This is a genomic window from Rhodocytophaga aerolata (assembly GCF_030503435.1).
Lineage (GTDB): Bacteria > Bacteroidota > Bacteroidia > Cytophagales > 172606-1 > Rhodocytophaga > Rhodocytophaga aerolata.
In genome coordinates, this window is record NZ_JAUKPO010000011.1 from 1 (window position 1) to 57,671 (window position 57,671).

A 57,671-nucleotide genomic window follows, 5' to 3' on the forward strand; every position below is an offset into this window, starting at 1 on the left:
CAAGTCCGGTTTTGGAGGACCAGCTCAAGAGGTGACTCTTGAGCTGAGTCTAACTATCCGCAGATTTAATATTATATAATGATTGAATCATCGGCTGTATCTTCTACCAGTTCGGCAATTACCGTAATTCCTCCTACCGTTTTATCACCGATGTTTACCCTTACTTTGGCTGTTAAGGGCAAAAACACATCTACCCGTGAACCAAATTTTATAAACCCGAACTCTTCCCCCTGACTTACCTCCTGCCCTTCTTTTACATACCACACAATCCGCTTGGCTAAGGCTCCGGCAATTTGCCGCATCAGAATTTCCACTTCATTCTTCGCTTTTACTACAATGGTTGTCCGTTCATTCTCCGTACTGGACTTGGGGTGCCAGGCTACCAGGTATTTTCCTGCATGGTATTTAAAGTATTTTACTACACCTTCTACCGGATTGCGGTTGATATGCACGTTTACCGGAGACATAAAAATAGAGATTTGCCGGCGTTTATCGTTAAAATATTCTGTTTCAACCACTTCTTCAATGACTACCACTTTGCCATCTGCCGGTGCAATTACCAGGCGTTCATCCAGGGTAACTTTTCTTCGGGGGCTTCTGAAAAACTGCAGAATCAGGAAATAAAAAAGCACACTAAAGGTGAGAAAGGCATACTGAAAGGTAATATTATTTGGGGCATAGTAATAGATAATTATATTAATGGCAGTTAATATAACCAGTAAAACCAATAATATCTTGTATCCTTCTTTATGAATGGTCATGAGTAATAATTACTTTGGGCTCTAAAGATAATGAGTTTATACATAAAACCGCAAATGGTTATCTGTATAAACTCATTATTGCATTGCCGGGTTACCAGAAGAATGCGTATTATCGAATGACGAATGAATAACAGCCTATAATTCATCACTATTCATTCGTCATTCTTAATAGCCTCCTCGGAACTTATATGTTTTGGATACTTTGTCGATAGCAACCAGATAGGCGGCAATCCGCATAGGAACTTTGTATTGGAGGGAAGCAGCATATACTTTATCAAACGCCTCTTTCATAATCCGGTCGCTTCGGCGGTTTACGCGCTCTAGTGTCCACTTGTAACCCAGGCGGTTTTGTACCCATTCAAAATACGAAACTGTAACACCACCAGCATTGGCCAGAATATCTGGCACAACCATAATGCCTTTTTCATTGATTACATGGTCGGCATTTGCAGACGTTGGTCCATTGGCTCCTTCTACAATCAAGCGGGCCTGTATATTGGCTACATTGGCCATAGTTATTACATCTTCTTTAGCGGCAGGAACCAGTACATCTACTTTGGCCCCTAATAAATCTTCATTGGAGCACTTCTCTGCATTTTTATAGCCTTCCAGCGTACCTTTATTTGTATCGCGGTACTGGATGGCTTCGGCAATATCAATTCCATTGCTATTGAAATAAGCTCCGGAAATATCACTGATAGCCAGTACTTTTACGCCTCTTTCATACAACAAAGAAGCTGCATGCGAACCTACATTCCCAAACCCCTGAACTGCACAGGTAGCCTTATAGGGGTTAATTTTCAGCTTTTCCATAGCTGCCAGGGCAGACACCATTACTCCACGGCCCGTTGCCTCGGTTCGCCCCAAAGAGCCGCCCAATACTAAAGGCTTACCTGTTACAACGGCATTTACGGTCATCCCTTTGGCTTTGGAATATTCGTCCATTAACCAGGCCATTTCACGAGGGCCGGTTCCCATATCTGGTGCCGGAATGTCTCTGTCCGGACCAAAAATATCCAGCATGGCAATAGTATACGTACGGATCAACCGTTCAATCTCCCCGGTAGACATCGCCCTGGGATTACAGGTGATTCCTCCTTTTGCTCCCCCATACGGAATATCTACTACAGCACATTTCCAGGTCATCCAGGCAGCCAGGGCACGTACCTCGTCCAGATTTACATCCATATCCAGGCGGATACCTCCTTTAGCTGGCCCCAGAATGTTCGAATGAATTACCCGGTAACCTTCAAAAACCCGGATAGTGCCATCATCCATGGTAATAGGCAGACCAACAATCACTTGCTTAGCCGGTACTTTTAATATATAATACATTTGTTCGTCTATACCCAAAAGCTGGGCTGCCAGGTCGAATCTTGACATCATAGACTCCAAAGGGTTTTCTTTATCCTTGATCGGAGCCGGTTCAATATATCCCATAATTTCGCGCTAAATAATTTTAATAGTTTGTTGAATTTGGTTGCGAATGTATACGTAAATGTAGAAGATTCCGGCATAATCGTATTACAAAACAAAGATTTTTCTTGACAAAAAATAGAAGCTGGTATACAATACCGAATGTTTGAATAGCTGAACTGTTAAAAGGTACAACTGCTCAAAAACAACCTAGTATACGCCATATTCTTTACGATATAAGGCGATGAATATCTGATAGACTTTACTTGTATTTTGATTCTGAAAGGGTTGTTTTTATGCTCATAAAGCAATCTGAAACAACGGAAGAGGAGATAAGTTTTCGTAGGCTGGCCGGATAGCTGCCAGATCGGTGCCGTGTTTCTTGATGAAGGCATTATAGGCTTGCGCCTGCTTATCGTAATTAATCCGGTTGAACAAGGTTTGATTGTCGGCTTTCTCTATGCTTTCTTTTAATTCTCCACATAAAGCACAGCTATCAAATCCTGGCGTACTGGCACCCAGGCTATAAACACCAGTTTTGAGGCTATCTGATTTTGCATCATAGGCATCAATAATGGCTGAACTGAGGGCAGCAGGCGTGGTATACCGCATCTGGCTAAGTGCTGCCTGCTCTTTTAGCAGGGAAGCGTGTAAGGGTTTGTTGTAATTTTTTAAAGTAGCTATCTGCTCTAACAAGTCTTTCAAGCTTTGCTCTTTCAGTTGGTCAGACTCAACTAATACTTGCCAGGCCTGGTTTACACTATCGTTTAAGACGATTAATTGTGTCTGTAGACTATCCGTATTTACCTCCGTATTTTGTGCTTTTTGACGGTTTTCGCAAGAGCAAATAAGCCCTACAAGCAGAAGCAATAAACCAACCGGAAAAACTCTTACCATAGCTTTTTTAATAAAATCAGAAATTTGCTTAGTCGACGTAAGAACTATAAAGTATAGATTCTATAGATAGTAGAACAATTTTACCAAAATATAGTATAGATACCTATGCTCTTACCAGAAAAATCAGCAGGAGCAACAGAGAATCATGGAACTAGAGGAAGTAGCAGTGGGAACTATATCTCCGGAAGCTTTTGCCAAGGAGACAGGCCTACGATACATTACAGATAATAAGCCAGGCTTTGGCCGCATCAAAAAGAAAGATACCTACATTTATATAGATACTGCCAATAAAGAGATTACTGATCCGAAAGTAATAGACCGCATTACTAAACTACGTATTCCGCATGTATGGGAAGGGGTGTGGATTTGCCCTACTGCCAACGGACATTTGCAAGCCACTGGTTTTGACAGTAAAAACCGGAAACAATACCGGTATCATGCAAAATGGCAGTCGGCTAGAAACCTGGATAAATTCAGCAAAATGCTGCCGTTTGGGAAAAAACTATCTCAATTACGTCAGCAGCTTGACCACGATCTGGCAGAAAAGCAATTTACCAGAAATAAAATATTAGCTGTGGTCGTAAGCCTGCTGGATAATACCTTGATCCGGATTGGGAATAAGTGTTACGAAAAGGCCAATAAATCGTATGGGTTAACTACCTTACGGGATAAGCATGTGAAAGTGCAAGGCAAAGATGTAAAGATTTCTTTCGTTGGAAAAAAAAGTGTATGCCAGGAAGTGATTCTTACCGACAGGCGTTTGGCTACACTTGTAAGAAAATGCAAAGAGATACCTGGCTACGAGCTTTTCCAATACTATGATGCCGAAGGTAACCGCCATCCGGTTAGTTCAGAAGATGTAAATGGCTATTTGCGGGAAAACACTGGCATAGATCTAACAGCCAAGGATTTCCGGACCTGGGGAGGTTCCATTACAGCCATACAACATTTGCTTGCCGAACCCCGGCCGGAAGCGGAGAAAGAGATCCAAAAGAAAATGACGGAAACAGTAAAATTAGTAGCTTCTAAGTTGGGTAATACAGCCGCCGTCTGCCGCAACTATTATATCCATCCACTAGTGCTGGAAAGCTATGCCTCCGGCGATTTAGAAAAAATAGCTAAAAGCAAAGGAAACACCCGAAACAAAGAGTTTCAGGAATTAGGGGATGAGGAGATTGTCTTTTTGAAACTATTGGAAGAAGTAGCAGGACAATGATTTGAATCAAAAGTTTATCCTAAGAAAAGAAGCAGAGATTCTATGTATCTCTGCTTCTTTTCTTAGGAAATGTTTATTCTATACTATAGATTTTACTACATTAAGGCAAGGCAAAAGCAACATAACTGTCTCCTTTTTTAGCACCTAGTTTTGTACCCCCGCAAGCGATTACTACATATTGCTTTCCATTTACTTCATAAGTACTAGGCGTAGCAAAGCCAGCTGCAGGAAGTTTTGTTTCCCACAAGAGTTTGCCGGTTTTCTTGTCGTACGCCCGGAATTTTTCATCTTTGGTGCCTGCAATAAACAACAAACCACTCGCCGTAATTACCGGGCCTCCATAACTTTCAGAACCAGTTTGCTCAATGCCTTTGGCTGTCAGTTCAGGATATTCACCGAAAACAGTTTTCCATACATACTCACCAGTATTCAGGTTAATAGCATTTAAAGTTCCCCAGGGCGGCGCAACAGCCGGATATCCTTTTTTATCCAGAAACTTCGTATAGCCTGAGATGCGGTAAGGTACTTTGGGCGTTTCCTTTTTATCTGCCACTAATCCTGGTTCCTTTACTTGCTTTAGTCCGGCTTCTTCCTGAGCTTCGCCGAATAAGAAAGCGACTAGTGCCTGCTTTTCATCAGCCGTTAACTGGGTAAAGGCTGGCATCATCCCTTTGCCACTCGTAATAACATTCATAACATGGTCTCGCTGCCGCTTGCTGCTAATATCAACCAGAGATGGAAATCCACTGGCGGCATTTCCCTGCCGTTCGGCACCATGGCAGGCAGAACAATTGGCGGCATATACTCTGGCTCCTACACTCACAAATTTTGTTTCATCCACTGGTTTGTTTTCATTTAAGGCAAGCAACCAGGCCATTTCACTGCTGTTCAAATACATAATTCCATCCGGGTCAACGGCTGCTCCTCCCCACTCTGCTCCCCCATCTAACCCTGGGAAAATAATAGTTCCTTGTCTACTTAATGGCGCAAAAGGCCCTTCTGAACGGCTTTCCCGGAACACAGCCAGCATAGAATCACGGTTTTCCAGATAAGGACTTAGCTCTTTTTCAGTTACCTGCTGACGGGCATAAGGGGCCGGTTTTGTAGGAATAGGTTGTGTAGGCCAGGCTTCTTCTCCCGGTATATCGGAAGCAGGCATCGGCTTTTCTTCAATAGGGAAAAGAGGCGTTCCATTCTCCCGGTCAAATACAAATACATATCCCTGCTTAGTTACCTGAGCTACGGCATCTATTTTTTTCCCATTCCGGGTAAGGGTAACTAAGTTAGGTGGGGCGGGCGGGTCACGGTCCAGTATATCGTGGTGAACAAACTGGTAATGCCACTTTCGTTGGCCAGTGCGGGCATCTAAGGCTAATAAACAATTGGCAAATAAGTTGCTGCCATTCCGGTTTCCTCCATAAAAATCGAAAGCCGCAGAGCCGGTCGGCACAAAAACAATACCCCGTTTCCGGTCAACAGCCATTCCTGCCCAGTTGTTGGCGGCACCTACTTCTGTATTTTTGTAGGTATCCTTGGGCCAGGTATCATAGCCATATTCGCCTGGCTGCGGAATGGTCCGGAATGCCCATGCTAGCTTACCAGTAACTATATTGAATGCCTGTACATTACCCAAGGCAGCATCCGAACCTTCCGACAGGCGCAAGGGCATAATAATTAGATCTTCGAAAACAGTACCCGGCGTATTGGAAATGACCATTTTTGTAGTAGCTGTTTCACCTAATCCGGCTTTCAGGCTGGTGCGGCCCTGGTCACCAAATGAGGCAATAGGTTTGCCGGTACGTGCATCCAGTGCATAAAGCCAGGGACCATTTGTAAATAAAATCCGTTTATCATTGCCTCTTTCCCAATAGGTAAGACCGCGGCTAGTGCTTAACCCGCTACCTTTAGCTGTATCTTGCCTGCGCCAGATTTCCTGACCGGTAGCTGCATGTATAGCAAAAGGCTGGGTCTTGGCAGTCATTCCATATAACACGCCATTTACTATAATAGGATTGCACTGGATCTGACCAGAATCCTGGGTATGATATTCCCATACTTTTGACAATTTGCTTACATTACTGGCATTGATCTGGGTAAGCGTGGAATAATGGTTGCGGTCCGGCCCGCCCAGGTACTCAGGCCATTCCCGGTTTGGAGCTACCGCTTTTTCTGGCCACATTAAGGCAGTAAGTACGCCACCAACACATAAGAAACTAATTATTAGAATAATCCGCTGCATAGAATATCTCCAAAAAATACTGCTGATAAGATGAGAGGTAAATTAAATAAAATTATACAATTCCTTTATTTTTTTATAGATGCTACCTCTTTTTTGTTTGAAACTGTTGATTGGGTTCTTTCCAGAAAGGCAAGCAAGTCGCGCATGTCGCTGACAGTAAGCTGTTTTTCCAGGCCATCGGGCATAAGCGATTTTTCACTCATTTTATAGTCTTCAACTTCTTCTTTACCAAATGAAACAAAGCCTCTGCTTTGGGTGTAGAGTTCAATGCTATTGTCACCCACATCAATCTGCCTCCCCTGGTATACTTCTCCGTTTTTCAGATGTACATACCACCCCTGGTATTCCGGACTGACTTCTCCGGAGGGCTGTAAAATAGATTGTATCAGTTGATTCCGTGATTTGGATTGCCCTGTATTTGTAAGATCTGGCCCCAGGTTACCTCCTCTGCCCTTGACAGCATGGCACACTGAACACATAGATTGTAAGGAATACATTACTCTATACCCTCGTGCAGGAACACCACCTGAACCAACCGCTTTTTGCCATTCTTCCGGAGAGACAGGCCGTTTTATAGCTATTTTTGTAGAATCTAGTGAAGCAAGTGCCAGACCAATTTGTTCCTGCAAAGCTTCTTCTCCTTTACCCAATGAATCGTTTATTTGCTCAAATGCTTGTTTAACTCCCTCACTAGCCAGCCTGGTGCGCAAGTACCTGGCTGCTTCTATCCGTATATCCATTTCCGGATTTTGGAGCAAAGTAATTACCTGGGTAGCCATATCCGGCGGCTGGCGGGCTAAGGCCAACAATGCCCATGCACGTATAATACTAGATTCTGTACTGGTGGTAGCTACTTTCAGCAGCTGCCGGGCAATGTCTTCTCCTGGGATAGCCGCCAGCGAACGCAATACCTCAAGCCGTAGCTGGCTGTTTTTTTCCGTATTCAGCAGAGCAACCAGAACTGATGCTTGTTCCCCAGGATTTTCCAGATGCTGTATGGCAAGTGCCCGCAAAGAAGCAGGCCTGGATTTGTCTTGTATAAAGGTCTCAATAAATTCAGGAGGCAACTCCCGTTTAATGGATTTTGCATAGGGCTCTGTACGCTGACTGTAGGCCTCTATATATTCTGTATTAAGATGGCGTATAGTTTCCAGGTACGTTTCAAACAAAACAGGAGTGGTTTCCCTGGCAGATATAGCTTTGTCAATCAAGGGTAGCATTTCTTTTAACCCAGCCTGCCCAGCCCAGATGAGGGCCCTCTGTCTGACTCTAGCATCAGCATCAGTAAGCAGGCGGCGCACTACAGGAACCGGCTTTGAGTAGCCAGATCTTTGTAAGGCAATAGCAGCGCCTAAACGCACATCTGCATCCGAATGCTGGGTAGCCTCTATAGCCTGTTGTCTGAATGCTGGGTTGGCAAGTTTGGTTACAGCTGCATGCTGAATAAAAGGGTCTTTTGAACGTAAAGCTTCTGTTAGTTCTGATATATCCTGGGCGGCATAGATGGCTTGTAAGGCTTTACTTTCTGGATCTGGTAGTGGCTGAGAGTATGGCAGGCGTGGCTTTAGTACTGATTCACTTTCCCGGGCAGATAATTTCCAGATACGGCCTTTTCCATGATTCGGATACTCACGTAATACCCAATCCGTAATATAAATATTTCCTTTTCTATCGGCGGCAAACGCTACTGGCCGGAACTGCTGATCTCCTTCTACGATTACCTCTGTCGTGCCTTTTACTGAAACACCCTCTGGTTCAAAACCAATCCGGACTATTCGGCTTTCTTCCCAGATGGTGCTTAACATCTGATTCTGATAATCAGTTGGTAAAGCTGTAAGGTTTGCATCTAATAAGCCGGAAGGTGCTTCGCCTAAACCCACCACATAAGGCAAAGTACCAGGCAATTCGCCATTCCAGGCCAGATACGGATGAATGCCACTGTTCCCATACCTGGATTGATACCCATAATCGCCTCCAGGAACGATATGCAACAGGCGGTTTGGCCCACGGCTATCCGGATCGTTATCGGCAGCTAGTAACCTACCCCGGCTATCGAATTTAAGATCCACCGGATTCCAGAAACCAGTGGCCACCTCTTCCAGTTTCGTGCCATCCGGGCGGGCACGTACAATGTTTCCACCATCTCCGTAGCCACTTACCGAGGAAAAATCTGTTCCTTGCATCTTCCAGGCGGCACTTCCCGTGTTTCCCCGGGATATATACATCCAGCCATCATGCGAGAAAGTAATGCCCAACAGTGCAGCATGTGCATACACTTTTTCGGGCTGGATAAGTTCTACTACTTTGGTCCGTCCTTCACTTACTCCATCTTTATTGTAGTCAAATAAAACCCATACAGCTTTGGAAGTAACTACAAATAAATTTCCGTCCGGAGCAAAAGCCATGTTCAGCCCTTCTTTTAACCCATCAGCAAAAACAGCTATTTTATCTGCTTGGCCATCATTATTGGTATCTTCAAAAAGTTTCACCCGGTCACTACCCGGACCGGCGTAGTTTTTTGGCCGTAAATGGGTATGCGATTCGAGAACAAATATCCGGTTGAGGCTGTCGATAGCAATTCCTATAGGAGTGACTATATCCGGATCGGCAGCATATAAACTCAACTCAAGCCGCTTGTCGAGAACATTGGGTACGGCAATTTCTGTTTTAGTTGAATTATTTTCAGAAGTATTCTCTCTGCCACAAGCAAACAGAACTATAGATAGTAACAACAGAGGCTTAGCTAGACGTAAAATAGGTTTTGGGGATATAAACATGGGATAGATTTTCAAGCATAAACACCTTTGCTGCCATTACCTATCTGGATTACTCCAGGCTAGTGCCGAACAAAGAGCTTCTAAAAGCTGCACTTGTGTGGTTTAGCGTTCGTATTTCTGGAAAAGCTGATAGGCTTTTTTTAATTCCTGTTGTTTTACTTCGTTGTTTTCATTAAGTACCATCTCGACAAGCAAATATCCTTTAAAGCCATAACTCAACATTTTCTCTACCACAGCCGCATTATTGGTAACTCCTTGGCCAAAAGGAACTACTTTGTGTATGCCTTTACGTTCAGTCTCCTTCAGATCTATATGCAAAATGCGGGAATGGAAACGGTTCACTACCTCCATCAGGTCTACATTGGCCCCATCGAAATGAGCATTATCCATACACATACCTACATTAGGAGATGCAATGGCACTAAATATTTTATCGTAGTCTTCGATGTTTTCGATATTGTTGCTGGCATGATTTTCTACGAGAATCAGCATATCCATTTCTTCGGCTGCGGGAGCAATTTCTTTGAGCACTTGTATCACTGCTTCCAGGCCACCTTCCGTACCCCTTCCGGCTCCGGTAAATTTTACCCGTTTACAGCCTAGTTGCCTGGCTGCTTCCATATTCCAAAGCTTATGGGCTACATCTTTTACAATATTTCCTGCAGCGCCAAACGAGCTTCCTTGCACACAAACAGGCTTTACTTTATGCTGCTGACACCGCTGCCGGATGCTGCGAATACCATCAGGTGTAAGATTGCGGCCGTACCAACAGTTAAATTCTATATTTTTGTAAGGAAGGTTGGGAATGATGTTGAAGGCATGTTCAAAATTCTCATCGCCAAAGCCATCGCAGGTAATCGTAGCAATTGCCAGTTCCACTTTTTTCTGTTTAGTTTCTTCTGCAAGCGTTCCTGATTTTACGACACTTGGGTTCACCATTGGTATACTGGCTAATCCCAAGCTGGCAGTCTTCAGAAAATCTCTCCGGGAGTTTTCATACGTCATAAGGTAACACAATAATAGCGGCTATGTGCTACAATTTACAAAAAAAATTATATTTCAGACATACTTCAATTACTCGTATTCTTTATAGAAGTATACCTGTTTAATTGTGCCCTCCTTAAAAATTGAAGGTTATATATCTATGACCTTTAACGGCTGGCAGAAAACATCTGCTGATAATGGGTAGAGGGTTCTAAAATACCTCCGCTGCGCTGATAATACTCTTGGTTGAGCTCGAATACACCATTCTTTGCCTGGGTCCAGGAGGCTCCGGCTGCCGGATGATAGGTCTGCATCTTTTTCCAGTTGAGGTAGTTCATATCACCGTTGGTTTCCATCATCCCCATATCCAGACCGGGAAAAGGGAGCAGGCGGGCAGCCAGGTTTTTGTTCCAGTCTATTAGAATAGGGTTTACGGTGAGGTCGGCACAGAAGCATGGCACCTGGCGCTGATGGGCAAGTCTGGCTATTTTCATAGAAAGACTTAATGTTTTGGCTATCCCTTTCAATACCATCCCTTTATAGCCTTGTTCCAGCCGCCGCAGCGCATCCTTTTCATCATGTATACTTTCGTCGGCTGTAATAATAACCCCTGTATCGGCTACCTCTTCTTCGTTGCTTTCCGCCAGTGGTTCTTCTATCAGCAAAATCTGATTGAATGCACCTATTTTTTTGGCATGGTCCAGAAACCGCATCAAGGTTTCTTTTTTCTCATAGCGGCCATTCGGGTCTATTGTGTAGATGAGTTTGCCGTTTTTGGTCTGGCTGGTAGGGCTATCTTTTAAGGCTGTATGGATCTGGGTTAGCCTATCCATATCTTTCTGCAACATTTCTGACTGGGTGCCTGGCTGGCCACTCTTAATTTTAATTACAAAATACCCTTGTTGCGCAGCCTTTTTAATTTCTTCTACCGGCATTCCATAGGGTACCTGATACATAATAGCAATTTTGTTGTTATGATATGCCAATGCCTGGCGGTAATCCTGTGGAATTAGATTGTCAAAATTTTTAACCTTATTTTCAGCAGCGTATAAGAGCCAGGCGGCATTATCTACACTTATTAAAGCATTGTATACAAAGTTAGGATTCAAATCTTTTTTCCCGGTTATCTTCTGCCCTTCTGCCATTACCTGTGGCAATAACTTATCAATTAAATCTATAGGTGTGGTAAAAGGTATTTCTTTGGATAACTGCAAGGCCTTTTCCGTTAAGGCATACATAAAGGCATTACCCCCGGCTTCAGAGTGGCGGGCGAACAAATCGGCATCTCCATATAGCACACTTTGGGTACCTAAGCCTATTCCCTGCTGCCCCAATTCTGACTCCAATAAGGCAACAGCTTGCCATAACTCAGTTAGAAAGCCGCCTTTAAACCCAAATGGACGAATCAGTTTTTCCCGTTCAAAATTTGAGGCTGTGCGGGTTATCCGGATGGTTTTGGGCGAATCTGTGGGAGTAGGCATAAATAGTTGTTGTGGTTGCAGATGTGTCATAGCTGCTATGGTTCCTATATTTTGTACAAAATTTCTTCTATTCATATATTAAAATACCTATATGTATGAGTTACCTATTCAAGTATGAGTTGAAAAGATAAAAAATAAAGCGTGGATTTTATCTATCCACGCTTCAAAAATACAAATGCTAGGAGCTTCTGTGTTATTTATACTTAGGGGTATGTTTATCTGAAAAGTTTGCGGAAACCTTATTCCAATTATCTATTAGTTGGCTTCTGCTTTTATTTAGTTGATTATTTGCTGTATTGAATGAATTTACTGAAGTATTTAACTCATTAATGGCCTGATTGTACTGATTTACATCAGCCTGGGTACGATCTTTTTCACGTTTCGCTTCAAAGGCTTTTTTTATTTTAGTAAAGTTTTCTTCTTTCAGGTAATACTCGGTAATGGGAGCAATCTTGCCGCATTCATCCCGGTAAAATTCCAACATCTGGCGGCAGGCTGTCAGCAAGGTTCTGTCTCCATTGAATGCAGCCATTGTATCTAGTTTGGCCAGGCCTTCCTGAGCATATTTATGTAAAGTGCTCTTGTTCTGCTCTATTCCATTGATATTCTTTTTTTGTATGGCATCCATCAGGTATAACTCTTGTTTATAGCTTTTGAAAAATACCAGGTAAACCATATTATTATAGGCAGTTACTTTCCCGGCTATTTTCACCTTCTCCGACAGTTCGTCTTTGGTTTCTACCAAGTTTACATGGTGCTTGCCCGCAAATTCTTTTTCCAGCGTTTTTAAACTATTGCTAGCTTCTTTTATTTTGTCTTCGGCAATTTTTTGTGCCAGTAAGTAAGCTTCCATGGCATCATACGACTGCTCAGCTACTTCTTCCAGATTCATAATCTTACCATAATCGTCGTTCAATACGTGATAGGATGTTAGTAGAAACTTAGCGGTGGAGTCCCGTAAACTTTTATCCCCTTCATAGGGAGCCATACTGGCAATTTTTCTCCTGGAATCTGTCATTGTTTTCATTAGCTCCTGACGGCGGCTTTCTACCTTCCGGGCACTTTTTCCATGCGCCACGGCACTCGTATAGCTCATGAAGTCTTTCATAATTTCGCGTTGCTGATCACCAATGTAGCTCATATAAGAGCCTGCATTAGCCATACCTTGGGCTTGTAAAGATGCATGAGCTGCAAAACACAACAGCAAAGAAATAGTAAACAGAAATTTTAAACAGTGTAAAGGGTTTTTCATAAAGGATAAGAAATAAATACTTGTTAAAGAGAATGAACTGCAGGTAAAACTTTTCGACTAGTAACTGATTTTTGTGAATAAGATTATTTAGTAGTACTCATGGAGATAAGGTCAGACACTATCCGGTATGTTTCTTCTATATAAATATCTTCCTGAATATTCTTCTGAGATAAGCTGTTTACTTCCTGGCTGTAAGCGTCTACGCTGAGCACCTGCTTGTCGTAATGCGTATTTTCTACGGAGAATAACGTAGTGCTTTGAATAAGCGCTTTTTCCAACGATTGCCACCAGTCATACTTTTCCTGCATAGTTTGTACAAATGCCTGTGGTTGCAGTGGAATTGTGCGGGAGATTTGCCTCGTTTTTAATTTTTCACGTTCTATAAACTTCTGAATATGGGTAAAAGAAGGATGAGTGCTGACTCTGGCTACACTTCTGCCAGCTAGTTCTTTTATAGGAAGCGGTTTTAGAGGAGTGTAATAGATCTTTTTTTGAATTGAGTCGCCAGATAGCACGAATGGAAGAGAAGATTCCCGGTAAGCTAACGCCTGGTACACATCAGGAATATGCACATCCGGGGTTACGCCTTTGATCTGGGCACTTTTGCCGGTTACCCGGTATATCTTTTCTATGGTTACTTTGGCAAAGCCATGTTCTTCTTTAACAGTTGATAGCCTGCCAGTCGAAGAATGCATAAGAGTATCGAGCGGCAGTATAATTTGGCCGGTAGATTTTCCAAAAGTAGGACTACCCACAATTAATGCCCGGTTATAGTCTTGTAGGGTTGAAGCCAGAATCTCAGAAGCAGAAGCACTTTGTCCATTGATCATAACCACCAGCGGCCCATCATATACGGTACCCCGGTTTATATCTTTCATTACTACAGGTTTCTGCCCCCTTTCCTGTAACACGCATAAAGGTCCTTCTTCTATAAAAATACCTGCCAGGTTTAAGCCTTCTGCTAAAGAGCCTCCTCCGTTGTAGCGGATATCTAAAATTAAGCCTTCTATATTGGCTGCTTTTAACTTCACAATTTCTTTTGCCACATCATTGGCACAGCCCTGGCCAGATCCATTTTCCCACTCTGTATAAAAGCCCGGTAACGTAATATACCCTATTTTACGGTCGCCTTTCAGAATGTAGCTTTTTACAATATTCTCCTCTTCCCGTATTTTTTCTTTTATCAGCCCGACAGTTTTGGTAAGGCCATTGGTCTTTTTCACCGTTATCTCCAGACGGCCACTGTTAGAGGATTGCAGAATGTCTTCTGCTTCGTCTATATCAGCTCCTGCCAGATCCACTTCGGGTTTGCCAGCCCACTTTACAGCCGTAACAATGTCATCTTTATGAAGCTCATTGGATTTCCAGGCGGGTCCGCCAGGCACTAGTCTGGAAATGACAATATCCCCCCCTTCACTTTCTTCCAGATCCAGTCCGAATGACAAGCTTTCAGTAGATAGTTGCGATTGAAAATTTTCCCATTCTGTTTTAGAAAAGAACGTAGTATGAGGATCATAACAGGCAGCAATGGCATCGCAGAAGAGCGAGGCCAGATAATTTTCATAACCCGCAGGATGTTCCAGTATTCGTTTGATCTTTCTTTTCTCTACAGCTAGCAGTTTCTGTCGAACTGCAGGTTCTTTTGCCTGGAAATATGTTTCTGTAAAATTTAAATAACTGTTATTTTTATCCTGCTCCAAGACCAATTGCCGCAAAATTTGGTATTTCAACCATTTATTCCATTTCTGACTTAATTCCTGATCGTTTGCAGCAAAGTGCAGACTATCTCCCTGGCTAAAGGTAATTGTTTGATTCGCTGAGAAACTCAGAGGTTTTTGTAGTTGGCCAGCAATTAACTTATCCACCTCCTGCAAACGCTGCTGGTATAATTGAATAACCTGAGGTAAAAATTTCCAGCTTTTGCCTTGTAATTCTTCGTCTATAGAAAATTTATGCACCGAAAGTGCTTTTATCTGGGGATCAGTAAAATAAAAGCCATCTTCATCTATCAGCTTAATAAATTGTGTAAAAATCTCACCGGATAGTTTATCATCCACTGTGCGAGGACTATAATGCTTCTTTTCGAGCATCCGGTGCAGTACAATAGCTTGTTGCTGATGGAGCTGTAGAGATTGGGAAAATGCCTGAGAAATTGAACACCATAGGATTAATAAAATGGCGGATGTAACTCGCTGTATAAATACTAAATTCATGTATGCGGATAAAATACTGCTCTTACATTATAATTTTTAGGCAGGTGCTTTGCAAAAATTGAACGTGTATATATACTTCAGGCAAGATTGGCGTAAGTAAGATTTCAGAGTTTTTTGAAAAAAACTTAGTTCCAGCGTAATAAAGCTATTGTATTCCTATCTTTTCTGTTGAAGTAACACAGGCAGGAGGAGTAGATTAAAAGTATTTGTACAATAAGCTCAGGTGTTGTACGCAGGATAAGGCTGTTATTCGCGTCGTATTGCCTCTACTGGATCTAACCGGGAGGCACGCATGGCAGGATAGGTCCCAAAAACAATTCCAATAAATAGGGCAATGACTGCTATAATAATTAATGTATTCCAGGTATAAGATGCTTCGAAGGGCACTGGTACAAAAGCTTTAATAATAGGTACAATGGCAAATGTGCTCAAAATACCTAGAACAAGCCCCAGGCTGCTTCCAAAAGCGGAGATAGTAACAGATTCTGATAAAAACTGGAGCAAAATGTCTCTACGTTTAGCTCCCATGGCTTTACGGATACCTATTTCTACCGTACGTTCTGTAACAGAAATTAGCAGCACATTCATTACACCCACTCCTCCCACCACAATAGAAATCCCTACGATCATGCTCATAATGACTTTAAACAGCAAAAAATCACGGGCAATCTGTTTTAAGCGGTTATCATCTGTACCTACTACGAACTCAGATGCATTTGCCTGAAAGGTTGCTTTCAGCCAGTTTTCTACCTGGCTGCGCAAGGCAAGCACATTTTCTACTTTTGCAGATTCTATGATGCATTGCGGTGGACTCTCCTCATAATCTTTTAAGGAAAACAAAGTAATAGGTATAATAATACGGGCAGCCTCTTCGGCTTCATCTTTTGCCATAACTCCGGCAATAGTAAGCTCTCTGTCCCGGTACAACATTTTTTTTCCAAGCAGTTGATCTATTGGCGTAGCATTGGCTAGTTTACTGGCTAAAAAATAATTGATCAGCACAACATCGGTGGCTTGGCGTACCTCTGCTTCGGTAAAAAGCCTGCCATGCGCCAGTTTTACATAGTCAGGAAAAGAAGCAGATGCGCCGGTAATGCCACTACCCATTTCCTGGTTTGTCTCTTTAAAAGTAATTTCTCCGGCATGTTGGGCATAAAAGTAACAAGTGGCAGGTAAGGTAAGCCTAGTTTTAAGGTTCAGAAAATCGGAATGGGTTAGATAAATAAGTGAATCTTTTTTTATCCGGATATTGTCTACCCATTTATACCTATCTGTACGGATAACGATAGACTTTACTGATTGCACTTTATTGATCTGCTCAAATGCATATTTCTGCATGCCGTCTATCAACGACAGAATAGCCACCAACGCTGTTACACCAATCACAATTCCTAATACAGAAAGCACTGTATGAAAAAAATGTGTCCGTATGTTTTCCAAAGCCAGGACAAAGGCAATAAAGATGTTTTTTAACATGGCAGGTAGTTAAAAGTTTATTGGTTACATAACGTTATAGCTATAGGTAATCAATTGATATACTTCATCTAAAAGCAGGAATAAACAGATATACGGCCCAAACATACCGCCAATGACTACTTGTCAAGAACCTGCTTTTTGCCACTAAGACTCTATGCAAATAGACTTATTGACTTTGCCTTCTGTATTAAAGTTTCTCTACTGAACCCTGTTTCGCCGCCCAGGCATCCATTTTCCGCTCCAGCACATCCAGGGGCATACCCCCATCTTTTAAAAACTCATCGTGAAAAGCACTTAGTTTAAATTTGTTACCCAGCTGCTTTTCGTATTTTTCACGAAGTTCCCGGATTTTTAGGGCACCTATTTTATAAGATAATGCCTGGCCAGGTATGGCCATATACCGCTCTATTTCTGCGGTGGCACCCTCTTCGGATATGGGCTCATTATCCATCATATACTTAATGGCTTCTTCTCTGGTCATTCCTTTAGTATGTAGCCCTACATCCACCACCAGACGAATAGCCCGGTGAATTTCATCCCCTAAGGCTCCCATGTATTGGTAAGGGTCCGTATAGAGTCCTAGTTCTTTCCCTAACGATTCGCAATACAGCGCCCACCCTTCTCCATAGGCTCCATACCAGCTAAAACGCTGAAACTTGTGCAGGTTTGTATTTTCCTGTTGTAAAGAAATTTGATAATGATGCCCAGGTATGGCTTCGTGCAAAAAGAGAGATTCCATTCCAGAGGTTTTGTTGAACGTAGCGGCATCCGGAATAGGAACATAAAAAATACCGGGGCGACTTCCATCGGCAGAGCCCTGGTTATATTCGGCACTGGCGGAGGCTTCGCGGAACTTCTCTGTCTGGCGTATTTCAAAGGGCGTTTTTGGCGTGTTGTTGAACATCTGCTTCAAGTTGGGCTCTATTTTCGCCAGAATCCCATTAAAGTCTTTAAGTACTTCTTCTGGTTTTGTATAAGGATAAAACTGCTTATCTGTTTTCAGATGAACAAAAAACTCGTCCAGGGTTCCGTTAAACCCTACTTGTTGTTTTACTTTTTCCATCTCTCCCCGGATGCGGGTTACTTCTTGTAAGCCAGTCTGGTAAATTTCCTCCGGTGTTTTGTCGGTAGTAGTCCAGTACTTTACCAGATAAGTATACAACTCTTTTCCCTGGGGCAGAACATCTATCCCAGATGTAGAACGGGTTTTGGGTACGTATTCGCTTTTAATAAAATCTCCCAGTTTTTTATACGTGGGCACGATATCTTCCATAATCATTTTCTTGTATGCCGCGGTAAGCCTGCTTTTATCTGCCTCACTAAAAGTGGATGGCATTTTAGTAACAGGCCCGTAGAAGAGACTTTTCGTAGGATCAGTCACTACCAGATCGTTCATCTGGGGAATCATTTTAATAGCCAGACTCTTAGGCAGAACAACATTGGCGGCCATTCCCTTCCTGAAATTAGCTATGGCTGTATCGCCCCACACGGTAAATGCTTTTACCCGTTTCAACCAGTCGTCATAATCTTTTACTGTTTTAAAAGGCTGGCTGCTCTCTCCGCTGCCAAGCTGCCCCATTGTTAGTGGCAAACCCCAGAATTGCTGAAAAGGAATCAGTTCCTGGTTAAATGCCATACCTTCCAGTTGTACTTCCAGTTCTCTTTTAAAGGTATCATAGGCTATCTTGTCTTCATCTGACAGCGTACTGCGTTCGAAGGTATTTATCTTTGCTAGATTATTTGTATAAAACTTTTTAAGCTCACTGATAAACTCCTGTGAGATATCATTCGGTAATAGGTCGTTGTAGCGGCTATCACCTTGTTGAGTGGCTTCCAGGGGAAATAATTTTAATCTTTCCTCATAGTATTGTTCGAAAAATGCGGCTAATTCTTTATTGGGCTGGGTGGAGGTAGTCATGGTTTGTTCGGTTTTGGTAGATTGGCATGCCATCAGGCAGAGGGCAAACAGGCCTAGCAATAATATATATTTCATGTGATAATGGTGGCTATTGGTTGTTGTCTTAGCTATATACTTATGTTAAAACTTTAGGTGTCTCTGAGCAATATCGATGATATTAGTGTTAAATAGTCAATTGAAGGGCTTTTTCCAGTACCTCATCCCTCCCTTCTCTAATCCCTTGAATGGTTGGAAGTACCTCCACATCCGGAACAATGCCAACACGCTGTGTTTCCCGGCCATCCGGATAATATACGCCCAGGCCACTGAATGCGGTGCGGTATCCGCCCGGAAGAGGCAACCAGCAGATATCTCCATCCGCTCCTGCTGTCTGGCTACCGACAACTATTGCTTTTGGGGCAGTTTGCAATATCATGGCAGTGAACTCAGCTTGGCTTTGGGTTTCTTCATTTACCAGAAGTAGGACTTTCCCCTTATAATACTCTTTATTTACCCTTCCTGTATACAGATGATATGTTGAATCCAATGTGCCAGGATAAGTAAAATCTGGCTTAGTAAGTTTTGAAAAAGTAGTTGCTTTCGGATTCAGAAACCTGGATACATGATACATGGTACTTTTCGGATAATTCCGCAAATCTATAATAATGGCTTTGCTTTTCTGTACAACATTCATTACACTATCTACCTGCTTTACTTCCAGCTTACCCATATTTATATATCCGATATCCTTTGTAAGCCACTCACAGACGTTGCGGGTTTGGGTGGTATATCGTTGCAACTGCGAAAAAGGGTATCTGTTAAATGCTTTTGTTACCTGTTTTCCATCAAATTCCATTGAAAGTGTAAGCTGCGCAGTTTTGCCAGGTAAGAGCACATACTTAAGATTCCTATAAAATACTGCTTCATTGGAAGCAGGCACATACTTCCGTTGCTCCTCTACCAGTTGCTCTACAGGCTTTCCATCTATTTGTGTGATCACACTGCCTACCTTAAGGTCATCAAGCTTTGCCAGCGTGTCATTCAGCATTCCGGTGATCACCATTTTTTTATCAATAAACTTTATATCAAAAGGAACATAATACCCTTGCATCTGCTGCTTATTATTGGTTATTTTATTTAGAAACCCATGACTGTCTTGAATTAAAGCCACCATATGCGATAAAGCTTTTGGATAAGTCAGGCTATCTGAAGCTTGCTGAAAAACCGGAATAAGCATACTCAATACCTGGTTCCAGTCCTGATCCATGGCATACTTATAAGGAAAAAAGTAGTGAATAGCATTCCAGTACCTGAACAAACTTAGCAGACGGTAAGATTCTTCCGGTGTTTTCATTTCCGGGTAAGCATTTTCATGGCTGAAATCTGCCTGCCCAGTACGCCTGGCTGGCGACACATAATGATTAGTACCCTGATAGCGGTTCTGCTTAATAAATAACAACTTTTGCCGGAGCTCCAAAGAGAGAGTAAACGAATCAGTCAAAAATGCCAGATCTAGGTTCCTGGTCAGCCATTGAGGTTTATTAGGTGTCTGGCGGCATTTAGAGCAAGCTTTTACAGGGCCTAACTCTTGCAATACTTGCAGATATATTGCAGATACCTGTTCTGCTGTAGTTGCCTGGCGCACCTTAGGTATGAGCGTAATCAGATGCGCATCCCAGTCTGATTTACCAGTAGCTACTTGTGGATGGTAGTATTTTAAAAATCCCCATATTTTGCATAACTGGGCTAGCCGCTGTGTCTCAGTAGTAGTCTGTTCCGGCAGGCAAACTCCCCGAAAGGGCATCAGAATCAGCAAAATAGAAATTATTTTCATAGTAAAGGTTGAACAGTTAACTACATAGTGATTGTGATATATGCTACAAAAAAATGGCTATTGCAGAGGCAGCCACTATTTTCCCTTATTGCCAATCCAGTTCTGTAAATGTATAGCTGCTTCGGCTGACCGGTTAGGATTGAGAACTACTTGCACAATGAGATTGCCGGGGTTTTGTTCATTAGGCTGAGTCTGTAGTACACACCCTACATAGCTTAAGGCTTGTTTGAGCCGGTTTTCCAGCGAACTTGTTCCTTCAATACACTCTTCAAAATACTGCGTATAGTCCTTTCCGGCAACGGTGGCTACGGCTTTCTTATAGTCTACGAGTGTGTACCCTTTTTCCATGGGACCAAAGTGTTGCCATAGGTAACGCATTACATCATCCAACGATCTGGCATCATTGGTTAACTGCCGGAGTTCTAAATCCAGAATCAGGGCGGTGAGTGCTCCTTTGTGATAAATAGAAACCTTTCTCCCAGGCGCACCTGCCGTATAGCCATCTAACCATAAATCGAAAGATGACTCTAGCAAGGACAAACTTGCCTGGTTGGCCACCATAAAATGCCTGTTCAGGGTTTGGGAAAGTTCAGCAAAATAGGCTTCTGTGCTAAATACACCAGCCCTTGCCAGAAATAAATCTCCATAATAGGTTGTAATCCCTTCGGCAACAAAACCAGTAGTAAAATAATTTTCCCTGGTGAAATCATACGGCAACAGTTCTGCCGGGCGTATCCGGATTACATTCCAGGTGTGAAATAACTCATGTGAACTGATGCCTAATAGTTCCGGGTATAAGGTATCAGCCTGGCTAGCTGGCCCTAGCGTAATGACTGTTGAATTCTGGTGTTCTACCCCGTGATAATGCTGAAAAGGTAGCCAATGCAACAGAAAATGATAGTCCGGGCAAGGAAACCCACCCATCATTTTCATTTGTACAGCAGAAAATTTCTTAAAATCTGTTAGTATCTGTGGCCAGTTTAAGGAATCTGCCTCGCCCTGTACCCAAATATGAAACGTAGTAGCAGCTAGCTGATAGGTTTTATGCACCAAGGCGTTACTGGCAATCATAGGGCTGTCTACTAGCTGGTAATAATCCTTGGCATATAACACATGTTTTTCTTTTTCTTCCAGGCCACAAGCTATCTGGTAGTCAGCAAGTAGTATCAGTTTTACATGGCATTCTTCAAATAATCTGCCTTCCACATATAGCATACAATTAATAAAATTGACATACAACTGTTTTTCATCCATCCACGAGCCGCCAGCGTCCATTTGCTGTGCATAGTACATGTACTTTACTACAATGGAAGCATTACCTGCTGTCTGGATTTGCCATCGGTCTTTTTTCAGCTTATTTACTTGTAACTGATTCCCTTGCCGATCGAAAGCAAACAGCCTTGTCATATTTTTGGCAAAGTTGGCTAGTTCGTACCGGCCAGGCCGCCAGGCGGGCAGTTGTAGATCAATTGCAGGGGCATCAATATTTTCTACGAGTATTTCTATAGCGATATAATGGTTTTCCGGCTGGATATACGAGAGGGTGTATTGCATACAATTTTAATACAGTGAATTGGCAAAATACACGAATATTCCTAAAAACGTATTAGTTGCCTGATAAAATACACAAAGTAAGCAAAGCTTGCATGGGAATATTTTCTTAACTGGTAAATTGGCTTTTCAAAAATATTATCTATCTTTGCAGGCTCTTAATAAGAGCCTTACCGTTACATCAATAGCAATTATTAAAAACAGAAACAGTTACTATCCTGCAGGATTAAATAAAGTATTATCATGAAAAGAACGTTCCAACCTTCACAGCGTAAAAGAAGAAATAAGCACGGTTTCAGAGAGAGAATGGCAACCGCTAATGGCAGAAGAGTACTTGCCAGCCGCAGAGCTAAAGGAAGAAGAAAATTGACTGTGTCTGACGAGAGAAGACATAAAGCATAATCTCATTTATAACTGTCAACGTATATAAAATATATTTGACAAGTTTATTAACTCCTGCCTTTAGTAAATACCTTATGGAAACCACCCAGGACTTTTCCAGTCAGAAGTTTCCAAAGCAGGAACGGTTAACAAGCAAAAAAACAATAGAGGAACTTTTTAGCAAAGGTTCCTCTGTTTTTGTTTATCCGTTCCGGTTATTATACCTGCCTAAACCATTTGGCAGTAGCCATCTTCCATCTCATCCGCAAGTACTCTTTTCTGTATCTAAAAAGCATTTTAAAAAAGCAGTAGACCGCAACCTGATTAAAAGGCGGATGCGGGAAGCGTATAGGTTGAACAAACGTGAACTTTTGCAAGCCATTCCCACTCATCAATTGCCTGCTTCGGTGGCCCTTATCTATATAGCCAAAGAAAAAATCGACTTTGCCACTTTGCAAAAAAAACTAAAAACTATATGGCTGCGTTTGGTAAATAACGCATAATACTATTGCCAATCCCATTCACTTTTGCTATTTTTATAGACAGTGTCTTTTACAATTTTTGATAATCAACTTTTCATTTCCTAATTATTCCTGCATATGACTACCAGGCGTGTACGAACATTAACTTTTGGCCTGCTTGGCGTAAGCCTAGTTGGTTTTGTAGCATTCAGTGATCCAGGCGAGCGTTACTTCGAAATTACCCGTAATTTGGACATTTTTGCTACTCTTTTTAAGGAAGTGAATATGTATTATGTGGACGAGGTGAACCCCAATAAAGTGATGAAAACCGGTATTGATGCCATGCTTAACTCACTGGACCCGTATACTGATTATATTCCGGAAGATGAAATAGAAGATTACCGCACCATGACTACCGGCCAGTATGGCGGAGTAGGTGCCCTGATTGGCAGCCGCGGTGGCCGCACCCTAGTGTTAATGCCTCACGAAAACTCTCCTGCTACCAAAGCAGGTTTACGCATCAGCGATGAAATTATTAAAGTAGATGGCATTGATATAAAAAACAAATCGTACTACGACGTAAATAAACTATTAAGAGGACAAGCAAATACGGTGGTAAAACTCACCATACTACGGTATGGCCAGAAAAGCCCGATAGAAGTGCCTATTACCCGCGAAAATATTAAAATAGACAATGTGCCTTTTTATGGAATGGTGAATGAGGAAGTAGGATACATCCACTTATCAGACTTTACTACTGGTGCTGCCCGGGAAGTAAAAAATGCGTTGGTTGAGTTGAAAAATAAAGGCGCTAAAAAGCTGATTCTTGATCTGCGCGACAATCCGGGAGGTTTATTGAACGAAGCAGTAAATATTTCTAACATCTTCGTGCCTAAAGATGCTGAAATTGTGAGCACCAAAGGTAAGGTAACCGATTGGAATAAAACCTATACAGCCCTAAACCCTCCCATAGATACGGACATGCCCATGGCTGTACTTACTAGTAGCCGTAGTGCTTCAGCTGCCGAAATTGTATCTGGAGTAATTCAAGACTACGACCGGGGTGTGCTCATTGGCCGCAAAACCTATGGTAAAGGCTTGGTACAAGCTACCCGTCCGCTTTCCTACAACTCCCAGTTAAAGGTTACTACCGCTAAATATTATATTCCTAGCGGCCGCTGCATACAGGCCATTGATTACAGCCATAGAAACGACGATGGCAGTGTAGGCAAAATTCCGGATTCCTTGCGTGTAGCCTTCAAGACTAAAAATGGCAGGGTGGTATACGATGGTGGAGGTATTACGCCTGATATTCCGGTAGAAAAACCCAATCTGGCTTCTATCACCACTAGTCTGGAGAATAAGAATCTGATTTTCGATTATGCTAATAAATACTTCGCTGAACATCCCAGCATAGCTCCTGCTACTTCATTCAAACTAACGGATGCCGAATACCAGGATTTTATAAAGTGGTTATCTGATAAAGAGTATGATTACACCACACAAGTTGAAAAATCGTTGCAGGAATTAATTGATCAGGCGAAGAAAGAAAAATATTACGAAGATATTCAGGATCAGATCAAATCCTTAAAAACCAAAGTTTATCACAACAAGGAGTCGGATCTGGAGAAATTTAAAACTGAAATCAAAGAAATAGTGGAACAGGAAATAGCTTCCCGGTATTATTTACAGCGGGGTATGGTAGAATCCTCCTTCGATGACGATGCCGATATAAAAGCAGCCCTGGACGTATTTAAAGATATGAGCCGGTATCAAAGCTTGCTAAAAGGCAAGTAATTAACAAAAAAGGACTGATATTTGCATCAGTCCTTTTTTGTTGCGAGTAGTGAACTCATGGAATACTTTGCTTTTTTGTTTGTTGCCGGTATCATCGGTGGATTTATAGGTGGATTGTTAGGGATAGGCGGTGGTATTATTTATATAGTGGTAATTCCGGTGGCATTAACCGGTATTGGCGTACCAAGAGAGGAAATAGTTCAGTATACCATTGCCAACTCAGTATTTGCCTCATTCTTTTCTTCCTTTTCTGCTAACTTCATTCTCATCAAAAACAAAAATTTTTACCTTAAAGAGGTCCTTCTGATGAGTTCAGTAGGCATTGTTACGTCGCTGCTGCTGCTACAATACGTAGTAAACACTACCTGGTATTCTAAGGAAACCTTTAATATGGTAATTGTAATTCTTCTGGTGTACATGTTATTGAAAATAATTGCCCAAACAACAGCAAATAAGAATGGCACCAACCAGGAATACACAAAGGTCAATATGAAACTAGGGCTTGCCGGGTTAGTGGGTGGCTCTGTTTCGGCTCTTTCCGGACTTGGAGGTGGTGTAGTGATTATTCCTATTCTGCATTCGCTTTTCCGTATGGAGTTAAAAAAAGCAAGTGCCATATCATTAGGTGTAATTGGGATTACCTCGTTTATTATGAGTATCTACAGTATGCTGGAAAATACGCACACTGATTTTCATTATTACAGTACAGGTTATATAATTTTTCCGATTGCTTTGTCGCTTACTGGCGGGGTGGTTATTGCTTCTCCATTGGGTGTAAAAGCTTCCCGAAATGTATCTCCCCAACTACTCAACTATTTATTCTCCTTGTTTCTGGCGCTGATTATTATCCGGAAAATTGTTGAGATTACGGCTTCTTGATAAAAATCTGTTTATTCAGTATCACTGGCCTCTTGCATGGGTTCAGCTAGTTCTACTTTTACTGTATCAATTCTAGCATCTTGCATGGCCATAACAGTAAAGGTAAATCTGGGGGTTACAATAATATCGCCCACACTTGGTATGTCGTTATTAACAGCTATGATAAGGCCCCCCAGGGTGTCATAGTCCCCCTCTGGCAAATCCCATGCGTATTTTTCGTTTAAATAATCTACTTCGTGACGGGCACTTAACAAATAAGTACGTTCATCTAATTGCTGCTCTACCCAATCTTCACTTTGATCATACTCATCTTGTATCTCCCCAAATATTTGCTCCATCACGTCCTCCAGACTGATTAACCCGGCTGTTCCGCCAAATTCGTCTACTACGAGCGCCAGACTTTTGCGTTCACTAATAAACCGTATGAGCAGTTCGTTTGCCAGGGTAGTTTCAGCAACGACAATAATAGGTGACACAATACTGGCTACATCTTTAGGTTTTTTGAAAAGAGCCAACGCATGACAATAGCCCACTATGTCATCAATAGTTTCCCGGTATACCAGTATTTTGGAATGCCCACTTTCTACAAATGTACGCCGCAATTTTTCAAGGCCATCTTCTACATTTACAGCTGTTATTTCAGTCCTTGGAATCATACAATCTCGTACTCTAATGGTGCGGAAAGTAATTGCATTGTTAAATATTTTTCTGTCTACCTCAGGCTCTTCTTCCTGATTGGTTTCCTGGGCTGTTACCGGGTTAAAATGAATATAGTCGTTAAGGTCAGAGAGTCCAAAAGTTGCTTTTACACGGGTGTAATCAAACCGCATTATCTTAGTAATAATAAATTTAGATATGTAAGTAAATACCCATACTATGGGATACATAATCCAGTACATAATACGGGTAGGCAACGCAAAGAAACGCACAAATCGATCCTGATCAAGCAGAAACAAGCTTTTAGGAATAATTTCGACGGCTGATATAACAATAACTACAGACAGGAATACTTGAATAACTATTTTTACAACGGCATTATTTATAAAGGCTGGCAGCTCATTTAATGCATTCGACAACCACATATCAAATACTCCGGTAATACTTACTCCATATACCACTAATGATAGCGTACTACCTATCAGAAATGTGCTGATAAATCCGGCAGGGTTTTTAATAAAGGCAGATACTATTTCATTAGAGTATACTCCTTCTTTCCGGAGTAATTCCAACTGAGGCCTGTTAGAAAAAGTAAAAGCCAGTTCCATTCCTGAAAACAGGATCAGTAATAATAAAGAGAGAAGTACGCCTGTTAAATAAAGAAAGATCATTTACGGGATTTTACTTTTGTGGTGGTTTTATGCTTATTGATTTTCTTCCCAACAGCCACTTGCTCCTGCTGAACTTCTTTTTCGTCCTGCTTCTTCTTTGCAAGCCTATTGAGCAATAGCATTGTAACAGATAACATAAATAACCAATAGCTTTGTGCAATTCCTAGTACAAAAGTTTGATGTACAGCGATAATAAAAAAAGCAACTGATAAGGATAATAAGATGGCTTCTGAAAATTTCATTGCTGATTAATAGGCAGTGTACCTTTAGGAGACAATATACGCCAGCTACTAAAATCCTCCTTTGCTTCTAAACCTTGCCCCTTTAATACTTCTTTTTTTGTTTGAATGGTAACAAATTTATCCGTATAAATAATTTGCTTACTCGGGTCCCAATGTAATTCTTCTGTATTCATTTTTTGGGATTTCACCGAATCGATAATCACTACGTTATCCGTAACAGTATATAAACGTTTGGTATTATCATATCTGGCTTTATTGGCGCTCAAAGTAGAGGTTTTTACCTGGTTTTCATCATAAAATTCTATAAATACACCTTTGGGATAAACTAAATCCTCATTTTGCATTTGCTCCTCTAAAGAGGCTGTTAACCGCCCTCTAATAATAGCTCTATCACTAATTAGTCGTTCTATATTTTCGGATACCATTTTAGGACCCGTATACTCAACTAATTTGCTTAAATCCTGCTCATTTTGCTTACAGCTCACACACAAGCACAATCCAATAAACAGACAAGCCTTAAATGGCAAAAAAGACAGGACATTGCGCCCTGTCTTTTTTGATAAAATAGAATAGAATAATTCTATGACATTTTTATGACTATGCATACATACTTATTTTTTCTGTAGCGTAACAGATTCATTTATCCAGCAACCAGTATTCATCTGTTTGCCAATCTGATCTGTCATACCCAAAGTAAAGATCTCCTCAGCGGACGGGAAGTATTGTTTAGCTTTAGCCATACCTGCTTTATCTCCACCTTTTTCATACATTTCGTAGGCAGCAATATAAACAAGTTTAGATTTTACTGCATCTCCACCACCACATTCTTTATAGCTTCCCAGATACAAGTCGCCGATAGAAGCATAGGCTGAAGTCAAGCCATTTTCGGCTGCTCTGCGGTAATAGGTACGTGCAGCTTCTTTAGCGCCTGCACGCTGCTTAATCTGGCCTATTTCTACGTATGCCTGCGCTTTATCAGATCCACTGGTAGCAAGTTTGGCAGCTTCTTCATAATAATCAGCGGCTTTGTCAAAATTATTATTTTGTTTCTGAATTGTTGCCAACACACGGTAAACACCATAGCTTGGCTCCTTTTTCACCATAATCTCACCAGCTTGTAAGAACAACGGATCAGTAGTACATTTACCGGTTGCCATCAGGCCAAATATTTTCTTGGCTAAGTCTACATCATCTGGTGATTGCTGAAGCTTAGGTCCTAGTTTAGTTTTAACAAAGTTACAATCGATGGTTACACAGCTTTGCAACAATTGATCTACATATTCTTTAGTAGCTGTCCAGCGTTGTACATTCGCTGCATCGTTGCTGGCTAGTTTGCGCTCAATAATAGGTGCAAATTTGTCATATTCTTCCAGAACCTGCTCGTCGGTTAATCCACCGGCTGCTTTCTTTTTGCACAACAGGTCCATGTAAAACATAATATTGGTATTGTATGTCTCATCTTTATTGAGCTCTACAATTTTTTGATAAAGTGGCAGCAGCTTATCAACTTGTGCGTTGGCATCGGCACGGCCCATCAGGTATGGATGCGCTTTTAAGCCTTTTCTGTTTAGTACATTTGCTTCATCTTTGAAATATTTCATCCTCAGATCGTACATAATTAACGCAGAATCCTGATAGGCAGCCAGCTGCTTAGGATCTTTCGTCTGATCTACCAGGCCTTCATACACTTTGGATGCATTTACATACAAACCTGAATTTAATTCAGGCGCATTTTTGAGCAGATAGGTCAATGGTCCTAAAGCTGTTTTCCAGTCGTTCATCTTTACAGCATCTGTAAATAGAGCATACTTCTCTTGAGCTTCAGATGCATTTGCTCCCCAGTTTGGAGCCTGTGCCATTGATAAATTTACAAGCCCTAGCAATAAAGCCAGGCACAACATCAGTTTTGATTTCATAATTTTCTCTCCTTAATCAATTTTGTTTTTTTGAAACCATCTGTCGTATAAGCCATTTAAAGTAAATCCGACAGCTACTCTAAAATATTGTTCTTTAATTAAATTGTTACTCAAAGTTCCCCGCTGACCTGCTGTTAGGGCAAGATTCAAATTGGAGAACCCCCGGCCTACAGGTACAGACATGCCAAAATTGATGCCAAGATCAGATATCTGTTCACTGTTTAACAAAATAGGTGTTTGTGCATAATGCAATCCAGTACGGTAAGTTATTCTTTTCAGATAGTTTGATACTGAATTAATATCAGGCGTCCACTCACCACCCAATGCCAACGTGTAACCGCTTCCTAAAGTTTCCTGTACGTTAAAATCTTTATAATCAGACCAGTTCTGATATGAAAAGTCAGCTAATATAGCCCAGTGGAAAGGAGCATCCAGACTTATACCTATTTTGTACTGAGCCGGTAAGGAAACTGATCCTTTAATGTCTTTGGCTAATGTATCATACCCATATGGAAGGGGATCGTCGTCGGATGCACTCCGCTGCTGGAAACCTGTAAATCGTGTACCACCTACATTGGTAGCAAAATCGTAAACTAATCCCCCATTAATAAATAATTTATCTCTCAACTTATGCCGGTAGACTAGTCCGGCATTGAAAATAAAATCCGAATAATTTGTTCTCCGGACATAGGCAAGCTTATTTGTACTTATGCTTGGACTTTGAACAGAAACAATAGATTCATTGGTAATGTTGCCAAAGATATAAGAAGCTCTTACACCTAAAGATAAGCCCCCTATAATATTTACTGCATTGGTTAGTTCTACAGAAGTTAATCCGCCTTCTCCTTTGTATATATAATTGGCCTGCGAAGCAGGGCTGCCAGCAACTGGGCCGGAAGCATTAATTTCGTAATTTACATTACTATATGGCCGAAGCGTAGCGCCTATAGTCCATTTTTTTGCAGCTGGAAAAGCATAGGCCAGATACCCTAGGTTTCCACCAAAATCCTGCTGCGAAGAAGTATTGGTTTGAAGTTTTTTCAACTGGCCATTTACTCCTACATCAAAAATAGTGATCCGGTTTCTGACAAGCAAGGCAGGATTGATATGATTTATATAGATGCCATTCGCATGGCTGGCCCCAGCGCCGCCCATAGCCTGGTTTGGTACAAAAGCGGAATTATTAATATCTCCGACTCCCAGTTGAGAATAGGGTGAGTTTCCTGTACTCTGAGAATATCCCCACGATGTAATGCAAATGAGTGAAAAAACTAAACCTACCCTAACTATAAGAGACATTATGTTCAAGAATTCTATTTAATCCGATTAGTACCAGTTCCGGAATTACAAATATGCGTTGTTTTATTTTACTTTCAAAGAAATTTGCATCTCCTCCACAAAATATTACATCAAGTTTAGGGAATATTGTTTGGTATTTGCTGATTATTCCTTCTATTTCTGCTGTCATTCCATAAATAACTCCACTTAATATTGCATCATATGTATTCTTTCCTGTCAGCCCAGCCTCCTGGACAGGTTCTATTAACGGAAGCCGGGCAGTAAAAGTATGTAGCGCCTTAAACCGCATACGCAAACCAGGTGAAATACTTCCACCCAGATAGTGTCCATCAGCCTTTATAATGTCATAGGTGATGCAAGTACCCATGTCTATTACCAGGCAATCTGTATTCGGATGCACAGCCGTAGCGCCGGCTACTGCAGCCAGACGGTCTTTGCCTAAGGTTTGTGGCGTTTCATATTCATTTATTAAAGGTAGGGGTAATTGATGGTCCAGGATAAGCACTTTTTGTGTATAAGGCTGCAGTTGCTGGTAAAGTGGTTGAGCATCCTGGCTTACAGAACTTATGATACAGTTAGCCACACCCAGTTTTTGTACAAACTCTGGAAGAGTATTTATTGATAAGCCTCGGTATACTTCTTTTAATGCCGATTTTTCGAACAACCCTGCTTTTAGAGAAGTGTTTCCAATATCAATTGCTATATTCATCTGGAAGAAATTTATTTACTTCTGCGGTACATCGTTGCTTTAAGTAATAGGCTTCTTTACACAGTCTATATTTAACGTAATAATGGTATGTATATTTTCACCAGCAACACGTAGTTAAGTGCCTTGAAAACTTACGTTAATCAAATGTAGTTAATGTCCAAAACCTTATTTTTTGAGTATAATCCGGTACTCGAAATAGTTGGCAAACTTACTATACTTACAGAAATTAGTGCTGATATTTTATGTATTCCCATGAAAGAATTATTGAAGAAATTTGAAGAAAAAAAACCTGAAATTGTATTTGAGTGGAAAGATCCTGAAACAGAAGCCGAAGGCTGGGCTGTGATTAATTCGTTACGTGGAGGGGCAGCAGGGGGTGGTACGCGTATGCGCAAAGGCCTCGACAAACGGGAAGTTGAATCGCTGGCAAAAACTATGGAAGTTAAATTTACTGTTTCTGGCCCGGCTATTGGCGGAGCTAAATCAGGTATTAACTTCGACCCTGCCGACCCTCGCAAAAATGGAGTATTGGAAAGATGGTACAAAGCGGTGTTTCCTCTGCTTAAAAACTACTATGGCACCGGAGGTGATTTAAATGTTGATGAGATTCATGAGGTAATTCCCATTACGGAAGAATATGGGCTGTGGCATCCACAGGAGGGAATTGTTAATGGGCATTTTCATGCATCGGAGGCACAAAAGATTAAAAAAATCGGGCAACTCCGGCAAGGGGTTTCCAAAGTGCTGGAAGATTACAACTATACCCCTACTTCCAGGTATAAGAAATACTCGGTTGCCGATATGATTACCGGTTTTGGAGTAGCTGAGTCTGTACGTCATTACTATGAGATCTGGGGTGGTAAGGTGTCTGAAAAAAGAGCCATTATCCAAGGGTGGGGAAATGTAGGGGCAGCAGCTACGTTGTATCTGGCAAAATACGGGGTAAAAATTGCAGGTATTATTGATAAACAGGGAGGAATTATCTCAGAAAAAGGGCTGGACTTACCGGCTATAAAAGAACTGTTTTTTAATAAAAAAGCTAATCAGCTGATAACACCAGAGCTGATTCCGTTTGAGGAAATAAACGAAAAACTATGGTCTTTGCCAGCTCACATCTTTATTCCGGCAGCAGCCTCCAGATTAGTTACTGCGGCACAAGTGCAGCAAATGGCCTCTAACGGGCTGGAAGTAATTTCCTGTGGGGCCAATGTGCCATTTAATGATCCGGAAATTTTCTTTGGTAATACTACCGCCTGGGCCGATCAGCACCTTTCCCTACTGCCAGATTTTGTGGCTAACTGCGGTATGGCCAGAGTATTTGCCTATCTAATGCAAAGCAATGCAACGATAACAGATGAGGCAATTTTTACCGATGTGTCGCAAACCATACATGCCGCTTTGCAAAAAGCCTTTGATCAGCACCCTCAAAAAACAGGAATAGCCGAAACTTTATTTAAAATTGCCTTAGAACAGCTTATTTGATCTTTCTGGGTTATGCTTAATAAGTAATAGCCATCTTGCAATTTTACCTAAGATAAGCTACCAGTAATATATTACGAAGCCGGTTACTTCTGATCTAAAGAGTTCAGCCGGCAGCTTACTACTATATACGCAGGTGTAACAGATGCACAGTAGTAAGGCAATTTTATAGTCAGCAACTTATTAATGAAATGGATATTTGGACACAAATTCATCAGTTTCTCAACCAACGCTTCTGGGACAACCGTCTGGAAAACATTTTATGGTGTATAGGTCTGCTAGTACTGGGTTTGCTGCTGCGGCGAATACTTTCTGTTTTTCTGGGAAATCTTCTTTTCAAACTAGTAAAAAAAGAGACGGAAAACTTACCACTTACGGATTTTTTGAAACTCGTCCGCAGGCCGGTACAAATGTTTGTTACCCTGGTGTTAGTTTATACTGCGTTTAGTTTCCTTAAATTTCCTGCCGAATGGCATCTGGCCCCTATCAAGCAATTTGGACTGCGGCGTTTTTTGCTAAAAAGTTATCAGTTGCTAATGATTATTGCCCTTACCTGGACAGTAATCAACTTTATTAATTTCTTTATGCTGGTATGGGCCAGAAGAGCCTCCAGAACCGGGTCTGGTATTAACGAGCAGCTAATTCCTTTTTTAAAAGAAGTAATGAAGGTCTTCCTGGTTATTTTTGGCTTCTTTTTGGCTTTAGGCGTTGTGTTCAATCTGGATATAGCTTCTATTATAGCCGGTTTGGGAATTGGAGGCTTAGCAGTAGCGTTGGCGGCTAAAGAAAGCCTGGAAAATTTGTTTGCCTCATTCACTATTTTCTTAGATAAACCTTTTGTTATCGGCGATACGGTTCATGTGGGTAATATTCAGGGTACAGTTGAAAAAGTAGGTTTCCGGAGTACCCGCATTCGTACCTTAGACAAAAGTTCGCTTACCTTGCCTAATAAAATGATGGTAGATCAAGCATTGGATAATCTAACTCAGCGGCGATTCAGGCGGGCAAAATTCACTATAAATTTGTCGTATAATACCCCAGCTAATACCATAAAAGCGATTTGTGAAGATATACGGCTCACTATTGCCTCCAACGATTGGACGAAAAGTGAACCTGCACAAGTGCGTTTTTCGGAATTTGGCGAAAGCTCATTAACCATTCTGATCGTATTTTTTGTGGAAGCGGTAGATTGGAGCGACTATAACCGGATTCGTGAAGAAATTAACTTCAGCATAATGCAGATTGTACCGGCGCATCGTGCTTCTTTTGCATTGCCTGCCCATACCTTGCATATTGCCAGAGAACCAGCAGGCAGTGTATTAAACTCAACGTATTAGCAGTAAAGCCTACGTCAATAAAAATAAGGTAATGAATAAACACTATCAGAATGGAATGTACAATTTTTCATTGCTTGTTCCTGCCACCTGATTAATTAGCTCCATGCTAGATAACATATAGATAATGGCTAAATTTAGTTTACACATTCATAAAAATAAGGTCAACAATTTTTTTATTCTACCGTATGAATAAAAAAAAGCATACAACTGGATTATTTTCAATAGAATTCCTATATTTGTGCCACTACAGCTAAGTATATCACATCTATTTTATTGAAATATATTTCTCCAGTTGTACTAATTCAGATTTGTTTCGGCAGTTAAATGGGTTATACTTGATAATTCCTCAGGTATATTCTATACTTGCAGTACCTAAAACAACACTTGAGCTTTTTGCAATCGCATAGTTCATCTCTTTTTAGATTGAATTCATATTCTTTACAAACACCATACAGTATATCCAACTTTTTTTTCGCTTGAAGCGAACAACATAACCTTTATATCATTATCATCACTACTGCCTACATATGTATAATATTGAAGACTTAAATCTTAGGCTCCTGTCTGAACTTAAAGAGATAGCGGAAAATCTGGGAGTAAAAAACTACAAAAAGTTAGCTAAGAAAGAACTGATCTACAAAATACTCGATCAACAAGCTATTCTCCCAGAGGTTGATCCCATTCCTGCCACACCCGAACCCGCCCCCCAATCAGTAATTGAACCTACTACTTTACCAACTCCCAAGAGAGAAGAAGGAGAAGAAAGAAGAAGACACCGAGTGAAGCGGGAAAATGTAAAAGAGGTTGAGCCTGTTCATCATTCCTCATCTAATGGTGTAAATGGCAAAGATTTTAAAGAAGGCCCATTATTTGCCCCCACCGTTAGTGTAGAAACGCCTGTCTCTTATGAAGTTCTGGATCGCCAGGTAGATAAACCGGAGAAAGTAGAGTTTAAAGAAAAGGAACGGGAGCCACGGGAACCGAAAGAAATCAAGGAGGTCCGGGAGAATGTGCCAGTTGTTAAAGAAAACAGAGAAAACCGCGTAGATAATCGTGAAAACGCAAACAACCGCAATAACCGCGATAGAGAAAACCGCGTAGATACCCGCGAGAATCAAAACCGGGATAACCAGAACCGCGATAACCAGAACCGGGGCGAAAACCGCGATAATACTCAGCGTAACAACAATCCGAACAAGCAAAACCAGAATACCTATACCATCCGCGAATTTGATGGCCTTATCGAAAATGAAGGTGTATTAGAAATTATGCAGGATGGCTATGGATTTTTGCGTTCGGCAGATTATAATTACCTGGCTAGCCCTGATGATATTTATGTGTCTCCTTCACAAATTAAGCTTTTTGGCTTAAAAACAGGCGATACGGTAAGAGGCCAGATCCGCCCGCCTAAAGAAGGAGAAAAATACTTTGCGTTGCTTCGGGTAGAAACCATTAATGGCAAAACTACGGAAGAAATACGCGACCGCATACCGTTTGAATACCTTACTCCTCTTTTCCCTGAAGAGCGGCTGAATTTAAGTAACCGTCCCGATGAGTTTTCAACCCGTATTCTGGATTTGTTTGCCCCTATTGGTAAAGGCCAACGGGGTATGATTGTGGCTCAACCCAAAACTGGTAAAACAGTATTATTAAAGCAAATAGCCAATGCCATTGCTCATAACCATCCGGAAGTATACCTGATTGTGTTGCTGATAGATGAACGTCCGGAAGAGGTTACAGATATGGCCCGCAGTGTAAAAGGAGAAGTAATTTCTTCTACCTTCGATGAGCAAGCAGAACGCCATGTAAAAGTAGCGAGCATTGTTCTGGAAAAAGCCAAGCGCATGGTGGAGTGCGGCCATGATGTAGTTATCCTGTTAGATTCTATCACCAGGTTAGCACGGGCCTATAATACTGTAGTACCATCCTCCGGGAAAATTCTTTCTGGTGGGGTGGATGCCAATGCCTTGCATAAACCTAAGCGTTTCTTTGGTGCTGCCCGTAATGTAGAGAATGGTGGCTCACTTACGATTATAGCTACAGCCCTAATTGAAACCGGCTCTAAAATGGATGAGGTAATTTTCGAAGAATTTAAAGGAACCGGTAACATGGAACTTCAGCTAGATAGAAAACTTTCCAACAAACGAGTATATCCTGCTATTGATGTGCCTGCCTCTGGAACCAGAAGAGAAGAATTGCTGATGAACGACGACGAACTATCCAGAGTCTGGATTCTGCGCAAACATATGGCTGATATGACCTCTATTGAAGCTATGGAATTCTTGCTTGATAAAATGAGAGGCACACGTAACAATGATGAATTCCTTATTTCAATGAACAGATAAGAATCAAAAACAGATAAAGAAGTAAACAAAAAAGCGATGTAATAACATCGCTTTTTTATTTAGAGAGCTAGGCGAAAGTGTATAAAAGCAGATAGTATTACTATAATTACTCATTTTCATCGCCTGTTATCTTGTACATTCTACGAAATCAGTCTATTTTACCAGTATGGCAAAAGGATTAAAAAACACGCTAAAAAGTGTAGGTAAAGCTCCCGGATCACTTATTTACATTGGCGAAATTACTACGCCGGTAACGGACGTTTCCATATCTATTACGGAATACGACCAGCACACCATTAAATCATATCAGGCAAAAACAGTAGAAGAATGTGTTACTTGCAAATTCTCGAATTTCAATAGCTGGATAAATGTAGATGGCGTACATAACGTGGAAATTATTAAAACGCTTGGTGAGCAATTCGGCCTGCATCAACTCACCTTGGAAGATATACTTAACACAGAGATCCGCCCAAAAATGGAAGTTTTTGAAAGTTATGTGCTCATTATTGTAAAGATGCTCCGGTACAATACAACCACTAAGGAAGTAGAAGCGGAACAGGTAAGTTTAGTGCTGGGCGACAATTATGTGCTTTCTTTTCAAGAAAACCGGGATGGTGATGTATTTGATGGTATCCGGCTGCGGATTGCCAATCCGCATGGGCGGCACCGGAAATCGGGCCCGGATTATTTATTGTATTCGCTACTGGACGCGGTTGTCGACCATTATTTTGTAGTATTGGAGCGTATTGGAGAAAAACTGGAAGACCTGGAAGAAGAAATTACCGGTTCACCTTCACAAGATGTATTAAAAAGTTTATATGCCTTAAAGCAAGAGTTGATTTTTATGCGCAGATCGGTATGGCCCTTACGGGAAATCATCAGCAGTTTGGATAGAGAAGAAAGCATACTCATCAAAAAAGAAATCCGTAAATACATCCGCGATATTTATGACCACACTATACAAGTAATAGATACCACAGAATCCTTCAGGGATTCCACAGGCAGTTTACTCGACCTGTATTTATCCAGTGTCAGTAACCGCACCAACGATGTAATGAAAGTACTGACGATGATTTCTACCATTTTTATGCCCCTAACCTTTATTGCCGGCGTCTATGGGATGAACTTTGACAATATGCCTGAACTAAAGTGGCGGTATGGGTATTTTATTATTCTAGGCTTAATGGCCATCAGTATTATTATTATGCTCCTCTGGTTCCGCCGGAAAAAATGGTTATAAGTGGCAGGAGAATATGTTAGAAATTTTAGCTATTTTTCTACAATAGCTTACTCTCCTCCACCCCTTACGTATGAAGTTTACGTTTACCAAACTCGGATTTATTAGCCTTTGCTGCATGGGCAGCTTTATTTTAGGAGCTTTCTTTACCAAGCATACAACTACTCTTCCGATCACAGCACCATCTGTAGAAAAAGCCTCAACCCTGCTAGGCCTGCAATTTACTGAAGCAGAAACAGATTCTATGTTAAGCGGCCTGGAGGAGTTACGCACCAGTTACGACACCCTGCGTAAAATAACGCTGAGCAACGACATTGCACCGGCTCTCTATTTCAATCCACTTCCAACTGGCTTTTCTATAGAAAAAACAAAAAAGCCCTTTCAGGTTGGTTCAACCGGCAAAGTAACCCGGCCAGTTACTACAGAAGATCTGGCTTTTTATACGGTGCATCAATTAGCCGAACTGCTGCGAACCCGGCAAATAACCTCCGTAGAATTAACACAATTTTTTCTGGAACGGCTGAAAACGTATGGTCCTCGCCTGGAATGTGTAATTACGCTTACGGAAGACTTAGCTATGAAGCAGGCTATCCAAGCCGATGCGGAAATTAAAGCAGGCAAATACAAAGGCTTCCTGCATGGAATACCCTACGGAGCAAAAGACCTGCTGGCTACCCGGAATTATAAAACCACCTGGGGTTCTGTGCCCTACAAAGACCAGGTGATCAATACAGACGCTACGGTTATAAAAAAACTTCAGGCTGCCGGTGCCGTGCTGGTAGCCAAACTCACCTTAGGCGAACTGGCCATGGGCGATGTGTGGTTTGGCGGCAAAACCCGTAATCCCTGGAACACCCAACTAGGTTCCAGTGGCTCATCTGCCGGTTCTGCAGCAGCCGTAGCCGCCGGACTGGTGCCTTTTGCAATTGGCACAGAAACATTGGGCTCTATTGTATCTCCCGCTACTGTTTGTGGAGTTACAGGCTTACGTCCTACGTATGGCCGGGTAAGCCGCACAGGTGCCATGGCTCTTAGCTGGTCTATGGATAAAATTGGCCCTATGTGCCGCACTGTAGAAGATTGTGCCATTGTTTTTAATGCCATTCATGGTCCGGATGGCCTGGATAAAACAGTGGTAGATGCTCCCTTCAATTATAATGGTAATAAACCCATAAAAGGATTGCGTATTGGCTATTTATCAAAAGAATTTGACCAGGTAAATGCACAGAATAAACCCTTTACGGATGCAGCCCTGCAAAAGATAAAAGAAATGGGCATCAATCTTATTCCGGTAGATTTACCTGACTTACCAGCCAATAATCTGTTATTCATTATCTCTGCAGAAGCGGCTGCCGCGTTTGATGAACTTACCCGCACGAATAAAGATGACCTGATGGTGAAGCAACTAAAGAACTCCTGGCCCAACGAATTCCGGACGGCTCGTTTTATTCCGGCGGTAGAATATATCCAGGCAAACCGCATACGCACCTTGCTGATTGAACAAATGGCCGCAAAAATGAAAGAAATAGATGTATTGGTGGCTCCAACCTATGGCGGCCTGCGGGTAACTAACCTTACCGGGCATCCATGTGTAGTTCTCCCCAACGGATTTACGCCTCAGCAAACTCCCACAAGCCTGGTGTTTATCGGAAATTTGTATGACGAAGCAACCTTGCTAACAGTAGCTAAAGCCTACCAGGATGCTACCGGCTTTCACAAAAAACACCCGGTACTGGCCCAATAGTTGTACTGGATTGCAGAAGTACATTTACTCTTTTGTACTATATAGCCACTTTATCTTCAAACTTTTATGACCAGAATCTACCATTTATCTAGATTACTTATCGGTATCTATGCCTTTCTGCTTACTTCTTGCATGGTGCCAATTCCGTATAATGTTAGCCCTCAGCTAATGGATATCCCTCTTATTCCACACACTCATGAGGTTGAATTGTATTTTGAAAATCAGCTGCCCAAAAACAAAGCGTACTATGAGGTATTAGGCCTGAGTGCCGAAGGAAATGATTATAACGCCATGCTGCTGCAAATAAAGAGTAAAGCCAGCCGGGCCGGAGCAGATGCCGTTATTTATGTACAGAATTCCCAGGCAAGTTATGCGTCTGCAGAAGGTGGGCCGTACACTATACCAATAGTAAAAGGAATAGGCATTAAATACCGCGATAGTTTAACCTATATAGATCAATATGTAAAAAACAAAAAGGTATACAATTTAACAGATTTACAAAATGACACTTCTGCGCCCTCTCTGCTTTACGAAGCCTCTTTTTCTATGCAGGGCATGGAACTGCCCAAGGGACAAAAACCGAATACCGTCTATAACCGGTTTGTGAGAGAATTATCTTTTGATTATTTGCTATATGAAACCTACAACTGGGCGTATAGAACCGATCCGCAAGGCCGGATAATTGAAAGAAAGTACTTTACAAATGCTGCCCTGCCACAAACCTATATGATATGCCTGTTCACCTACACCTTTACAGATGATGTAAAGAGTATAAAAATCAGCTATCCTTCTTATCCCATGCAGAACATATATATGGATTTAGTGTATACGACTGATAATAAAGTAAGTGAGAAACTGATTTATGATAATGCCAGCAAAAAGAAAAAATTGCTATATATAGAAAAACTGGCCTACGATCACCTAAACAGAATAGCCCAGACCACACTCTATAAAATTGAGCAGAATAAGCAGGTTCCTTTCCTGCAAACCATATATAGTTATTACACAATGGACGATCTGCCTGCACCTAAAGAGTTTAATTTATATAACTCCGCAAGACAAATAAAAGAAGATCCATCTACTGCTACTAATCACTTAACTTCAGGATCATCGGCTGAGCAAGCCAGCGAACCTCACCAAGCTTTGGAAAGCACCAAGAATACTCCGGAACCAGATACAGGTAGCCTGGATGCTAACCTGAGTATGGGTGCAGTACATTATAATAAAGGAGCCGATATCAGCAAGCAACTAAATGCAATGAATCTGAAACAGTATCAGATATATGGAAAAGAACTGGAGGCGCAACTGAAAGCTCATTTTCAGGATGCCTTGCCCTACTTTCAGAAAGCCTACTCTATTGATCAAACTAATTTAGCAGTACTGCAACCTTTATTGAGTATTTATAAAGTACTCGGAATGAAAGAAGCGGCGCAGAAAATTCTAAAACAGATTGAATCACTCAATTAATCAGCTTAGCTAACATTCAAGGAAATATCCTGGTATATTAGCTATAAAGCCTGTTGCTTAAAAATGGCAACAGGCTTTATTTTGAAAATGGTGTTAACAAACTACTTTTCGTACCTTTTTCCTATGCCAAAACTCAAACCTAGGGTTACCGTAATGGCATTATTTCCTACAGTAGGACTGGCTACTGTAAAACCGGTTAACTGTGAATCGGCAATATTGGAGATGCCATGTGTATAGCGGACATCCAGTAATGCCCGCATAGCGCCTTGCAAACGCATGTTCAACCCAATACCTCCAGTAATTCCTACATCTACGGGATTAATTGCATTGCTTCTATCTAATTTATCAGAAGTTGCCTGATCATTCACATCATTGGCATTTAACTTAAATCCAAAATTTGGTCCCAGGAAAACATTGGGTCGGAAATCTCCTTCTTTGTTCAGAAAATACCTGGCCAGCAAAGGGACTTCTATATAGTTAAGTCTGCGGTTAAAGGTTGTGAACTGGGGATTTAATCCGGATATGGGTGGAGCATTTTCAAACTTTGCCCCTTTTTGCGAATACAAGGCTTCCACAGAAATTCCAAAGGTATTCACTACACTATAGGTTAGAGTGGCTCCGGCAGATAAGCCAGGTTGCATGGTCTGGTTGCTAACATCGCCATGCAGATTAGATAAGTTTATTCCTATTTTAGGGCCAATGCTCAACACCTGCCGGTTTCTCCGCTGTGCATATACGTGGGAAGTAATACTAGTTGTAAATAAAAAAATAATGATTAAATAAGTGACTCTGGATACGGATTTATACATCATGATGGATCTTGTGGTTTTTGGGTGCAATATAAAACCTGTGCCTGCTACGGAAAACAAATACCCAATGTTTTTTACCCATGGCGTAAACTTTTGGCACGATAACCCTATTTTTGTACCTTCACCGGTTATTTTCTATGTCTATGTGGTCTATCGAAGAAAAGTTGGCACTCAGGTTACAGGAAAGAGTTTCGCAAAATAACCTGCGGGAATTACCCATAGTACAGAAAAAAATAGACTTTTGCTCCAATGATTATTTAGGTCTGGCCAGTAATGCTGCCCTTGCCCAACAGATTCAACAAACGTATGCACAGTTGCCTTTTCTACAGAATGGTTCTACTGGTTCCAGGCTCATCTCTGGCAATAGTCTGTATGCTATGGAATTAGAAGAAGCACTAGCCACTACATTCCAGGCAGAAAAAGCCCTACTCTTTAACTCCGGCTACAGTGCTAATACGGCTATTCTTTCGGCTATTCCCCAAAAAGGGGATACCATAGTTTATGATGAATATATCCATGCCAGCCTGAAAGAAGGTGCCAGGTTAAGTTTTGCCTCCAGGTACCCGTTCCGGCATAATGACCTGGAAGATCTGGAAAAGAAACTAGGCAAAGCCACCGGAGAAAAATTTGTGGTAGCCGAGTCTGTCTATTCGATGGATGGAGACGTTGCGCCACTGGAAGAAATCTTACGGATTTGCCGGAAATACAATGCCCATCTGATCTGGGATGAAGCCCATAGCACAGGTGTATGGGGAGAAAATGGCAATGGGATTGCCTGTACGCAACAGCTACAAAATCAGATTTTTGCCAGAATTTATACCTTTGGAAAAGCTATGGGGGTACATGGTGCTTGTATTGCCGGCTCTGCGGTACTGATAGATTACCTGGTAAATTTCGCCCGGCCTTTCATTTACACCACTGCCCTGCCACTTCACAGCCTGGTTTCTATTCGGGAAGCATTTAAGTTTTTACAGGCAAATACCTATTTGCAACATACCTTATATACCCGTATTGCTGCATTTGCAGCCGAGTTGATGAAGTATCCTAGTCTGCAAACACGTTGGATTAAAAGTGAAAGTGCCATACAGGCCATTAAGATCGGAGGAAATGCCTTGACTAAAACTATTGCCTCCCAGCTGCAAACCGCTGATTACGATGTGCGCGCAATTTTATCTCCTACGGTAAAAGAAGGAGAAGAACGTTTACGGATTTGCCTGCATGTGTATAACACGGAAGAAGAGATTAGAAATTTGGTAGAATACCTAACGCATGTATTCATGCAAACTACGGCCGGTTTTGCTGCATCAAGCGGATGAATGCTTTTGTAGACCTACAACACAACCAATCATTTTCATGGAAGCCGTTAAATCGTTTTGGTTTTGAGTATATTCCTACTATAATTTAAACCGCCACGCCCACGCCTAAATCACCTCTCCCATGCCTGAAAGATACTTTATTACAGCCATCCACACCGATAGTGGTAAAACACTGGTAAGCACCATATTTGCCCAGGCCCTGCATGCCGATTATTGGAAACCCATACAAGCCGGGTATCCCAGAGATACAGATACTGTTATGCCGTTTTTACAAAACAAAAAATCCCGGACACATAAAGAGGCTTATCTGTTGCAGGCTCCTATGTCGCCTCACGCCGCTGCCCGGCTGGAACACGTGGAAATACACCCTGCAACTATACTCATGCCTGAAACGGACAACACGCTAATTGTAGAAGGAGCCGGAGGCATACTGGCGCCTATCAGTGATGAATATTTTGTGATAGACATTGCTAAAAAGTTTGATCTGGAAGTAATTCTGGTCTGCAATATTTACCTGGGCAGTATCAATCATTCTATGCTCACCATTAATGAACTGAAACGCCGCAAACTAAAAGTGAAGGGTATTGTTTTTAATGGACCAGAAAACCTGGAAACGGAGCAATTTATTCTGAAACATTCTGGCTATCCCTGTTTGCTGCGAATTAAGCCCGAGAAAAAAATCACCCAGGAAATCATCAACCGTTATGCAATTGAACTACTGGCTAATCTGAATCTGCCATCAGAAAAGCAGGGATAAAACTTTAATTGAACTTATAAAAGTTGTTATATAAAATGCCTTTTAACGAAACTACTGCTGAAAATCTATCATCTTTACATACCAGAGACCTGCAATCTGTCTGGCATCCGTTTACTCCCCTGCACGATAATACCAAAGTACTTCCTTTGTCTGGAGCCAAAGGCGTGTATTTGCATACTACAGATGGCCGCAAAATTCTGGATGCTATTTCTTCGTGGTGGGTTAATTTGCATGGGCATAGCCATGAGTACATTGCCAAGGCCATATATAAGCAGGCATTCACTCTGGAACATGTGATATTTGCCGGCTTTACCCATGAGCCTGCTGTACGATTGGCAGAACGGCTGTTAGAGATACTTCCTGCTAACCAGGATAAAGTATTTTATTCCGATAATGGCAGCACGGCGGTAGAAGTAGCCCTGAAAATGGCTTTCCAATACTGGCACAACCAGGGCATTTCAAAAAAGAAAGTTATTGCCATGGACGGGTCTTACCATGGCGATACATTTGGAGCTATGTCAGTAGGCGACCGGAGTATGTTTATTACACCTTTTGTACCTTATTTATTTGATGTTGAGTTTATCCCTTTTCCTGGAAAGGAGACTAGTCATTCTGTTATTCACACATTCACTCAATTGGCAAGTTCAGGTGAAGTTGCGGCATTTATCTATGAACCCCTTATACAAGGTGCGGCCGGTATGCGAATGTATCCGCCGGAAGTCTTAAACCCATTACTGACTATTGCCAAAGAACATCAGATTATATGTATTGCCGATGAAGTAATGACCGGTTTTGGGCGCACAGGAAAATTATTTACTTCCCAATACTGTGCTGTTCAGCCAGATATTATGTGTTTATCGAAAGGCTTAACTGGCGGCACCATGGCTTTGGGCGTTACTACCTGTACAGCAGAAGTGATGCGGCCCTACCGCTCGGATGATTTAATGAAAACCTTCTTTCATGGCCATTCTTTTACAGCAAACCCCATTGCTTGTGCCGCTGCCAATGCCAGTCTGGATCTGCTCATGACTGAGGAATGCCAACAGAATATCAGGCGTATTACCGGAAAACACCTTGCCTTTTTGAATGAGATTGCCCAACATTCACAGGTATTGGATGCCAGAGCCATGGGTACGATACTGGCTATTGAAGTAAAAACATCAGCTGATACCTCGTATTTCAATGAAGTGCGCAACAGCCTGTATGACTTTTTTATGGCCAGAAACATCTTGCTCCGCCCGTTAGGAAATATAGTGTATGTACTCCCCCCCTATGTTATCACAAATGATGAACTGGATATAATTTACAAGGCCATTCTGGAGTTATTAAACAAATCATAAATAGCTTTACAACAGATAACCTTCCCTCTTACTGATAAACCTTTGCCTACGTGCTGATTAAATTTTCAATAAAATTTCTGCTACTAAATCTTCTTCTTCCAGGCTCTTATTGGGTAAGTGCTCAACAAAGCTCCTATCCTTTTCCAACGGCTACCAATGAACAGGTTATCTTTCTTAAAAAAGACAATGATACACATACCGCTTTTCTGGTACAGTATGATACCAAAGCGAAACTGGCAAAGTTGAAAGCTGTACAATATAATCAAGCTACCAAGAAGCAGACGGCTGCTGTTACTATTGATTCAGTGAAGATTGGTAATTGGCAAAATAACGCTGACAAGGGATTAGTCAGGCAAAGCTTTGCAAATGCGGTAATGTCCGGAAAACCACAGAACGAGCAAATTCCGCTGGAATACCAGTATCAGGTTTCTAGTTCGCCAGATAATAAAACGGTACTGGGCTACCGCTACGACTACAGTCAGCCTACTTTATATATTCAGACGATCTTACTCGACTCCAATTTGCAGAAACAAACCTCTGTACAATTACCAGTTGACGAAGGATTAATCAATCATCAGGTATTTATAAACAACCGCAAAGATATTTTTCTGCTTCATACAGATAATCAGGATGGAATATACCTGATCCGTTACGAGCCAGATACCGAAAATAGTACCTTGTTAGAAGTAGCTGCCAGCAGTAGCAACCGGCATTCGTTTTTGCCTTATGTTGTTAGTAATGATATCATATATATTGCCAATGTTACTGAGCAAAAGGATAACTTATCGGGGGTAATGTATACCAGATTCAATTTTGCCACTGGACGGGTGGAAGAAGTACAATATTATGCACTCTCCAAAGACATGCAAGATAAGCTCAATGCATCGTCCATTAAAGGCAGGTACCATTTAGTGAATTTCACGGTTACTCCCCAAAACCACTTTTTACTGGAGCTCCAAAAGAAGAACATCGAGGCTACCGGGTATGTGTACAATCCTTATGCGGTAAATGATCTTTTGCAATGGCGGCCCCGCAAATCGTTGGTTACGGAAGGTGAAAAATTCCTGTTTGAATTTGATTCCACCGGAAAACTGGTATCAGAAAAATTTAACCCATAACTTAGCAGGCGTTGAATGTATATGTGAAGGTAATATATAATTATTTTACAGGGATCTGAAGAGAAAAGCACCCTTCTTTCTCAAGCTCAACCTCTCACAATATGACAACAGCTTCTACAAAAGACGCCTTATACAATCTTTGGTATGAGGAGCTGGTTTGTGCGGATTGTATACAGCGGTGTTGTAGAAGCGGGGCCCGTCCGGCCCTGGAGGACAAAAGCTTTCGCTAAGGTCTATGGCTCATATGATAAGATACAGTCTTTCTACAATATAATGTTTGCGTTCCTGTTTTTTCTGGCTTTTATTTTAGGTTATGTGGTGTTTGCTGTGTATGCAGAACGCAAAGTATCGGCCTTTATCCAGGACCGCCTCGGCCCTATGGAAGTTGGCTATTATGGCCTTATCCAAACCATAGCTGATCTAATAAAACTCCTTCAGAAAGAAGATATTGTTCCAGAAAATGCCGATAAACGGCTGTTTATGGCAGCCCCTGTATTGATTTTTACCGCTGTTTTTGCAGGCTTTGCCGTATTGCCGCTTACTCCTGATGTAATTGGCTCAGGTGCCAATGTAGGTGTATTTTACCTGCTGACTATCATTACCCTAGATATTATCGGACTGCTGATTGCCGGCTGGAGCTCCAACAATAAATATTCATTACTGGGAGCTATGCGTTCAGTAGCCCAGATTATTTCCTATGAAGTACCTTTAGGATTGATAGTACTTTGTGTAGTGATGCTCTGCCAGACCCTGGATTTACAGGCCATCAGTTATCAGCAGGGAATCTGGATAAATCAATATGCTGGCAACGGCCTGAATTATGCACAGGAAGTAAATTATTTGTTTGGCATTTCCAATATTGACGTAACCCAGGTAGGCGGTTTTCTCACCTGGAATGTTTTTCGTATGCCGTTGTTTTTTATTGCTTATATTATCTTTTTCATTGCCACCTTAGCCGAAAGTAACCGGGCTCCTTTTGATATACCAGAAGCAGAATCGGAACTGATTGGCGGCTTTCATACAGAGTATTCCGGATTCCGCTTTGCCATTTTGTTTCTTGCTGAATATGCCATGATGCTGCTGGTAAGCTTGTTAGGCGTAGTTTTATTTCTGGGCAGCTGGAACACACCCTTGCCTAATGTTGGTTCTATAAAACTAGCCGAGTGGACAAGCGGTGTACCCGGAACGGTATATGGAAATCTCATGGGGGCTTTCTGGCTTTTGAGTAAAGCAATGGCTATCATTTTTGTGCAGATGTGGGTCCGGTGGACCTATCCACGCTTACGGGTAGATCAACTGATGTACCTCTGCTGGAAAGTACTAACGCCTGCTTCCTTAGTTTTGCTCGTATTAACAGGCATCTGGCGGTTGTGGATGTGAACTTCTTACACCATAGATTTGTAGCATAAAAATAGTTTGTAAAAAGCATAAATTGATTCAGTAGATGGATAAAGGGGCTAATAACTCATACTTTGGGAATTTGAAAGAAGGCGTAAAATCTTCCCTGCAAGGGTTGAAACTTTCGCTACAGCATATTTTTGAGGCCAGAGACAGCCGCACACCCATTGGCGTAGCGGACGAAAATTACTTTGAGCAGGAAACTGGTATTGTTACCTTACAATATCCCTATGAAGCCATTCCAGTGCCCGACAATGGCCGTTACCGGCTGCATAATGAGATGGAAGATTGTATTGTGTGTGACAAATGTGCGGAAGTTTGTCCGGTAAATTGTATCGAAATAGAGGCTGTAAAATCCACCGAAGAAATCCGTAAAACCTCTGATGGCCACTCGGTCCGGTTATATGCCGCCAAGTTCGACATTGACATGGCCAAATGCTGCTTTTGTGGCTTGTGCACCACCGTCTGCCCAACCGAATGCCTCACCATGACTAAAGCATACGACTTCAGTGAATTTGATGTAGACAACATGAACTACCATTTCTCTGACCTGTCGCCTGAACAAGCCAAGGAAAAGCAGCAATTGTATGAGGAACAACAGGCTGCCAAAATTGCCGCTAAACTAGCAGCCAAAGCAGAAGTAGTTCAAGAAACTCCTCCTGCCCCAATCAGTGAAACGCCTGCTGCTCCTGCGCCGGCAAAGCCTGTGGTAAAAAGACCAGTGATGCGGCCAGTAATCAAAAAACCTGATGCTTCCGCGGAATGAGTGTTACAGAAATTATTTTTTATGCGTTTGCTGCCTTAACCATAGCTGGTGCTTTAGGTATTGTATTGACGAAAAATATCCTGTATGCTGCTTTCTCCCTGCTGCTTACTTTCTTGGGAGTAGCCGCCTTGTACGTTGTGGCCGGTGCCGATTTACTGGCCGTGGTGCAAATTATGATCTATGTGGGCGGTGTGCTGGTGCTAATGATTTTTGGCGTAATGCTTACCAGTAAAACCACGGATAAATACCTGCCCTCTCCTAGCCACAACCGCATAGCCGGTGCATTAGCCGGTTTAGCCTTGTTTGGGTTATTTTTTACAGCAATTCTAAAAGCCAGTTTCTCTACCCTTCCCTGGATTACGCAAGCAGAACAACACTCCCGAACAGTAAGTGAATCTACTATAGCAGGCATAGGAATAAACTTGATGACCGATTTTGTACTTCCTTTTGAAATAGCCGGAATTCTGCTAATGGTAGCCTTGATAGGTGCAGCCTATATTGCGGGTAGGAAGTAGATGTGCAGGTTAGTAGATGTGCAAATGTGCTGATACAACAGTTAGCTTATTGTACATGTAGTCTCTATTTTTAAAGCTTGATTAAAAAAATTGAATCAAGGGCCATATCATACTTTGATACCATTACATTTGCACATTAGCATATTAATTTATTAGCATATTACCCCATGTTCTCTCTTGAACACTTTTTAGTTGTAGGCGCGGCACTGTTTTGTATAGGTGTGGTGATTATTATTACCAAGCGGAATGCCATTGTGGTGTTGATGGGTATAGAACTGATACTGAATGCCGCCAATATTAACTTGGTAGCCTTTAGCCGCTATGATGCTAATGTATTGCAAGGACAGATGTTTGCCTTGTTTGTTATCGTAGTGGCAGCCGCAGAGGCAGCCGTAGCCCTGGCGATTGTGCTGAGGGTATATCAATATTACCAAACCGTACATTTGGATAAACTCGATGAGTTAAAAGAAAAATAACTCATCCGTTATAAATATTCTTTCAGAATGTTAATCTTTGCAGCCTAATCAAAGAATTCTCATGCAAGAAGATTTTATTATTGAGTTTGTTACATGGTCTGCTACTCTTCTTGCTGCTATTCCTTTTTTCATATTTTGTATTCTGTTCTTTGTTGGTACTAAATTAAGTAAGACCAGTGGCTGGTTAGCGGTTATTGGAGCTAGTATCTCCTTCCTATTAGCTGTTATAGTATTCTTTTATACCTGGCCAGATAAAGTGTATACCCAATCTATCCACTGGTTTACCGTAGGTGAATATACCTTTACACTCAAACTGCTCCTAGATAAGTTATCGGCTGCCATGCTGGTACTGGTCAGTTTTATTTCGTTGCTGGTACAGATCTATTCTACCGAATACATGAAGGGAGATAAGCGGTACAGCCGGTATTTTGCTTATCTGGGATTATTTACCTTCTCCATGTTTTGCATCGTGCTGTCTGGCAATTTGCTCTTGCTATATATTGGATGGGAACTGGTAGGTCTTTCCTCCTATCTGCTGATTGGCTTCTGGCGGGAAAAAACAGAGGCGGCCCTGGCTTCCCGAAATGCTTTTATTATTAACCGAATCGGCGATACAGGTTTTTTATTGGGTATTATCCTAGTATTTGCCCAGTTCAACACACTGGATTTAGCTACCCTTACATCCGGCAATCTACCTGTAGACAACTCCTTCTGGCTGACAGTAGCCGGAATTGGCTTGTTTTGCGGTTGTATAGCTAAATCCGCTCAATTTCCTCTGCAAATATGGCTACCTGGGGCGATGGCCGGGCCTACACCGGTGTCGGCGCTTATCCATGCGGCCACGATGGTAGCTGCCGGTGTATTTTTACTAGCCCGTGTTTTTCCTTTACTAAATACGGATGTGTTAACAGTTATTGCTATCACAGGGGCTATTACTGCCTTTATGGGGGCTGTAGCTGCCCTATTTCAGACGGATATTAAGCGGCTGCTGGCATTTTCCACTATCTCACAACTGGGCTACATGGTGATGGGAATGGGTGTAGGAGCTTATGGATCGGCTTTGTTTCATTTGTTTACCCATGCTTTTTTTAAAGCTTGTTTATTTTTATCAGCCGGTGCCGTTATACATGCGTTGCACAAAGTAGAACATCAGTTGCACACACATTTTGATGCACAGGATATGCGGCTGATGGGAGGTTTACGGAAGACAATGCCTTTTACTTTTATCTGCTATCTGGTTTCAGGGTTATCTCTGGCTGGTTTACCGCTATTCTCTGGCTTTCTGTCAAAAGATGCCATTTTAACCGGAGCTCTTTCCTGGGCAGAAACGAAAGGAAACTTCTTATGGTACCTCATACCCGACCTCGGATTTATTTCTGCTCTGTTAACAGCTATCTATGTTGGCAGACAGTTGATTCTGGTTTTTGGTGGTGAATTTAGGTTGCCTCATCTACTACCTCAGCTGGCTACCTCACAAATAGCCGTGAAAGATGTACCTTTTGCTATGCAGCTACCCATAGGGATTCTGGCTATACTTTCTGTCTTTTTCTTCTTCTCCCTTAACCCGGTAGACGCTGCATATGGATGGTTCCTGACAACTATTTCTGTAAAAACTGCACAAGCAGCCGATCATTCCTGGCATACATTTACTGTCATTACCTCTGGCCTGTTAGCCATCACTGGTCTGGCACTGGCGTATGTTGTTACAGGCAATACACGTATTCCAAGACCGGCTTTTCTTAAAAATTTATCGCTGCACAACTGGTATCTGGAAGATATATACAGGATTTTGTTCGTCCGCACCGGGCAACTGTTTTCTAAAGTTACAAATGGGATAGATAAAAAATTACTGGATACGATCATTGATTATGCAAGTATAAGTATGGTTGTACTGGCGCATATATTTGCCTGGATTGACCGCAATCTGGTAGATGGCCTGGTAAACTTTGCAGCCTATCTAGCAGGCAGAATTGGTGCGCTTACCCGCTCTGTACAAGGTGGACGGGTGCAGTCCTATTTTTTATATACCTTGTTTGGCTTGCTTATCTTGGTAGTTTGGATAATTTTGTAACTCTATAAATATACTAGATAATTTCCTTCTTCACCCACTAATGACGCAATATCTGCTTTCCTTGCTCATTTTTATACCGCTTGCCGCATCAGTTTTCATTCTATTCATTCCAGAAGAAAAAACCACCTATTTTAAATTTATTACGCTTTCAGTAAATCTTATTCAGCTGCTGCTGGCAATGGTAGTGTATCTCCACTTCAATCCGGCCCTGACAGGCGTGAGCAATCCAGATAGTTTTCAGTTTGTTGAACGTACCGACTGGATTAGCCTGCAACTAGGCAGTCTCGGAAAACTTTCAATAGATTATTATGTAGGAGTAGATGGCTTAAGTATATTATTGGTATTGCTTTCTGCTATTGTATTGGTGATTGGGGCTATTTCCTCATGGAATATTCAAACAAAGCATAAAGGGTATTTTTCTCTATACTTATTGCTAAGCAGTACAATCATTGGTTGTTTTGTTGCCCTGGACTTTTTCCTTTTTTACCTGTTTTTTGAATTCATGCTCTTACCTATGTATTTCCTGATTGGTATATGGGGAGGCATTCGCCGGGAATATGCTGCTATCAAATTCTTCCTTTATACCTTGGTTGGTTCTATTTTTATTCTCATCGTCATGATCGGGCTATATATATCCGTAATTGACCCGGTAGAAACAGCCATAGAAATGGGATTAGCCAGTGAAAGAAGTCAGGTAACTTCAGTTCTGGTTAAACAAGTACAACAAGGGTTAGCTACAGGTGGCATATCAAGCACGAATGAACTTGTCCATACGTTTGATGTGGTGGCTATGATGGATGCAGCAAACTACATTCCTGGTTCCTTTCTACACAAAGCATCTGATGTATTACTGTTTGGCATATCGCCTTCATTAGTAGCATTTCTCTGCATTTTTATTGGTTTTGCGGTGAAACTTCCGGTAGTTCCCTTGCATACCTGGTTACCCGATGCACACGTAGAGGCTCCTACGCCTATTTCCGTGCTGCTGGCGGGGATTCTGCTAAAAATAGGGGGCTATGGATTTATCCGCATAGCTTACTCCATTTTTCCGGAAGGTGCCCTTCATTATGCCTGGCTGGTAGCTCTGCTTGGAGTAATTTCTATAGTCTATGGGGCTTGTAATGCCCTGGCTTCACACGATTTGAAACGGATGATTGCGTACTCTTCGGTTTCACATATGGGCTTTGTGTTGCTGGGTCTGGCCTCTCTTACAGCTGAAGGTATCAGTGGAGCTATTTTTCAGCTGTTCAGTCATGGAATTTTATCAGCCTTATTGTTCCTGATTGTGGGTGTGCTGTACGACCGCACGCATGATAAGCAAATTGAAAATTACCGGGGTCTGGCTTCCAAAATGCCGGTGTATACGTCTGTGGTCATTATTGCTTTTTTTGCCTCTTTGGGTTTGCCAGGCTTCTCCGGCTTTATTGGGGAGCTATTTACGCTAATTGGTGCTTTTAAATCCAATTATATAGCCAAGTGGATGGCCATAATAGGCATGTTGGGTTTAGTATTGGGGGCCGCCTATTTTCTATGGACACTACAACGCATGTTTTTCGGCAAATTCTGGACACAAGGAGGCGAAAGCTGGCAAGTTCAATTAACTGATCTGGATGGTAGGGAAAAACTGATGCTGGTATCTCTGGCCATATTAGGCGTAGTGTTTGGCATTTTTCCATTCCTGCTCTTTGAACCTATGGCTCAATCGGTGGGGTATTTTGTAGATTTCGTGCAGCAGGCAAAAGATATAAATTTTGATACCCAACTAGTAAAGTAATTTAAGAATCAACCCTATTTATAATTGTTATCCGACAAGTTAAATCAACTACTCCAAAGTCTATCTGGTTTTTTACCAGAAGTTAGCCTGGCTGCGCTGTTTGTAGTACTGATTATAGTTGACTTGATTTTCTATAATAAAGAGCAAAAGCCAACGGTATATATTGCCCTGGCAGGTTTAGTTTTCGTTGGTGTGCTTACTTACCAACAATGGAATCAACTTCCCTCTCCTATTTCGCTTTTTTTGGGAATGATTGTCGTAGATAAAACAGCTATTCTGTTTAAAGGTATTTTTCTTGTTGCCGCTGTACTTACCCTGCTACTCTCTTTACACAATCACAAAGAATCTGATGAACGTTCTTATCTGAAAAGCGGAGAGTATGTGTCCTTATTGGTAGCCATAACGCTGGGATTGCATCTGATGGCCATGGCGGCTAACCTGCTGATGATTTATTTATCCGTTGAACTGGTTTCCATTTCCTCCTACATTCTAGCTACTTTTAAACATAATAAAAAAGGATCTGAAGGTGGCCTGAAATATTTACTTTTTGGTGCCATGAGTTCTGGTATTATGCTCTATGGCATGTCGCTGCTGTATGGGTTTACCGGCACTCTTTCGTTGTCTTTACAAGAAGGAACTACTTTTATAACCGAATTACTGGCTGTTCACTCCCTGCCTGTTCTGCTGGCTGTGTTTCTTACTGTTGGAGGGCTACTTTTCAAAATTGCGGCTGCTCCTTTCCACATATGGGCTCCGGATGTATATGAATCAGCGCCTACGCCGGTTGTGGCTTTTTTTTCAGTAGCTCCTAAAGCAGCAGGCTTTGCTGTTTTGCTGCGCTTCTTACTCTCTACCTGGTTACTCTATCCGGACCAAATAGGTAGCGAACATTTTTCACCGATAAGAGCTATTTTAATAGCCATTGCCATTCTTACACTAATTGTTGGTAACTTCTCTGCCTTATGGCAAAAAAATGCCAAACGGATGCTAGCCTATTCCTCTATTGCTCATGCAGGATTTATGTTAGCCGGCTTACTGGCAGTAAATGAATTAGGCTGGCAAAGTGTGCTGTTCTATTTAGTTGTCTATCTGTTTATGAACTTTGCGGCGTTCTTATTAATAGATGCCATCTATCAGCAAAGGCAAACGGAGGAAATAGAAGATTACAAAGGATTGGGGATACAGAATCAATTCCTGGGAGTGGCTTTTCTGATAGTGATGATCGCACTTACCGGGTTACCGCCAACAGCTGGTTTTACTGCTAAACTTTTTATCTTTTCGGCTCTGTGGCAGGATTACCAGAGTACTGGAGATAATTTGGTACTTTTGCTTTTTGTCGTAGGTTTATTTAATGTAGTAGTGGCTTTGTTTTATTATTTGCGTATACCCTATTATATGTTTTTCCGGAGTGGAAAGGAACTGAATACAATAAATTTAGGTATGTATACTGTACTATTGCTTGTTTTTCTGATAGTCGCGGTTTTTCTGTTTTTCTTTAAAGCAGACTGGCTCATGAATATAATTACAGCGGCAAGTATTAATTAGCTTTTCCTGGTAAAATATATTTTGTAATTTGAACAACATCTTCTACACTATAAAATTCTAATCTACTATATATGAGTGATGCAATAAAGCACGAATGTGGAATCGCAATGATTCGTCTTCGTAAGCCATATAGTTATTATATTGAGAAATATGGTACGCCGCTGTATGGCGTTAAAAAACTATACCTGCTGATGGAGAAACAACACAATCGTGGACAAGATGGTGCTGGCGTAGCGGTAATTAAAATTGGTGCTAAACCGGGTACCAGGTATATCAGCCGCTACCGTTCCATAGATACACAGCCCATCACTGATATTTTCGATAAAATAAATAAGAAATACAAAAAAGCCGTAAAGCATCATAAACACAAAGTTACTGATGCTGACTGGCTGAAAGAGAATGTAGCTTTTACCGGGGAGGTATTACTGGGCCATCTGCGGTATGGTACGCATGGAATGAACAGTGTGGAAAATTGCCATCCGATGCTCAGGCAAAATAACTGGCGTAGCCGGAATCTGGTAGTCGCCGGCAATTTCAATATGACCAATGTAGACGAGTTATTTAATAAACTGATTTCGTTAGGCCAACATCCCAAAGAAAAAGTGGATACCGTTACCGTAATGGAGAAAATCGGCCACTTTCTGGATGAAGAGAATCAACGGCTGTTTGATTTATATAAAGATCAGTATACCAATGAGGAAATGTCGCATGTAATTGAGGACAAGATGGACATTCCTCGTGTTCTGCGCCGCTCATGTCGCGATTTTGATGGGGGTTATGCTATGGCAGGCATCATGGGTCATGGAGCCTCTTTTGTGGCCCGGGACCCTGCTGGTATCCGACCCGCTTATTATTATGCAGATGATGAAGTAGTAGTTATTGCCTCAGAAAAGCCAGCAATCAAAACTACTTTTAATGTAGATTACGATCAGATTAAGGAGATAACCCCCGGACATGCTTTAATTGTAGATAAGAATGGAAACTATGGAGAGCATAAGTTTATCGAACCAATCGAGAAACGCTCCTGCAGTTTTGAACGAATCTATTTCTCCCGCGGGTCTGACCCCAATATTTATAACGAACGTAAAGCCTTAGGTCGCTTATTAGTACCACAAGTATTGGAAGCTATTGAGTATGACCTGGAGAACACAGTGTTTTCCTATATTCCGAATACAGCCGAAACGGCATTCTTAGGAATGGTAGAGGGTTTACAGGATTTCCTGGTTCAGCAACGCAAACAAGCTATATTGGAAGGAACAGTTTCCAGCAGTGAGTTGGATAAAATTCTTTCTTTCCGCCCAAGAGTAGAGAAATTAGTTATTAAAGATGCCAAACTACGTACCTTCATCACAGACGATGCACACCGCGACGATTTAGTTGCTCATGTATACGATACTACGTATGAAGTAATCAAAAAAGGGGTAGACACCTTGGTGTTGATAGATGATTCTATTGTAAGAGGTACGACATTAGAGAAAAGCATTTTGCGGATGCTGGATCGTTTAGAACCCAAGAAAATTATCATTGTCTCCTCTGCCCCGCAAATTCGCTTCCCGGATTGTTATGGCATTGATATGTCCCGGATGAAAGAGTTCGTAGCTTTCCGGGCTATGCTGGCTTTATTAAAAGAACGGAAAACAGAAAACATTCTGGACGATGTGTTAACTAAAACTAAAAATGCAATTATATCAGGCCGGGAGAAAGAGGAAAATTTTGCTAAAGCTTTGTACACTCCATTTACGGATGAACAAATTTCAGACAAAATTGCGCAGATAGTCCGGCCAAAAGACTTAAAAGCAGAATTAGAAGTTATTTTCCAAACTGTGGATAACTTACATAAAGCTTGCCCCAATCATAGCGGAGACTGGTATTTTACAGGAGATTATCCAACACCAGGGGGTAATGGTGTGGTAAACAAAGCATTTCTAAACTTTATGGAGGGTAAAGTAGGCAGGGCTTACGAGATCTTTTAATTATCTAGTATAATTCATAGAGTAAAAAGCCTGCTATCATTTAGTAGGCTTTTTACGTTTGCTGTTCATGGTTCTTTTTGTGGTTTTCCATCAATTCCTGATAGTAACTATTTTCTTTAGCTGATTTCCATTTTTGCTTAAATATGGCAGCTGCAGCTGCTTTTACAGGATCTTCTTCATTAGGTAATAAGTACTTGGTTCTGGCTTCTTTTTCTCCCTGTGAGGTCTCCTCTTTCTGTGGATTTTTTGCATATTTTCTGCCAGATTTGTGATTGGCATAGCGGCGGGCACGGGTATATCCCATCTGCAGAAACTTACGGGCAATATCAGCCCCTACAAAATCATTCTGAGTAAGGTATTCAATAAATAGATCATATATTTTTTCAGAGGAAGTCATGGCCGCCTCCGGATCTTTAAATTTCCAGTAAGGCAGTATTTCTGACTTATAGGGTTCAACCATTAATACGCCTTGTTCACCTTTGCCAACACGGTATAATTCAGGGTGCTTTCTGAAATCGATTTCTGTTAACTCTTTTGAGTAATAGGAAGGCAATCGCTTCTCTTTTTTTGTGTTTCTGATAGCCATAGTGCCCTATACGGACGAATATACTTGCATGATGCATCACTTAATTCAATTTGTTGCTTTGCTCTATCAAGTGTAATACTGGTTCTGTGAACGAATGAATTTGATACTAAAAGCTCGTTTGACCAAAATATACATCAAGCAGCTATCTAATACATTCTTTTATTCCCCTTTTTATTCTAAATTTGCATATTTATTTATGCATCCAATTTGTCATAACTTGCACTGTTTAGCGTTTACCTATTGACTCAAAAGGATTGTTTACTATCTGCTAACATTTAAAACTTAACGCTACTTCATGTATTACCAGAAGTTATTTGGTAGACTATGCTATTCCTGCTCTTATATGAGACTAAAAATCAATACCTTACATATATTATTCATCTTTTTTTCTTTTACCAGTATTAGTTGTATCCCTCAAAAGAATATAGTTTATTTTCAAGGAGCAAGAAACCAGGGCACGTTAGATTCTGTGCCTATCTATGGTAGTCAGGATTATGAATACATTATTGGCCCCACTGATATATTAGGTGTACAAATTGATGGAGTAGATGACGCAATATTTGCTGCCTTTAAGCCTTCAACCTTAGCTGCAGGAGGAGGTAGGCCGATTGA

The 57,671-nt window shown here is 41.5% G+C and carries 45 protein-coding genes (1 of these 45 running past the window's edge); 24 read left to right on the plus strand and 21 right to left on the minus strand.

The genetic code is table 11. The features are described from left to right. Positions 1-71: 71 nt before the first annotated feature. The 3 genes from Q0590_RS18455 to Q0590_RS18465 form a co-directional block, all read right to left on the minus strand. Complete coding sequence (locus Q0590_RS18455) at positions 72-761, minus strand: phosphatidylserine decarboxylase family protein (RefSeq protein ID WP_302039067.1); 690 nt, start codon at positions 759-761, stop codon at positions 72-74. 165 nt (positions 762-926) lie between these two features. Next, on the minus strand, positions 927-2,201 hold the full coding sequence (locus tag Q0590_RS18460) for a Glu/Leu/Phe/Val family dehydrogenase (RefSeq protein WP_302039068.1): 1,275 nt from the start codon (positions 2,199-2,201) through the stop codon (positions 927-929). A gap of 276 nt (positions 2,202-2,477) precedes the next feature. Next, complete coding sequence (locus tag Q0590_RS18465) at positions 2,478-3,074, minus strand: hypothetical protein (RefSeq protein ID WP_302039069.1); 597 nt, start codon at positions 3,072-3,074, stop codon at positions 2,478-2,480. A 145-nt stretch (positions 3,075-3,219) separates the two neighbouring features. On the opposite strand from Q0590_RS18465, the gene Q0590_RS18470 reads away from it, so the two are divergent. After that, positions 3,220-4,290 (plus strand): DNA topoisomerase IB, encoded by a 1,071-nt coding sequence (locus Q0590_RS18470; protein WP_302039070.1) that lies wholly within the window; start codon positions 3,220-3,222, stop codon positions 4,288-4,290. 100 nt (positions 4,291-4,390) lie between these two features. On the opposite strand, the gene Q0590_RS18475 is transcribed toward Q0590_RS18470, so the two are convergent. The 10 genes from Q0590_RS18475 to Q0590_RS18520 form a co-directional block, all read right to left on the minus strand. Next, a complete protein-coding gene (locus Q0590_RS18475; RefSeq protein WP_302039071.1) occupies positions 4,391-6,529 on the minus strand; it encodes an outer membrane protein assembly factor BamB family protein in 2,139 nt (712 codons plus the stop codon). A 65-nt stretch (positions 6,530-6,594) separates the two neighbouring features. Further along, positions 6,595-9,306, minus strand: coding sequence for a PVC-type heme-binding CxxCH protein (locus tag Q0590_RS18480; protein WP_302039072.1), 2,712 nt, complete (start codon positions 9,304-9,306; stop codon positions 6,595-6,597). Between the two features lie 102 nt (positions 9,307-9,408). Beyond that, a complete protein-coding gene (locus Q0590_RS18485) occupies positions 9,409-10,311 on the minus strand; it encodes a sugar phosphate isomerase/epimerase family protein (protein WP_302039073.1) in 903 nt (300 codons plus the stop codon). 146 nt (positions 10,312-10,457) lie between these two features. Then, complete coding sequence (locus tag Q0590_RS18490) at positions 10,458-11,801, minus strand: enolase C-terminal domain-like protein (RefSeq protein ID WP_302039074.1); 1,344 nt, start codon at positions 11,799-11,801, stop codon at positions 10,458-10,460. A gap of 163 nt (positions 11,802-11,964) precedes the next feature. After that, the gene (locus tag Q0590_RS18495) at positions 11,965-13,023 is read right to left on the minus strand and encodes an LIC11966 family surface protein (protein WP_302039075.1); all 1,059 of its coding nucleotides are present in this window, start codon (positions 13,021-13,023) and stop codon (positions 11,965-11,967) included. An 83-nt stretch (positions 13,024-13,106) separates the two neighbouring features. Next, positions 13,107-15,236: a carboxy terminal-processing peptidase gene (locus Q0590_RS18500; protein ID WP_302039076.1), complete on the minus strand. Its 2,130-nt coding sequence runs from the start codon at positions 15,234-15,236 to the stop codon at positions 13,107-13,109. Between the two features lie 246 nt (positions 15,237-15,482). Beyond that, a complete protein-coding gene (locus Q0590_RS18505) occupies positions 15,483-16,712 on the minus strand; it encodes an ABC transporter permease (RefSeq protein ID WP_302039077.1) in 1,230 nt (409 codons plus the stop codon). Between the two features lie 187 nt (positions 16,713-16,899). Further along, on the minus strand, positions 16,900-18,705 hold the full coding sequence (locus tag Q0590_RS18510) for a DUF885 domain-containing protein (protein ID WP_302039078.1): 1,806 nt from the start codon (positions 18,703-18,705) through the stop codon (positions 16,900-16,902). Between the two features lie 88 nt (positions 18,706-18,793). Next, complete coding sequence (locus tag Q0590_RS18515) at positions 18,794-20,443, minus strand: S41 family peptidase (protein WP_302039079.1); 1,650 nt, start codon at positions 20,441-20,443, stop codon at positions 18,794-18,796. 75 nt (positions 20,444-20,518) lie between these two features. Continuing rightward, on the minus strand, positions 20,519-21,997 hold the full coding sequence (locus Q0590_RS18520; RefSeq protein ID WP_302039080.1) for a M61 family metallopeptidase: 1,479 nt from the start codon (positions 21,995-21,997) through the stop codon (positions 20,519-20,521). A gap of 240 nt (positions 21,998-22,237) precedes the next feature. Here Q0590_RS18520 and rpmH point away from each other — a divergent pair, with 240 nt between their 5' ends. From rpmH to Q0590_RS18540, 4 genes are all read left to right on the plus strand, one after another. After that, positions 22,238-22,396, plus strand: a complete 159-nt coding sequence (gene rpmH, locus Q0590_RS18525) for a 50S ribosomal protein L34 (RefSeq protein WP_302039081.1) — start codon at positions 22,238-22,240, stop codon at positions 22,394-22,396. A 74-nt stretch (positions 22,397-22,470) separates the two neighbouring features. Beyond that, positions 22,471-22,878 carry a ribonuclease P protein component gene (gene rnpA / locus Q0590_RS18530; RefSeq protein ID WP_302039082.1) on the plus strand — a complete coding sequence of 136 codons (408 nt, stop codon included), beginning with the start codon at positions 22,471-22,473 and terminating at the stop codon, positions 22,876-22,878. 96 nt (positions 22,879-22,974) lie between these two features. Then, positions 22,975-24,633, plus strand: coding sequence for a S41 family peptidase (locus tag Q0590_RS18535; protein ID WP_302039083.1), 1,659 nt, complete (start codon positions 22,975-22,977; stop codon positions 24,631-24,633). A 57-nt stretch (positions 24,634-24,690) separates the two neighbouring features. After that, positions 24,691-25,512: a sulfite exporter TauE/SafE family protein gene (locus tag Q0590_RS18540; protein ID WP_302039084.1), complete on the plus strand. Its 822-nt coding sequence runs from the start codon at positions 24,691-24,693 to the stop codon at positions 25,510-25,512. 11 nt (positions 25,513-25,523) lie between these two features. Here Q0590_RS18540 and Q0590_RS18545 read toward each other — a convergent pair whose 3' ends face one another. Genes Q0590_RS18545 through Q0590_RS18570 form a run of 6 tightly spaced genes read right to left on the minus strand, consistent with a single transcriptional unit; the run spans position 25,524 to position 31,006 of the window. After that, on the minus strand, positions 25,524-26,840 hold the full coding sequence (locus Q0590_RS18545; protein WP_302039085.1) for a hemolysin family protein: 1,317 nt from the start codon (positions 26,838-26,840) through the stop codon (positions 25,524-25,526). Continuing rightward, entirely contained in the window at positions 26,837-27,082 is a 246-nt protein-coding gene (locus Q0590_RS18550; protein ID WP_302039086.1) for a hypothetical protein, read from the minus strand. The genes Q0590_RS18545 and Q0590_RS18550 overlap by 4 nt, the downstream gene beginning before the upstream one ends. Next, positions 27,079-27,687: an LPS export ABC transporter periplasmic protein LptC gene (gene lptC / locus Q0590_RS18555; RefSeq protein WP_302039087.1), complete on the minus strand. Its 609-nt coding sequence runs from the start codon at positions 27,685-27,687 to the stop codon at positions 27,079-27,081. Before lptC ends, Q0590_RS18550 begins: the two co-directional genes overlap by 4 nt. Positions 27,688-27,693: 6 nt before the next feature. Beyond that, on the minus strand, positions 27,694-28,998 hold the full coding sequence (locus Q0590_RS18560) for a tetratricopeptide repeat protein (RefSeq protein WP_302039088.1): 1,305 nt from the start codon (positions 28,996-28,998) through the stop codon (positions 27,694-27,696). A gap of 12 nt (positions 28,999-29,010) precedes the next feature. Then, positions 29,011-30,297, minus strand: a complete 1,287-nt coding sequence (gene bamG / locus Q0590_RS18565) for a BamG family beta-barrel-assembly machinery protein (protein ID WP_302039089.1) — start codon at positions 30,295-30,297, stop codon at positions 29,011-29,013. Further along, on the minus strand, positions 30,281-31,006 hold the full coding sequence (locus Q0590_RS18570) for a type III pantothenate kinase (protein WP_302039090.1): 726 nt from the start codon (positions 31,004-31,006) through the stop codon (positions 30,281-30,283). Before Q0590_RS18570 ends, bamG begins: the two co-directional genes overlap by 17 nt. Before the next feature lie 252 nt (positions 31,007-31,258). On the opposite strand from Q0590_RS18570, the gene Q0590_RS18575 reads away from it, so the two are divergent. From Q0590_RS18575 to Q0590_RS18600, 6 genes are all read left to right on the plus strand, one after another. After that, a complete protein-coding gene (locus Q0590_RS18575; protein ID WP_302039227.1) occupies positions 31,259-32,488 on the plus strand; it encodes a Glu/Leu/Phe/Val dehydrogenase dimerization domain-containing protein in 1,230 nt (409 codons plus the stop codon). A 188-nt stretch (positions 32,489-32,676) separates the two neighbouring features. Beyond that, positions 32,677-33,822 carry a mechanosensitive ion channel family protein gene (locus Q0590_RS18580; RefSeq protein WP_302039091.1) on the plus strand — a complete coding sequence of 382 codons (1,146 nt, stop codon included), beginning with the start codon at positions 32,677-32,679 and terminating at the stop codon, positions 33,820-33,822. 527 nt (positions 33,823-34,349) lie between these two features. Next, complete coding sequence (gene rho / locus Q0590_RS18585) at positions 34,350-36,167, plus strand: transcription termination factor Rho (protein ID WP_302039092.1); 1,818 nt, start codon at positions 34,350-34,352, stop codon at positions 36,165-36,167. 166 nt (positions 36,168-36,333) lie between these two features. After that, a complete protein-coding gene (gene corA / locus Q0590_RS18590) occupies positions 36,334-37,407 on the plus strand; it encodes a magnesium/cobalt transporter CorA (RefSeq protein WP_302039093.1) in 1,074 nt (357 codons plus the stop codon). 70 nt (positions 37,408-37,477) lie between these two features. Further along, positions 37,478-39,148, plus strand: a complete 1,671-nt coding sequence (locus Q0590_RS18595) for an amidase (protein ID WP_302039094.1) — start codon at positions 37,478-37,480, stop codon at positions 39,146-39,148. A gap of 66 nt (positions 39,149-39,214) precedes the next feature. Then, complete coding sequence (locus Q0590_RS18600; RefSeq protein WP_302039095.1) at positions 39,215-40,615, plus strand: hypothetical protein; 1,401 nt, start codon at positions 39,215-39,217, stop codon at positions 40,613-40,615. 101 nt (positions 40,616-40,716) lie between these two features. Here the strand turns inward: Q0590_RS18600 and Q0590_RS18605 are convergent, their stop codons facing one another. Then, positions 40,717-41,427, minus strand: a complete 711-nt coding sequence (locus Q0590_RS18605) for a porin family protein (RefSeq protein ID WP_302039096.1) — start codon at positions 41,425-41,427, stop codon at positions 40,717-40,719. A 140-nt stretch (positions 41,428-41,567) separates the two neighbouring features. On the opposite strand from Q0590_RS18605, the gene Q0590_RS18610 reads away from it, so the two are divergent. From Q0590_RS18610 to Q0590_RS18665, 12 genes are all read left to right on the plus strand, one after another. After that, the gene (locus Q0590_RS18610) at positions 41,568-42,740 is read left to right on the plus strand and encodes an aminotransferase class I/II-fold pyridoxal phosphate-dependent enzyme (RefSeq protein WP_302039097.1); all 1,173 of its coding nucleotides are present in this window, start codon (positions 41,568-41,570) and stop codon (positions 42,738-42,740) included. A gap of 121 nt (positions 42,741-42,861) precedes the next feature. Further along, positions 42,862-43,497, plus strand: a complete 636-nt coding sequence (gene bioD, locus Q0590_RS18615; RefSeq protein ID WP_302039098.1) for a dethiobiotin synthase — start codon at positions 42,862-42,864, stop codon at positions 43,495-43,497. A 35-nt stretch (positions 43,498-43,532) separates the two neighbouring features. Continuing rightward, positions 43,533-44,837 carry an adenosylmethionine--8-amino-7-oxononanoate transaminase gene (gene bioA / locus Q0590_RS18620; protein ID WP_302039099.1) on the plus strand — a complete coding sequence of 435 codons (1,305 nt, stop codon included), beginning with the start codon at positions 43,533-43,535 and terminating at the stop codon, positions 44,835-44,837. A 50-nt stretch (positions 44,838-44,887) separates the two neighbouring features. Next, entirely contained in the window at positions 44,888-45,955 is a 1,068-nt protein-coding gene (locus tag Q0590_RS18625; protein ID WP_302039100.1) for a hypothetical protein, read from the plus strand. Between the two features lie 273 nt (positions 45,956-46,228). Beyond that, complete coding sequence (locus tag Q0590_RS18630; protein WP_302039228.1) at positions 46,229-47,335, plus strand: complex I subunit 1/NuoH family protein; 1,107 nt, start codon at positions 46,229-46,231, stop codon at positions 47,333-47,335. A gap of 64 nt (positions 47,336-47,399) precedes the next feature. Further along, positions 47,400-48,119, plus strand: a complete 720-nt coding sequence (locus Q0590_RS18635; protein ID WP_302039101.1) for a 4Fe-4S binding protein — start codon at positions 47,400-47,402, stop codon at positions 48,117-48,119. After that, entirely contained in the window at positions 48,116-48,634 is a 519-nt protein-coding gene (locus Q0590_RS18640; protein WP_302039102.1) for an NADH-quinone oxidoreductase subunit J family protein, read from the plus strand. The genes Q0590_RS18635 and Q0590_RS18640 overlap by 4 nt, the downstream gene beginning before the upstream one ends. A 167-nt stretch (positions 48,635-48,801) precedes the next feature. Continuing rightward, the gene (gene nuoK, locus Q0590_RS18645; RefSeq protein WP_302039103.1) at positions 48,802-49,110 is read left to right on the plus strand and encodes an NADH-quinone oxidoreductase subunit NuoK; all 309 of its coding nucleotides are present in this window, start codon (positions 48,802-48,804) and stop codon (positions 49,108-49,110) included. A gap of 61 nt (positions 49,111-49,171) precedes the next feature. Continuing rightward, positions 49,172-51,181, plus strand: a complete 2,010-nt coding sequence (gene nuoL, locus Q0590_RS18650; RefSeq protein WP_302039104.1) for an NADH-quinone oxidoreductase subunit L — start codon at positions 49,172-49,174, stop codon at positions 51,179-51,181. Positions 51,182-51,221: 40 nt separating this feature from the next. Further along, the gene (locus tag Q0590_RS18655; protein WP_302039105.1) at positions 51,222-52,955 is read left to right on the plus strand and encodes a complex I subunit 4 family protein; all 1,734 of its coding nucleotides are present in this window, start codon (positions 51,222-51,224) and stop codon (positions 52,953-52,955) included. Positions 52,956-52,979: 24 nt separating this feature from the next. Further along, positions 52,980-54,500, plus strand: coding sequence for an NADH-quinone oxidoreductase subunit N (locus tag Q0590_RS18660; protein WP_302039106.1), 1,521 nt, complete (start codon positions 52,980-52,982; stop codon positions 54,498-54,500). A gap of 71 nt (positions 54,501-54,571) precedes the next feature. Further along, a complete protein-coding gene (locus Q0590_RS18665) occupies positions 54,572-56,473 on the plus strand; it encodes an amidophosphoribosyltransferase (protein WP_302039107.1) in 1,902 nt (633 codons plus the stop codon). A gap of 52 nt (positions 56,474-56,525) precedes the next feature. Here Q0590_RS18665 and Q0590_RS18670 read toward each other — a convergent pair whose 3' ends face one another. Then, entirely contained in the window at positions 56,526-57,059 is a 534-nt protein-coding gene (locus tag Q0590_RS18670) for a DUF4385 domain-containing protein (RefSeq protein ID WP_302039108.1), read from the minus strand. Positions 57,060-57,402: 343 nt separating this feature from the next. On the opposite strand from Q0590_RS18670, the gene Q0590_RS18675 reads away from it, so the two are divergent. Further along, positions 57,403-57,671: the start of a polysaccharide biosynthesis/export family protein gene (locus Q0590_RS18675; RefSeq protein ID WP_302039109.1), read on the plus strand. The gene runs 523 nt beyond the window's last position; 269 of the gene's 792 nt are visible here — the first part of the coding sequence; the start codon lies at positions 57,403-57,405; its stop codon lies beyond the right edge, outside the window.

Coding starts and splice junctions, on each gene's coding strand:
- Q0590_RS18515 (WP_302039079.1), bottom strand. CDS start 20,443: ATGAAAATAATTTCTATTTTGCTGATTCTGATGCCCTTTCGGGGAGTT.
- Q0590_RS18630 (WP_302039228.1), top strand. CDS start 46,229: ATGTTTGCGTTCCTGTTTTTTCTGGCTTTTATTTTAGGTTATGTGGTG.
- Q0590_RS18610 (WP_302039097.1), top strand. CDS start 41,568: ATGTGGTCTATCGAAGAAAAGTTGGCACTCAGGTTACAGGAAAGAGTT.
- Q0590_RS18480 (WP_302039072.1), bottom strand. CDS start 9,306: ATGTTTATATCCCCAAAACCTATTTTACGTCTAGCTAAGCCTCTGTTG.
- Q0590_RS18485 (WP_302039073.1), bottom strand. CDS start 10,311: ATGACGTATGAAAACTCCCGGAGAGATTTTCTGAAGACTGCCAGCTTG.
- Q0590_RS18575 (WP_302039227.1), top strand. CDS start 31,259: ATGAAAGAATTATTGAAGAAATTTGAAGAAAAAAAACCTGAAATTGTA.
- Q0590_RS18455 (WP_302039067.1), bottom strand. CDS start 761: ATGACCATTCATAAAGAAGGATACAAGATATTATTGGTTTTACTGGTT.
- Q0590_RS18595 (WP_302039094.1), top strand. CDS start 37,478: ATGAAGTTTACGTTTACCAAACTCGGATTTATTAGCCTTTGCTGCATG.
- nuoK (WP_302039103.1), top strand. CDS start 48,802: ATGTTCTCTCTTGAACACTTTTTAGTTGTAGGCGCGGCACTGTTTTGT.
- Q0590_RS18520 (WP_302039080.1), bottom strand. CDS start 21,997: ATGCAATACACCCTCTCGTATATCCAGCCGGAAAACCATTATATCGCT.
- Q0590_RS18500 (WP_302039076.1), bottom strand. CDS start 15,236: ATGAATTTAGTATTTATACAGCGAGTTACATCCGCCATTTTATTAATC.
- Q0590_RS18605 (WP_302039096.1), bottom strand. CDS start 41,427: ATGATGTATAAATCCGTATCCAGAGTCACTTATTTAATCATTATTTTT.
- Q0590_RS18580 (WP_302039091.1), top strand. CDS start 32,677: ATGGATATTTGGACACAAATTCATCAGTTTCTCAACCAACGCTTCTGG.
- Q0590_RS18460 (WP_302039068.1), bottom strand. CDS start 2,201: ATGGGATATATTGAACCGGCTCCGATCAAGGATAAAGAAAACCCTTTG.
- Q0590_RS18550 (WP_302039086.1), bottom strand. CDS start 27,082: ATGAAATTTTCAGAAGCCATCTTATTATCCTTATCAGTTGCTTTTTTT.
- rpmH (WP_302039081.1), top strand. CDS start 22,238: ATGAAAAGAACGTTCCAACCTTCACAGCGTAAAAGAAGAAATAAGCAC.
- nuoL (WP_302039104.1), top strand. CDS start 49,172: ATGCAAGAAGATTTTATTATTGAGTTTGTTACATGGTCTGCTACTCTT.
- Q0590_RS18640 (WP_302039102.1), top strand. CDS start 48,116: ATGAGTGTTACAGAAATTATTTTTTATGCGTTTGCTGCCTTAACCATA.
- bamG (WP_302039089.1), bottom strand. CDS start 30,297: ATGTCTCTTATAGTTAGGGTAGGTTTAGTTTTTTCACTCATTTGCATT.
- Q0590_RS18535 (WP_302039083.1), top strand. CDS start 22,975: ATGACTACCAGGCGTGTACGAACATTAACTTTTGGCCTGCTTGGCGTA.
- Q0590_RS18545 (WP_302039085.1), bottom strand. CDS start 26,840: ATGATCTTTCTTTATTTAACAGGCGTACTTCTCTCTTTATTATTACTG.
- lptC (WP_302039087.1), bottom strand. CDS start 27,687: ATGCATAGTCATAAAAATGTCATAGAATTATTCTATTCTATTTTATCA.
- Q0590_RS18600 (WP_302039095.1), top strand. CDS start 39,215: ATGACCAGAATCTACCATTTATCTAGATTACTTATCGGTATCTATGCC.
- corA (WP_302039093.1), top strand. CDS start 36,334: ATGGCAAAAGGATTAAAAAACACGCTAAAAAGTGTAGGTAAAGCTCCC.
- Q0590_RS18655 (WP_302039105.1), top strand. CDS start 51,222: ATGACGCAATATCTGCTTTCCTTGCTCATTTTTATACCGCTTGCCGCA.
- Q0590_RS18560 (WP_302039088.1), bottom strand. CDS start 28,998: ATGAAATCAAAACTGATGTTGTGCCTGGCTTTATTGCTAGGGCTTGTA.
- rho (WP_302039092.1), top strand. CDS start 34,350: ATGTATAATATTGAAGACTTAAATCTTAGGCTCCTGTCTGAACTTAAA.
- Q0590_RS18570 (WP_302039090.1), bottom strand. CDS start 31,006: ATGAATATAGCAATTGATATTGGAAACACTTCTCTAAAAGCAGGGTTG.
- Q0590_RS18475 (WP_302039071.1), bottom strand. CDS start 6,529: ATGCAGCGGATTATTCTAATAATTAGTTTCTTATGTGTTGGTGGCGTA.
- Q0590_RS18635 (WP_302039101.1), top strand. CDS start 47,400: ATGGATAAAGGGGCTAATAACTCATACTTTGGGAATTTGAAAGAAGGC.
- Q0590_RS18540 (WP_302039084.1), top strand. CDS start 24,691: ATGGAATACTTTGCTTTTTTGTTTGTTGCCGGTATCATCGGTGGATTT.
- Q0590_RS18495 (WP_302039075.1), bottom strand. CDS start 13,023: ATGAAAAACCCTTTACACTGTTTAAAATTTCTGTTTACTATTTCTTTG.
- Q0590_RS18670 (WP_302039108.1), bottom strand. CDS start 57,059: ATGGCTATCAGAAACACAAAAAAAGAGAAGCGATTGCCTTCCTATTAC.
- Q0590_RS18665 (WP_302039107.1), top strand. CDS start 54,572: ATGAGTGATGCAATAAAGCACGAATGTGGAATCGCAATGATTCGTCTT.
- bioA (WP_302039099.1), top strand. CDS start 43,533: ATGCCTTTTAACGAAACTACTGCTGAAAATCTATCATCTTTACATACC.
- Q0590_RS18505 (WP_302039077.1), bottom strand. CDS start 16,712: ATGTTAAAAAACATCTTTATTGCCTTTGTCCTGGCTTTGGAAAACATA.
- rnpA (WP_302039082.1), top strand. CDS start 22,471: ATGGAAACCACCCAGGACTTTTCCAGTCAGAAGTTTCCAAAGCAGGAA.
- Q0590_RS18490 (WP_302039074.1), bottom strand. CDS start 11,801: ATGACACATCTGCAACCACAACAACTATTTATGCCTACTCCCACAGAT.
- Q0590_RS18465 (WP_302039069.1), bottom strand. CDS start 3,074: ATGGTAAGAGTTTTTCCGGTTGGTTTATTGCTTCTGCTTGTAGGGCTT.
- bioD (WP_302039098.1), top strand. CDS start 42,862: ATGCCTGAAAGATACTTTATTACAGCCATCCACACCGATAGTGGTAAA.
- Q0590_RS18510 (WP_302039078.1), bottom strand. CDS start 18,705: ATGAAATATATATTATTGCTAGGCCTGTTTGCCCTCTGCCTGATGGCA.
- Q0590_RS18470 (WP_302039070.1), top strand. CDS start 3,220: ATGGAACTAGAGGAAGTAGCAGTGGGAACTATATCTCCGGAAGCTTTT.